Below are 57,536 nucleotides of genomic sequence, written 5' to 3' on the forward strand. Positions count from 1 at the left end.
CTGCGCAGCCTGGTGGCAGCGGGCCGGCTGGACATCGATTCCGTCGGCTTGCTGGTCCTGACGCAGGACGGCCGCGTGGCCAAGCAGCTGATCGGCCACGATACCGACATCGACAAGGAATACCTGGTGCGCGTGAGCTACACCAAGGGCGGCACCCTGCCCGACAGCGAGCTGAAAAAGCTCAACCACGGCCTGTGGCTCGACGGCAAGCCGCTGTTGCCGGCCAAGGTTCGCTGGCAAAACGAAGACCAACTGAGCTTTACTTTGCGCGAAGGCAAGAAACGCCAGATCCGCCGCATGTGCGAAGCCGTGGGCCTGAAGGTGCTGGGTTTGAAACGCGTGCGCATCGGCAAGGTCAAACTGGGCGACTTGCCGACCGGCCAATGGCGTTACTTGAGCGCAGACGAACAGTTTTAAGCGGCGACGTCAAGGCGGCATGCCAGGCCTGCATACATAAGCAACAGGAATATAGTGATATAAAATCAATTATTGTGATTTACTTAGTAAATATTGCCTTAAACCTATACACTATTCCCCATTAGAACAAAAGAGATACGCTGTCGTGAACGATCCCATCCCCAATCCCCTGCGCAAGGGCGCGCCCAGTCTGGCTGACGTGGCCGAGCCGATGGCCCCCGGCACCAAGCCGCACCATATGAGCGATCCGTGGGATATCGGCGAAACCTTGTGCAGCCTGGCTGACAACGGCGACGCCATCTCCATCTACCCGGCTGGCGGCGAAGACCTCATCCTGGGGCGCGTCCTGTCCGTCGACGATGACTTGCCGCAATTCGTGCTGGAACTCAATGAAGGTGCGACCCTGCCGCCTGGCGGCGCCACGTTTGTGTCGTGGGTACAAAACGCCAAACTGCAGTTCACCATCAATGGCGAATGGCAAGCGTATCCCGAGCGGCCGAACGTCTACCTGACGAACTTCCCCAGCCATTGCCTGGTCCTGGAGCGGCGCGAATCGGCGCGCCTGGAAACACCGCTGGGCGTTTACTACCTGGCCGCCTTCGTGCTCGAGGGTCGTCCATATGAATTGCAGCTGTATGATTTCTCGGCCGGCGGCATCGGCATGCGCGCCCATCCGCGCGACACGGTAGGCCTGTACGTGGGCCGCAAGCTGTCGCGCGTGCGCCTGGAACTGGGGCCGGACAAGGTCATGATCGCCGACCTGGAAATCCGCCTGTCGCGCACCTTCCGCTCCTTCCTGCTGGGCGAGCAGGTGCAGATCGGCTGCCGCTTCCTGAACCTGACGGATGCCATGCAGGATGAGCTGAAGGCGTTGCTCGATAACCTGGGCAGCAGCCGCAAGGTGCGCTAGTTTAGTACTGGGGTCAGACCCTCAACACCGCCAACACATAGCTTTGCGCTAACGCATCCGGGGGTCTGACCCCGGACGTCCAGGTTAAGCGGCAATTAATCGTCGTCGTTCGGATCCAGGTCGGGGAACATGACCTCGGTATAGCCGAACTGCGTGAAGTCGACGATACGCATCGGATACAGGATGCCGTGCAGGTGGTCCACTTCATGCTGCACCACGCGCGCATGGAAGCCGTCGCAGTCGCGGCTGATGGGCTGGCCGAACTGGTCGACGCCTTCGTAGTGCAGCTCGCTCCAGCGCGGCACGCTGCCGCGCAGGCCGGGCACGGACAGGCAGCCTTCAAAACCCTCTTCCTTGCGTTCCGACAAAGGCGTCAGCACGGGGTTGATCAGCACGGTTTCCGGCACTTGCGGCGCGTCGGGATAGCGCAGGTTCTGCTTGAAGCCGTAGATCACCACTTGCAGGTTGACGCCGATCTGCGGCGCCGCCAGGCCTGCGCCATTGGCCGCGTGCATGGTGTCGAACATGTCGGCGATCAAGGCATGCAGTTCGGGCGTATCGAATTCACGCACGGGCTCGGCCATCCGCAGCAGGCGCGGATCGCCCATCTTCAGGATTTCACGTACGGTCATTTTGCGTCCAGTGTCGATTGCAGTTCTTGCAGGTAAGTGCGGAAGGCCGCGCCCGTTTCCGGGTGTTTCATGCCCATCGCTGTCGTTGCCTTCAGATAGCCAAGCTTGGAGCCGCAATCATAACGCTGCCCCTTGTAACGGTAAGCCAGCACGCGCTCTTCACGCATCAGGGCGGCGATGCCGTCCGTCAACTGGATTTCACCGCCGGCGCCCGTGCCGATTTTTTCCAGGTGCTCGAAGATGCGGCTGGTCAGCACATACCGGCCGACCACGGCGAGGGTCGACGGCGCCTCTTCCGGTACGGGTTTTTCCACGATCCCCGACACCAGCTCCAGGTCAGGCTGATAATGCTGGGCGCTGACGATACCGTACTGCCTGGTTTCCGCGCGCGGCACGTCCTGCACCGCCAGCAAGGAACAGTTTTCATACTGGAACACATCGGCCATCTGCGCCAGAACGGGGCGCACGCCCTCTTCCACATCCATGAAATCGTCGGCCAGCAAGACGGCAAACGGCTCGTCGCCGATCACGGGACGCGCGCACAGCACGGCATGCCCGAGGCCCAGCGGCGCCGACTGACGGATGTAAATGCAATTGATGTGCTTGGGAATGACGTTTTGCACCATTTCCAGCAACTGGCGCTTGCCGGCCGCTTCCAGTTCCGACTCGAGCTCATAGGCCGTATCGAAATGGTCTTCGATGGCGCGCTTGTTGCGGCCCGTGATGAAGATCATTTCCGTGATACCCGCGGCCACGGCTTCCTCGACCGCGTACTGTATCAATGGCTTGTCAACGATGGGCAACATTTCCTTCGGTTGCGCCTTGGTCGCGGGCAAGAAACGGCTGCCCAGGCCGGCGACGGGAAAGACTGCTTTTCTGATTTTTTTCATGGGTCTTCTGTAATGAATGATTAGTCTTGCGCCAACAGGGTCAGCAAACCAGCCTCGTCGAGTATGGCCACGCCCAGCTCCTGCGCCTTGGCCAGCTTGCTGCCGGCGTCCGAGCCGGCCACGACGTAAGCGGTTTTCTTCGACACGGAACCGCTGACCTTGCCGCCGGCCGCCTCGATCAACTCCGCAGCCTCGTCGCGGCTCATGTTGGGCAAAGTGCCCGTCAACACAAAGGTCTTGCCGTCCAGTTTGCCGCCAGCGGCTGGCATTTCAGGCAATTGTGACAGTAATTCATTTCGTAGCGCGTCCAGTTGACCAAGCAGCTTGACATTGCCCTCATCGGCCAGCCATTGCGCCAGCGCTTCGGCCACGGCGGCGGGCAAGCCCGCGTGGAAGCTGGCGCCCTGCGCCGCCAGGCTGGCCAGGGTCACGCCCCGCTCCACCAGCTGTTTGCTGCGCGGCTCCGTCAGCTTCGGAATGCCGATGGCGGCCAGCAAGGTGGTTTGTTCGAGCTGCGTGCGCAGCTTGGCGCTGGGCGCGTGTTCGCCCTGCGGCGTGACACCCGCGTCCAGCAATGCCTGCAGCGCCTGCAGGTTCTTTTCTTCGGCAAAGAAATCGGCAATCGACTCGGCCACGGTGCCGCCGATGTCGGGCAGCACGCGCAGCAAGGCGGCCGGCGCCCGGCGCACGTAGTCGAGGCTGCCCAGCCATTCGGCCAGGGTCTTGGCCGTCGATTCGCCCACGTGGCGGATGCCCAGCGCAAACAGGAAACGCTCGAGCGGCGGGCGCTTGCTCGCTTCGATGCCGGCCAGCAGGTTTTCCGCCCACTTGGTAGGAATCTTGCCTTGTTGCACTGTTTCCGGCGTCGAACCGTCGCGTTCGTCGGCGCGCAGCTTCATTTCCAGCAATTTATCCAGGGTCAGGCTGTACAGGTCAGCCAGGCCATGCACGTATTCGAGTTCGACCAGGGTATCGATATAACGTTCCCCCAGACCTTCGATATCCATCATGCGGCGGCCCGCGAAATGACGGAACGCTTCCTTGCGCTGCGCTGAGCAGAACAGGCCGCCCGAGCAGCGGGCGATGGCCTCGCCCTCTTCGCGCACCACGTGCGAGCCGCACACGGGGCACGCTTCCAGCATCTTGAACGGCAGCGGCGCCGGTTCCGGACGTTTTTCCAACACCACGCTCAGCACTTCCGGAATCACGTCGCCGGCGCGGCGCACGATGACGGTATCGCCCACGCGCACATCCTTGCGCAGCACTTCATCTTCATTGTGCAAGGTGGCGTTGGTCACCGTCACGCCGCCCACGGACACGGGCGCCAGGCGCGCCACGGGCGTCATGGCGCCCGTGCGGCCCACCTGGATATCGATGCCCAGCACTTGCGTCAGCGCTTCTTCGGCGGGGAACTTGTGCGCCAGCGCAAAACGCGGCGCGCGCGACACAAAGCCCAGCTCCTGCTGGTCTTCCGTCGCGTTCACCTTGTAGACGACGCCGTCGATTTCATACGGCAAGGCGGGCCGGCGCGCGCCGATATCGGCGTAGTAGGCAAGCAAGCCCTGCGCGCCTTGCACCACCTTGCGCTCCTTGGACACGGGGATGCCCAGGGTTTCGTACCAGTCCAGCAAGGCCGAGTGCGACACCGGCATGGCGGCGCCTTCCAGCGCACCGATGCCGTAGGCATAGAAACGCAGCTTGCGCTGCGCCGTGATGCGCGAATCGAGCTGGCGCAGGCTGCCGGCCGCCGCATTGCGGGGGTTAGCGAATTCCTTCTGCCCCGCTTCGCGCTGGCGTTCGTTCAGGCGGGCAAAATCGCCCTTGAACATCATCACTTCGCCGCGCACGTCGAGCACGGCCGGAATCTTGTCGCCATGCAAGCGCAGCGGGATGCCGGAAATGGTGCGGATATTCGCCGTCACGTCCTCGCCCGTGGCGCCATCGCCGCGCGTGGCCGCCTGCACGAACAGGCCGAGCTCATAGCGCAGGTTGATGGCCAGGCCGTCGAATTTCACTTCGGCAGCATAGTCGACGTCCGTACCATCAAGGTCCAGGCCTTCGCGCACGCGGCGGTCGAAGTTGATGATATCGTCATCGGTGAAACCATTGTTCAGCGACAACATCGGCACCGTGTGCACGACTTGCTCGAATTGCGGCAAAGGCGCCGCGCCCACGCGCAGGGTGGGGGAATCGGGCATACGCAAGTCGGGATGGGCCGCTTCCAGCGTTTGCAGTTCGACGAACAGCTTGTCGTACTCGGCGTCGGGGATGGTGGGATTGTCGAGCACGTGGTAGGCGTGCAGGTGCCGGTTGAGTTCGGCGGTGAGATCCAGGACCCGCGCTGCGGCGTCCTGGTTGATCGGATCAGTCATTGTTGCAGGATTCTTCAGCTAAATAAACGCAGGGCGCGGGTGGAACCGGCCGGAATGTCGGCCGCGTCCATTTCCTGGTAAAACTCTTGCACCTGGCCGGCGATCTCGGCCAGCGCCGCATCGGACAAGGCCTGGTTGTAATCGTCGACGATGGTGGCGTCGAGGCGGCCCACCAGCGCCTTGGCGCAGGCGACCATGGCGCCGAAACCGTCGCGCGCGGGCGCCACGCATGGCACGTCCAGCAGCAGTGTCAAACGGGGCGTCGTTTCCTCGGCCAGGGTGACATTCGTCGACAGCGAGAACAGATGACTGCCTTCGCCGTCGGGCATGACGAAACGGCCGTCCGGACGCACGTCAAAGCCCTGTTTTTCCAGCGCGAACAGCAAGGTGGAAATGGCCCATGGCGCGCCATTCGTGTGCAGGTTCACGCCCAGCTGGGCGTCGTGACCGGCGACGAAACGGTGCAGATTGCGCGCTTCGGCCATCACTTCCATCATGTCGGGCACTTCCGGCTCGGCGCCGATCTCGTCGGCAACGCCGCGCAGGCGCGTAACCAGTTCCGAGTATTCGAGCTCATTCAGGGCCGTGCTGCGGCTGGCCAGCTGTACGCCGCCCTGCATCTTGGTGTAGACACCACCATGCGTGATCGGTTCCCAGTCGCCATTCACGTGTAAACCAATGAAGTGGACGGGCTTGTTGCCCACCAGGCGCAGGGTTTGCAGCACGGGCAGGATCTTGTCGCCGCGCACGGGCGCTTCCAGTGACAAAGGCAGCAGGCAATCGATGAGCGGGTCGACCAGGCTGGTCGCCTGCTCGCTGGCGGCGCTCACTTCCTGCTGCAGCGGCGCGGCCACGGCAGCAGGCGCTTCCACGCCGGCATCGCCGAGCGACGGTTCCGCATGCACGGGAGCGTCCAGCACGGCGCTAGCGGGCGGCGCGCCGAACGATGGTTCGGCCTTGGCGGCGGGCGCGGCGTCAAAGCGCGGTTCCTGACGCAAGACGGGTTCCTGGGCTTCCACCGCAGGGGCGTCGCCCTCGCGCATCAGCACGTCATCGTGGTCGGTGGAAAAAGCCCGCTCCACGCTTTTCTTGGCCTTGTATTCCTGCCATTTGTTGTACGAGAAAACGCCGACGATAAAGACGCCGCCGGCGCCGAACAAGGTAATTTGAAGGTCTGTCATGCTGCTTGTGCCTCGGTTGCAAAATTTGCGGCGGACTCCATGTCCACCGCCACGATGCGCGATACGCCCTGCTCCTGCATCGTCACACCGATCAATTGATGGGCCATTTCCATCGCAATCTTGTTATGCGAAATGAAAAGGAATTGGGTCTGGTCGGACATGCGCTTGACCATGCGGCAGAAGCGTTCCGTGTTCGAATCGTCCAGCGGTGCATCGACTTCGTCGAGCAGGCAGAACGGCGCCGGATTCAGGCGGAACATGGAAAACACCAATGCGGTCGCGGTCAGCGCCTTCTCTCCACCGGACAACAGGTGGATGGTGGCATTTTTCTTGCCGGGAGGCTGCGCCATGACTTGTACACCGGAATCGAGAATCTCGTCGCCCGTCATGGTCAGCCTGGCCTGTCCCCCGCCGAACAGGATGGGGAACAGCTCGGAAAAGTGGTGGTTGACCTTGTCGAACGTGTCTTGCAGCAAGTCGCGCGTTTCCTTGTCGATCTTGTGAATCGCGTCTTCCAGCGTGTTGATCGCTTCCGTCAGGTCGGCGTTCTGGGCGTCGAGGAAATTCTTGCGCTCCGACGCCTGCGCCAGTTCGTCCAGCGCGGCCAGGTTGACGGCCCCCAAGGACGTGATGGCATTGGTCAGGCGCGTCACTTCGCCCTGCAGATACGATGGACGCATATCCGGATGCAGTTTTTCCGTCAAGACCGCTTCATCGGCGCCCGACTCCAGCAGTTGCTGGGCGAATTGCTCCTGGTTCAGGCGCGCGGCCTGTTCCTTGAGCTGCATTTCCATGATCTTGTCGCGCTGCGGCTGCAGGCTGCGTTCCGATTGCGTGCGCGCATCTTCGGACAGGCGCAGCTGCTGCGTAATTTGATCGAGTTCATGGCGCGCGTCGGCCAGCGCCCGCTCCTGCGTCGTGCGGCGCTCGAGCAGATCCTGCAAGCCGTCGGCGGCCGCGCCGTTTTCCAGGCTGACCAGTTCCTGCTGGCCAGCTTCCAGGCTTTCCGTCACTTGCTGGGCCTGCGTACTGGCCGTGGCGATATTGCGGCGCAATTCCTCGATCTTCGCGCGGTGGGCTTTTTCCGCGTATTCCGTATCCTTGGCGGCCCGCTCCAGGTCGCGCAAGGCTTCGCGCGCCTCGGCCAGACGCTGTTCCTTCTGCAGGAAATCCGTGTGGCCGTCTTCGTGCGCTTCCTGCAAATTGCCCAGCTCCATGTCCAGCTGTTCGAATTTCTCTTCCGATTCGGCCTTGATCTGCTGCTGCTCCGCTTCCTGCGCGGCAATTTCCGCCAGGTCGGCGCCGATCTGCGTGCTGCGCTGGTTGAAGCGCGCTTCCACTTCCGACAGTTTCACCACGTCCAGTTGCAGGGTATGCACGGAGGAAGTGAGCTGCTGTATGCGCAGGCGCAAGTCGGACAGATTGCGCGTGAGCGTCGCCACGGCGGCGTCGGCCCGCACGGAACGGGCGCGCGCTTCTTCGGCCAGTAGCTGCTGGGCACGCAGCTGCTTGCCGATATTGTCGATTTCCTGCTGGCGGCCCAGCATACCTTCCTGCTCCGAGTCGGCCGCATAGAAGCGCACGCTGGTGGCCGTGACCACGTGACCGGCGCGCGTGACGAAATAGCCGCCCGGCGGCAATTTCGCCCGTTCGGCCAACGCCTCGGCCGCGTCTTCCACGGCGTAGGCGTTGTACAGCCAATCCTGCAGCAAGCCGCGCAAGCCGGGATCGTTGAGTTTCAACAAGTTCAAAAACGGTTTCAGGCCTGGCACATCCGGCAACGGCAGCGGCGCCACCGTCGATGGCGCGTACAGGGCCAGCTTGGCCGGCGGCGCGTCGGCAAAGAAAGCCTTGGCCCAGTCGATATTCGACAGTTGCAGGGCCGACGTACGCTCGCGCAGGATCGACTCCATGGCCGCTTCCCAGCCCGCTTCGATCTGCAGCTTTTGCCACAGACGGGGCAAGGTGTCGAGTTCGTGCTTTTTCAGCCACGGCTGGACCTTGCCCTGCGTCTGCACCCGTTCCTGCAATTGTTTCAAGGCGGAAAGACGCGCTTCCAGCTGGGCGTTGGCCGCCGTTTCGGCATTGACTTGCGCCTGCGCCTCGGCCCGCTCCTGCTCCAGCTTCGGCTGCTGCTCCAGCGCTTCTTCCAGGTAGAAACCCTGCTCTTCCAGGGTTTGCTGCTTTTCTTCCAGCTGCAGTTTCAGGTTTTCCAGGTGGCTGCTATCGGGCAAACTGAGGCTGTTCTTTTCCTGCTGCAGGCGCTCGCGGCGGCTCAACAGGCTGGCGAGGATATTGGAAGCATTGCGCTGGTGCGCCGATTCCAGTTCCAGCTGCTGCTGGGCCTGCATAATCCGCGCGCGCGATTCCGTGCTCTTGTTTTGCGCGGCGCGCCAGGCGGCGTCCAGCTCGGGCAATTGCTCGCCCTTCTGCTCGGCCATCATTTGCGACTGTTCCACCTTGGCGGCCAGTTCCTCGAGGTGGAATTCCGCCTCTTCGATCTGTTCCTGGTATTCGCCGCCCTGTTGCGTCCACTGGTCGCGCTGGGCCGTCAGGGTGGCCAGCTGGGCCTGCAGGCGGGCGCGCGATTCGATGACGAACTTGATCTGCGCTTCCAGGCTGCCGATTTCGGCATTCGTCTGGTACAGATGGCCTTGCGCCGTATGCAGGCGGTCGCCCACGGCAAAGTGCGCCTGGCGCATCTGCTCGAGGGTCAGTTCCACGTTGCGCAGCTTGGCCGTCTGCTCTTCCAGGTCCGTCTGCGCCTGCTCCACTTCGCGGAAATAGCGCGTCTGCTCGTTTTGCGCCTCGTTCTTGCGCAGCAGCCACAACAGTTTCTGCTTTTCTTCCTGGTCCGCCTGCAAGGCGTGGAAACGCGTGGCGACAGCGGCCTGCGCTTCCAGCTTTTCCAGGTTGGCATTGAGTTCGCGCAAGATGTCTTCCACGCGCAGCAAATTCTCGCGCGTGTCCTGCAAGCGGTTTTCCGTCTCGCGGCGTCGTTCCTTGTATTTCGATACGCCGGCCGCTTCTTCCAGGAACACGCGCAATTCTTCGGGGCGCGATTCGATGATGCGCGAAATCATGCCCTGGCCGATGATGGCGTAGGCGCGCGGGCCGAGGCCCGTGCCGAGGAAGATATCCTGGATGTCGCGCCGGCGCACGGGCTGGCCATTGATGTAATAGGTGGAGGTGCCGTCGCGCGTCAGGGTGCGCTTGACGGCGATCTCGGCGTACTGGCCCCACTGGCCGGAGGCCTTGCCATCGTTGTTATCGAACACCAGCTCGACCGAGGCGCGGCCAGCCGGCTTGCGGTGCGTGGAGCCGTTGAAAATGACGTCCTGCATCGATTCGCCGCGCAGCTCCGACGCTTTTGATTCGCCCAGCACCCAGCGCACGGCGTCGATGATGTTCGACTTGCCGCAGCCATTCGGCCCGACCACGCCCACGAGCTGGCCTGGCACCTGAAAATTGGTGGGATCGACGAAAGACTTAAATCCCGACAACTTGATGGAAGAGAGACGCACGTGTTTTAGAGTTCCTGGCCTATGCTGGCGGTTGAATTATCGGCGAACCCGGTTCATATTCAGTTCAGATGCACCATTGCGACGGCAGCCTGGCCGCTCGCCGCAAAAAAAAGTGGTTCATCATACCATTTCCTGATGCTTTTCTGGCCAAAAAACCGTAGCGCCAGGCGCCTGCTGGCAGCGGATCACCGGGCAGGACGGCCATCCTGCGCCAGTTTCCAGTCCGCGCGGGAAAAAACGCGCTCATGGCCGGACAGCACCATGGCCAGTTTTTGCAGCCATTGCTCGGTCGGCATGGGTTCGGCCTTGAAGCTCAGCGCCACCATCAGTACCAGGCTGGCCAGGGCCAGCGCATGGCTGACGGCGAAATTGACGGCGCCACGGGCATTCCACATGAAACCCAGCGCCAGTGCCAGGCCCAGCACGCAGCCGCTGACGGCTTCGGACACGCTGTGCGCATGCACGACCACGCGCGAAATGGCCACCAGCACGGCAAAGGCCACGCCGACGAGCACGCCGGCATGGCGCCAGCGCGGCTCGGCCCGCTGCAGCAGCACATACATCAGCACGGGAAACACGGCGCCGGCGCGCATGGCGTGGCCGCTGAAACCGGTAAAATCGAGCGTGCTGCTGCCCACGCCCCAGCTCATGAAAGCCAGCTTCGACAGCACCACGAGGGCCAGGCCGCCGCCATACCACAAGCTCCAGCTGAGTACCAGCCGCCACTGGCGCGACACGAGCAGCCACAGGGCAATCGCCACGCCAGCCGGCCCCATCACGGACATGTCGGCCGCAAAAGAAATCCCATTCCACCAAGTCATCGTGCCTACGCTTATTTCATGATCAGCGTGCACTATGCCACGACTGGCCCCGCTTGCGCCCGGGTTTTCATCAACTACGGAGAAGAATTACATTCCATTACAATTTCCACCTCAGAAATTGCCATATGAAAATATCTCGCGGATGCCGCACCGGTGGCGCGTCAGATATTCGTCAGGCGCTTGCCCTTGGGCGGAGCAAAGTCGCGGATCGATTCGACCATGCCCACTTCCAGCGCCTGGTCGGCCGTCAGGTGCAGGTCCGAATATGCGTGCACCTGCCACTGCTCGTCCGTCAGCTTGACGTGGCCGCGCAGGATGCGCTCGGTGCGCATGTCATCGGCGCGCAAGCCCTCGACGATGATGCTGAGCGCATCGGGGCGCGAACCAGGCGAGGCGGTCGCATGCGACTTGTGCACCATGAAACGGGCCGTGTCGCTGGCATGGCGGTGCCGCCCCGCCAGGAACAGGGTGACGGCGATGGACGCCACGGCGCCCGCGTTGTAGGTGATGATGTCGAGCGGCAACTTGCTGAGGAAGTTGTACAGACAGATGCCATCGCTGACATAGCCGCCGTTGGACTGGATCAGGATGTGCGCGGTGGTGAGCTTGTCTTCCGTGATGTCGGCGGCGGCATTGAAGACGCGCCGCACCATGTCGCTGTTGACGTCGCCCGAGAGGGTAAAGTAACCGTGCTGCTCGGTGTTGTTTTGCGTCTCGCTTTGTGTAGTGTTCATGGCAGGCACCCGCAAGAAAGCCAGGATTTCATCATAGCGCATTCCTGCGCGGCCGGGCGCCCTTTTGCAGCGGAACATTCCCCTCGCCAGCCCCGCAAACCGGGGCTTTTGCTGCAATTTGGCAACGTCTTTACAGATTGACAGAAACACCCTGCTGGCATATATTCCTCCCACTTGATCGGGAGAGGGCAACCCAGCGTTGCCGCCGAAGGGGCACTACCCAAAAACTCTCAGGCAAAAGGACCGATCAGGCGGACTGAAGTTGTTGCTTTGGCGACACTACAGCTCAACTCTGGAGAGCGGCCGCGGCACATGCCGGCGGCCCACCGAAGGGGCGCACGGGGCAAGCCCCCCGTAATCTCTCAGGTACAAAGGACAGGGGGGTCAGTGATCACGCTGGAAAGCCGTGTTTGGCTATTCTATGTTTTGTTAACTTCCCCTTTACCTTCGTCCCGAGGAATCCATGACGCTCAAAGCGACCCCACTCAACAACGCCCACCGTGCCCTCGGCGCCCGCATGGTCGATTTCGGCGGCTGGGACATGCCCGTCAACTACGGCTCGCAAATCGAAGAGCACAACGCCGTGCGCGGCGACGCCGGCATGTTCGACGTGTCCCATATGTGCGTGGTCGATATCGAAGGCCCGAATGTGCGCGCCTTCCTGCGCGGCTTGCTGGCCAATAACGTCGACAAGCTGCAAGTGTCGGGCAAGGCGCTGTACTCGTGCATGTTGAATGCCGAAGGTACCGTCATCGATGACCTGATCGTCTACTTCTTCAACGAAAACTGGTTCCGCCTCGTCGTCAACGCGGGCACGGCTGAAAAAGACGTGGCGTGGATGCAGCAGCAAAACACCAACACCAACAGCGGCCTGACGATTACCGAACGCCGCAATGCGAACCAGCCGATGGCCTTGGTGGCCGTGCAAGGCCCGAACGCGCGCGCCAAGGTGTGGCAAGTGCTGCCGGAAACGCAAGCCGAGTCCGAAGCCATCAAGCCGTTCAACGTCGTCATCGTCAAGGATACGGCCTTCGGCGAAGTCATGCTGGCGCGTACCGGCTACACGGGCGAAGACGGCTTTGAAATCGGCGTGGCCGCCACCCAGGTGGAAGCGCTGTGGAACGCCCTGGCTGCCGCCGGCGTCAAGCCGGCCGGCCTCGGTGCGCGCGACACCCTGCGCCTGGAAGCAGGCATGAATCTGTACGGCCAGGACATGGACGAAAGCGTCAACCCGCTCGACGCGGGCCTGGCGTGGACCATCGACCTGGTCAGCGAGCGCGACTTCATCGGCAAGGCCGCCCTGCTGGCCAAGGGCCAGAACGCGCAATTCGTGGGCCTGATCCTGCGCGAAAAAGGCGGCGTGCTGCGCGCGCACCAGAAAGTCATCATCGCCGGCAGCGACGCCACGGGCGAAATCACCAGCGGCACCTTCAGCCCGACGATGCAGGAAGCCATTGCTCTCGCGCGCGTGCCCAACGGCGTGGCCGTGGGCGACACCGTGCACGTGGAAATCCGCGGCAAGCAGCTGGCCGCTTCCGTCGTCAAGCTGCCTTTCGTGCGTAACGGTAAAATCCTGGCTGCGTAAGCGATTAGAGCCGCCCGCAAGACCGTACAACCATAATTAATAACGAACACTTACCATCTGGAGCCACACATGAACATTCCTGCAGACCTGAAGTACACCGCTTCCCACGAATGGGTACGCCTTGAAGGCGACGGCACCATCACCGTCGGCATCACCGAGTACGCGCAGGACGCGCTGGGCGATATCGTCTTCGTCGAACTGCCAACCGTGGGCAACAGCTACGGCGCCGGCGACGACGCCGCCGTGGTGGAATCGGTCAAGGCAGCGAGCGACATCTACGCGCCGATCGCCGGCGAAGTCGTGGCCGTCAACGACGACGTCGTCAACTCGCCTGAATCGATCAACGCCGACGCCTACGCCAACTGGCTGTTCAAGATCAAGCCAGCCGACGTGTCGGCCCTGGACGGTTTGCTCGACGCTGCCGCCTATGGCGCCACCACCAGCGCGTAATCGCGTTTGATTCACGGGCCGCGTTTGCGGCCCGTTTGCATTTAATTTTGTAGCTATACCCCGCCGCCGCGCCCGCGCGCCGCCTCCCGGTTTTTCAGTCTTTTTTGGCCTCTATATCATGACCCGCACCAGCCTGACCCAACTCGAAGCACGCGATGCCTTCATCGCCCGCCACATCGGCCCTTCCGCCACCGAACAGCAAGCCATGCTGGCGACCCTCGGCTATCCATCGCGCGCCGCGCTGATCGACGCCCTGGTGCCAAGCAACATTCGCAACAAGGGCGCCCTGCCCCTGGGCGCGTACTCGCAGCCGATGCCGGAACAGGAAGCCCTGTCGCGCCTGAAAGCCATCGCCGGCAAGAACCAGGTACTCAAATCCCTGATCGGCCAGGGCTATTACAACACGTTTACGCCAGGCGTCGTGCTGCGCAACATCTTTGAAAACCCAGCCTGGTACACGGCGTACACGCCTTACCAGCCCGAGATTTCGCAAGGCCGCCTGGAAGCGATTCTGAACTTCCAGCAAGTGATCACGGACCTCACCGGCATGGGCATCTCGAACGCCTCGATGCTGGACGAAGGCACGGCCGCCGCCGAAGCGATGACCCTGATCCAGCGCGTGGGCAAGTCGAAATCGAACGTGCTGTACGTCGCCAATGACGTGCTGCCGCAAACACTGGAAGTGGTGCAGACGCGCGCCCAGCCGATCGGCATCGAAGTGCGCACCTTCGACCCGGCCGAAATCGAGTCGCTGGACGCCTGCTTCGGCGTGCTGCTGCAATACCCTGGCGTAAACGGTGTCGTGCGCGACTACCGCGCCGGCGTGGAAAAACTGCACGCGAATGGCGCCATGGTCATCGTCGCGGCCGACCTGCTGGCCCTGACCATGCTGACGCCGCCTGGCGAATGGGGCGCCGACGTCGTCGTCGGCAACAGCCAGCGCTTCGGCGTACCGCTCGGTTTCGGCGGCCCGCACGCGGGCTACCTGTCCACGCGCGATGAATTCAAGCGCAATATGTCGGGCCGCCTGGTGGGCGTGACCGTCGATGCGCAAGGCAACAAGGCCTACCGCCTGGCTCTGCAAACGCGCGAACAGCACATCCGCCGCGAAAAAGCCACGTCGAACATCTGCACGGCGCAAGTGCTGCTGGCCGTGATGGCCTCGATGTACGCCGTCTACCACGGCCCTGCCGGCCTGCTGCAGATCGCCCAGCGCGTGCACCGCTTTACGGGCGTGCTGGCCGCCAACCTGAAGACCCTGGGCTACGGCGTCGTCAACGCGACTTACTTCGACACCCTGACCATCAATGTGGCCGATGCGGCGCAGCTGCACGCGACGGCCATGCACCACGGCGTCAACCTGCGCAAGATCGACAATACCCATGTCGCCGTGTCGCTCGACGAAACCACCACGCGCGACGACATCGCGCTGCTGTGGAAGGTGTTCGCGCACGGCCTGGCCAACGCGCCTGCCGCGCCTGACCTGGACGCCGTCGAAGCGGCGGTGACCAGCGCGCTGCCGGCGCAGCTGGCGCGCGAGAGCGCCTACCTGACGCACCCCGTCTTCAACAGCTACCACTCGGAACACGAAATGCTGCGCTACCTGCGCAGCCTGGCCGACAAGGACCTGGCGCTGGACCGCACCATGATCCCGCTCGGCTCGTGCACCATGAAGCTGAACGCGACGAGCGAAATGATTCCCGTCACCTGGCCCGAGTTCTCGAACATCCACCCGTTCGCGCCCGATGCGCAAACGGTCGGCTACCGCGAAATGATCGCCCAGCTGGAAGAGATGCTGTGCGCCTTGACGGGCTACGCGGCCGTCTCGCTGCAGCCGAACGCCGGCTCGCAGGGCGAATACGCGGGTCTGCTGGTGATCAAGGCCTACCACGAATCGCGCGGCGAAGGCCACCGCAACATCTGCCTGATTCCCTCTTCGGCGCACGGCACCAACCCCGCATCGGCCAACATGGTCGGCATGCAGGTGGTCGTCACCAGCTGTGACGCCAACGGCAACGTGGACCTGGCCGACCTGAAAGCAAAAGCGGAAAAACACAGCGCCAACCTGGCCTGCGTGATGGTCACCTACCCATCCACCCACGGCGTGTTTGAAGAAGGCATCCAGGAACTGTGCGAGATCATCCACTCGCACGGCGGCCAGGTCTACATCGACGGCGCCAACATGAATGCGCTGGTCGGCGTGGCAGCTCCCGGCTCGTTTGGCGGCGACGTGTCGCACCTGAACCTGCATAAGACCTTCTGCATCCCGCACGGCGGCGGCGGACCAGGCGTGGGTCCGATCGGCGTCGGCGCCCACCTGGCGAAATTCCTGCCGAATCAGCGCTCGTCCGGCTACCAGCGCGACGCGGCCGGCATCGGCGCCGTCAGCGCCGCGCCATTCGGCTCGGCCAGCATCCTGCCGATTTCGTGGATGTACATCGCCATGATGGGCGCGGAAGGCTTGACGGCAGCGACCGAGACGGCGATCCTGGCGGCGAACTACATCGCGCGCCGCCTGGCGCCGCACTACCCGGTGCTGTATTCGGGCCACGACGGCCTGGTCGCGCACGAGTGCATCCTGGACCTGCGCCCGATCACGGACGCCACCGGCATCAGCAATGAAGACGTGGCCAAGCGCCTGATGGACTTCGGTTTCCATGCGCCGACCATGAGCTTCCCCGTGCCGGGCACGCTGATGATCGAGCCGACGGAAAGCGAATCGAAAGTGGAAATCGATCGCTTCATCGACGCCATGATCGCCATCCGCGGCGAAATCGCCAAGGTCGCCAGCGGCGAATTCGACCATGACGACAACCCGTTGAAGAACGCGCCGCACACGGCACAGGTATTGATGTCGGACAACTGGGAACGCAAGTACAGCCGTGAAATTGCGGCCTACCCGGTCGCCTCCCTGCGTCAGCGCAAATACTGGCCGCCGGTCGGCCGCGCCGACAACGTGTACGGCGACCGCAACCTGTTCTGCGGTTGCGCACCGATCAGTTCGTACGAAGAGGAATGACGCCAGACCAAACCTACTGCGCGTCGCGCTTTGCGGCCGGCGATGCTCACCGTACTAGAGTACGGTTGCGCTTCTCGGCCACAAATCACTGACGCTCGCTACGGTTTTGTCAGGCGTCGAAACTCAGCAATCTAGAAATAAAATCCCGGCAAAAGCAGGAAGTATTAAATTAAAACAGAACGGCAGGCCGCAAGGTCTGCCGTTTTCTTGTGCGCCGCGTTATAAAGCCAGCAAGACGGCACCAGGCAGCCCCAGCACCGTGCCCAGTATCGTCAGCAACACGACATCGCGCCGCTCGCAGCGGCTGCGGTGCGAACTCCAGGCGGCAAACAGCAGCGCCACGGCCACGCCGCTGAGCGAAATGCCCACTTCCGTCATGTCAACTCTCCCGTCATTGTTGCTTCTTTCATCGTCCCCATCCTTTTCATTGAGTGATCAAGCTACCTACCGGCAGGAAGTAAGCGTACAATAAAAAACACGGCGATGTCCATGCCGTGTTTTTGAACGATGAAGGAAGCACAATGCAGCAGCAAACCACTCTCCCCGCCACCAGTCTCGCTCTGGCGGCTTCCCTGGCCGTGGTGGCCGTGCTCGGTCCGGCCGGCATCGATATGTACCTCGCTTCGATGCCCGCCATGGCGCGCGAACTGCACACTTCGTATGCGAACGTGCAGCTGAGCCTGACCCTCTTCCTGCTGGCCCTGGGCGGCGGGCAGCTGCTGTGCGGGCCGCTGACGGACATGCTGGGCCGGCGCCGTCCGCTCTTGGCCGGTATCGCCGTCTACATCATGGCGGCCGTGTGGGCGTCGCAGGCGGATCAATTGCACACCCTGCTGCTGGCGCGGACGGTGCAGGGCCTGGGCGCGGCGCTGACCCTGGTCGTGGTGATGAGCATGGTGCGCGACGTGGCCGATGGGGTTAAAGCGGCGCAGCTGTTTGCCCTGTTGATGACCATCGTGGGCCTGGCGCCCGTGCTGGCACCCGCCGTGGGCGGCTTGCTCGATGCGCACTACGGCTGGCGCGCCGTGATGCTGGCCCTGGCCGCGCTGGGCGCCTTGACCCTGCTCAATAGCGCGCTGTTCCTGCCGGAGACCCTGCCCAGCGCCAAGCGGGTCTCGCCGCGCGGCATGCACCGCACGTATGCGCGCATCGCGCTCGACCGCGCCTTCCTGCTGCCCGCGCTGGCCCTGTCGGCCGCATTCTTTTTCCTGTTTGCGTATATTGGCGGCGCGTCGCTCGTGTACCAGCGCGATTTCGGCCTGTCCGCCGGCAGTTTCGGCCTCGTGTTCGGCGCGACGGGCGTGGCCGTGCTGCTCGGTGCCATGGCCAGCGGCCGCCTGGTAAGCCGCCATGGCGTGGCGCGCTTGAGCGTGGCGGGCAGCGCCGCCATGCTGGCCGGCGCGGGGCTGGCCCTGCTCGGCGCCTGGGCCGGAGGGGGAATCATGGTCGTCGTCCCCGGCATGTTCGTGGCCCTGTTTGGCCTGGGCATGGCGGAAGCGGCGCTGATGGCCATGGCCATGGGCTCGCAGCAGCGCGCGCTCGGCTCCACGGCGGCATTGCTGGGCGCCATACAGATGAGCTTGTCATCGCTGGCCACGCCGCTGGCGGCCGGCCTGTCCGAGCGGGGGCCGCTGCCGTGGCTGCTGTTCTTGACCGTGGCCGGCCTGCTGGTATCATGGCTGACCCTGGCCACTGCGCGCATCCATCCGGCACACGCCAGCAGCCTGGGAGCGCACTGACGCTTCACCCAACTACTACCCTCATATGAAGAAACGCTCGGCCTCGGCCGATAACATCTGCGCCGTCGCCGTCGTGCACTTTTCCGAACACGGCTACGACGCCTCGTCCCTCAGCGATATCGCCGCGCAGGCAGGCATGCGCAAGGCCTCGCTGTACTCGCACTTCGCCGGCAAAGACGCCCTCTTCCTCGACGTGTTTGCCGACGCGCTGGCCGAAGAGCAAGCCTTCATGGACGCCTGCTTCGCCGACGAGGCCGCGCTGGCGGTGCCGGGCGGACAGCGGGCCGGTGCCCTGTACTGCGACCGCATGGCGCAGCGCTATGCGGAGTCAGCCCATTTGCGCTTTTTGCTGCGCACCGCGTATTTACCGCCAGCGCCCCTGCGCGTGGAAGTGGGCACGGGCTACGAAGCCTTGCTGGCGCAATTGCAGCGCCATTACGTTGCCAGCCTGGGGCGATTGGCGCCCGCCCTGCCGCCGCAACGCGCCGACCTGTACGCGCAAGCCTACCTGGGCATCGTCGACAGCCTGCACGTGGAACTCATTTACGCTGGCGGCGCCGCGCTGCAGCAGCGCCACGCGGCACTGTGGCAGATATTGTCCGATTCGCTGGCGATGGCGGCGCAACCGGCCTGATGCGGCATAGCTTACTGCCGGCAAACAGGTCTGACACGAGCCGCTATTGACTCGTCAGAAGCAGCGCTTTGAACCATCCGATATGGTACGATTTGCCGGCGGATCTTTCGCATGCGAAGTTCCGCTTGCGCCCCATTGCGGTCGTTCAGCTTGAAGCAAAACCAACGCGCTAGGTATGCATTAGGACGCAACAGTACCTTGGGCGATCTCGGCGGCGTTACTGACAACATAATTTCGGCCGTCTTCCTTTGCGTAAGAAAGATACCTTGCCAATTTGGGTGACTTGATATCCTTGAGCACCCAAAGTGCCATGATTCTTTGATACTCATGGCCGGATGCCCAAGCACGCTCGCATAGGTCTTCCGCATGGCTGGATCCAATCTGACCCAACGCCCGTAGAGCCATGCGGCTGACGTATTCCTTATCGTCCTCGACAAACTTCATCAAAGCTGACTCAGCGTCAATAAATTCGAAATTGCCGTTACCCAACTGTTTCGCAAACTGCCACCTAACGTCAGCGTCGTCAGACAACAGCGCATGGGGAAGCAAGAACATGAACCATTCGCTGCGGTTGGCCAGTTCCTCGACTAGTTCTTCCATCTCATTATCGCGACCGATTGCATACAGAATGTCTAAGATGTCTGTAGCGCCCGACGTTTGTGGTGGGCAAGAGTCCAGATGAGTCGTAAAAGACTGGTTCAGTTGTTGCCAATGGACATAGTTACATTCCCATTCACGGGATCGCCCTTCGATAGGATGATAATTGGCGGCCCCTGCCTTAAATCGAGCGACCTCTTCATGTAGTGAACTACCCATCAGTATCTCTCGGAAGTATTCAGAAACGTCTGTAAGACTATGCTTTTAACGGACGTCTGGTTTTGGCCGGTCACTGTCATCCTAAGGCGTTCCATCAAAAGACTAGCGCGGCAACGGGCACAGTCAACAATATCACCAGAACCACCGTGAGCCAGAACTGCTCTAACTCGCCCTCACGCAATAGCCTGCGACAGGCCAAGATAGCGCGAAACAATGCGACTGCATACAAGAGCCCCCCCCCCAGCAGGATAGCAAGCAAAATAATCGGCCAAAAAATACTGAGTTTCAACCACGCATCAAGAAACACTGTATTCCCTTCATCTAATAACTCTGCAGATTACCAATGTCAGCTCATGGCCGCTTGCCGTTGTTGGCAGGTCACGCCCTTTGATGTTGAAAAACTCAGGTACGTACACCATTAGATCAATATTCTGCGAGCCCAGCACGGCCTGTACCGCCGCCGGTGAACGACCACCGGCGGCCTGGAGGTTGGATACCTCCCAAAACTGTTGCCACTCAATTTCTTCAACACAATAAACCGAAAAACGTCGGCCGCTGCCAATCGTGCCGGCCGTATAACAGTTATTCACGGGTTTCTACGCATGCGGAGCAGCAGCATCGTGGAAGCTGGCAGGGAACGCGTAGCCCTTGGCGAGGCGCGCCACGCCAAAAATGGGTCCGGTTTAGGCGTGCACCAGTAGAAAGCAAGTCAGCGGAACGACGGCAAACAGCACAACAAGGCCAAGGCATCCTGATCTCGAGCCGGATCTGAAACCTGCAGGAGTAGCGCGTCAGCGTACCCGAGCATAACGGATTGCCAAGCAGAAAGAATCACACATTGTCACAACAACGTGAATGGCCGTGGCATCGGACTTTCGTGTTCGTCCACGCCCACATTACACTTTGGAAACCTAAGATTTCTTCAGTTGACACTGTTGCAGCCCATCCATAAGATGCCCTCATTATTCATTTACGGAGTCCCACGTGGGTACTTGTTCTAGTGACAGTAGCCGATCTTGTATCGGTGATTGCCTCGGCAGCTAAACAGCAAGCAACGCGGAACTTTCTTTCCTCCGTGCCTTGCTGAGCAAGGTGCGGTGTCTCTCGCGGCCACTCCGGCTGCGCGCCTCTCCCCCCTCTTTCCGATCGCGACCGGCTACTGACCCGGATTGCCCGCCAGCACGATTGTGTCTTGGCGGCACGCAAGTCTTGCCTGCGGCTGCGCCGCCCGTCAACACCTCGTCGTGAAAGGAAGAGCCATGAATCTCTTCACCCGCTTATTCGAATCGTTCCTACGCAAGCGCCATACGGCCGGCAACTTCCGGCGCCGCGCCATGCCGCTGGAAAACAGCACGGCCCGCCCCGTGCCCGACCACCTGGCGCGCCAGCTGCTGGCCGCCGCCCATGAAGACCTGGACAGCGCCCTGAACCGCCTGCACACGCGCCTGGAAGGCTTGCGCGATGCCGAGGCGCAAGTCATCGGCGCGCAAACGGGGCCGAACGAGGTCGAACATGAAAAACCGCTGGCCTGGTACCAGCACCTGTGGCTGTGCTACAAGAATCCGTTCAACCTGCTGCTCACCGTGCTGGCCATCGTTTCCTACCTGACGGAAGACCCGAAGGCGACCATCGTCATCGGCACCATGGTGATCCTGTCGACCCTGCTGCGTTTCGTGCAGGAAGGCCGCTCGAACCGGGCCGCCGAACGCCTGAAAGCCATGGTCAGCAATACCGCCACCGTGCTGCGCAATGGCCAGCAGATCGAGCTGCCCATACGCCAGCTGGTGCAGGGCGACATCATCGTGCTGTCGGCCGGCGACATGATCCCCGCCGACTGCCGTTTGTTGTCCGCGAAAGACCTGTTCGTCAGCCAGGCCGCTATGACGGGTGAATCCTTGCCGGTGGAAAAGATGGCCGAACTGGCCGACGGCGCGGGCCGCGACCCGATGGAGCTGGCCAATCTGCTGTTCATGGGCACGAATGTGATCTCCGGCGCCGCCACGGCGCTGGTCTTGGCCACGGGCAACCGCACCTATTTCGGCACCATCGCCACGCGCGTGACGGCCACCGAGCGCACGCCGACGGCGTTCGAGGCGGGCGTGAACAGCGTCAGCTGGCTCTTGATCCGCTTCGCCCTCGTGATGGCGCCGCTCGTGTTCCTGATCAATGGCTGGACCAAGGGCGACTGGATGGAAGCGTTTCTGTTCGCCCTGTCCGTCGCCGTGGGTCTGACGCCGGAAATGCTGCCCATGATCGTCACCAGCACCCTGGCCAAGGGCGCCGTGAAACTGTCGAAAAAGAAAGTCGTCGTGAAGCGCCTGGATGCGATTCAGAACTTCGGTGCCATGGACGTGCTGTGCACGGACAAGACGGGCACATTGACGCAGGACAAGATCGTGCTCGAGCGCCATACGGACGTGTTCGGCCAGCCGTCCGATGAAGTACTGCAATTTGCCTACCTGAACAGCCACTACCAGACGGGCCTGAAAAACCTGCTCGACCGCGCCGTGCTCGACCATGTGGAATTGCAGACGGAAATGCAACTGGCCCGCGATTACGTGAAAGTCGATGAAATCCCGTTCGATTTCGTGCGCCGCCGCATGTCCGTTGTCGTGTCTGAAAAGAATGACCACCATGAGCTGATCTGCAAGGGCGCCGTCGAGGAAATCCTCGCCGCCTGCAGCCATCTGCGCCTCGGTGGCGTCAACATTCCGCTCGACGCCGCCCTGCTGGACAAGGTACTGGAAACCACGCATGGCCTCAATGCGGAAGGATTGCGCGTAGTGGCCGTGGCCGTCAAGGAAGTGCCTCCGCATAAAACCGTGTACGGCGTGGCCGATGAAACGGCGCTGACCCTGATCGGCTATGTGGCGTTTCTCGATCCGCCGAAGGAATCGACGGCGCCCGCCCTGCGCGCGCTGGCGGAACACGGCGTCACCGTGAAAGTATTGACGGGCGACAACCACCTGGTGACGGCAAAGATCTGCCGCGAAGTGGGCCTGGCCGTGCACGGCGTGCTGCAAGGCCCGCAACTGGACGACATGGACGACGCCACTTTGGCCCGCGCGGCGGAAGACAATACCGTGTTTGCCAAGCTCAGCCCGCTGCACAAGGAACGCCTCGTGCGCGCCCTGCGCGGCAACGGCCATATCGTCGGCTTCATGGGCGACGGCATCAATGACGCGCCCGCCCTGCGCGCGGCCGACATCGGCATTTCCGTCGACTCGGCCGTCGATATCGCCAAGGAAGCGGCCGACATCATCCTGCTGGAAAAAAGCCTGATGGTGCTGGAAGAAGGCGTGCTGGAAGGCCGGCGCACCTTCAGCAACATGCTCAAATATATCCGCATGACGGCCAGCTCGAACTTCGGCAATGTGTTTTCCGTGCTGGTGGCCAGCGCCTTTTTGCCGTTCTTGCCCATGCTGCCGCTGCACTTGCTGGTGCAAAACCTGCTGTATGACGTGTCGCAGATCGCCATCCCGTTCGACAATGTCGACGCCGAGCTGATCCAGCAGCCGCTGAGCTGGAACCCGCGCGACATCGGCCGCTTCATGGTGTTCTTCGGGCCCATCAGCTCGATCTTCGACATCAGCACGTTTATCCTGATGTGGCATGTATTCGGCGCGAATACGCCAGAGCAGCAGACCCTGTTCCAGTCCGGCTGGTTCGTCGTGGGCTTGCTGACGCAAACGCTGATCGTGCACCTGATCCGCACGCCCAAGCTGCCCTTCATCGACAGCATCGCGTCCGTGCCCCTGCTGGTGGCCACCACCATCATCATGGCCGTGGGCGTGTTCCTGCCGATGGGCCCGCTGGCGACCTACTTCAAGCTGCAAGCCTTGCCGTTGGGCTATTTCCCATGGCTGCTGGGCATCCTCGTCTGCTACACCGTGCTGACGACGTTCATGAAACGCGTGTATCTGCGCAAATTCGGCTGGCAATAGTATGATGAGCCGCTCTTTCCCCTACAAAAGGCACGCATGAGCGGCTCCTCCCTTTCCAAACGTCATCTCGCCCTGCTGCTGTCGGCCCTGGTCTTCCCCGGCAGCGGGCATTTTGTCTTGCAACGCAAGGCCCGTGGCTGCCTCTTCCTCGTGCCGGCCCTGGTCGCGCTGGCGATCGTATTGCGCCAGATCATGGCACGATTGGACCAGGTAATGGCACAGATCGACAGCGGCGCCCTGCCCCTGGACGTGCAGCTGATCATGGAAAAAGTGGAGGCCCTCTCGGCCAATGACGGCCCCGCCATGACGGTGGCCGTGTGTGTGCTGGTGGCGTGCTGGATAGGCAGCCTCATCGATACATGGTTCCTCAAACCATGACGGCGGAAGCAGAGGCGCGCAAACTGCGCAAGGAAGCGAAGATGCAGGCGCGCCGCGCGCAGCTGGCGCTCAAGCGCCAGGACCATGGCGGCCCGCTGGCCTGGCGCGGCTGGTTCGACGGTTCCGCCCACCCGAACCCGGGCAAGCTGGGCATAGGCGCCCTGCTGCTGGGGCCGAACGGCGAACGCATCGAAGTGAGTAAGGCGGCCGGTTATGGCAGCAGCAGCGACGCGGAGTATGCGGCCCTGACGGCCTTGCTGCAGGCGGCACTCGGCTTGCGCCCGCCGCCCGTGCAACTGCTGCTGTACGGCGACAGCCAGGTGGTGATCAATGATGTGCTGGGAACGACGCCGGTCGGCGCCAAGGGACTGGAAACGCAGAGGGCCACCGTAGTGGCCCTGCTGAAGCAATTCACGGATGTGAGCTTGCGCTGGCTGCCGCGCCACAGAAATGGCGAGGCGGACCGGCTGTCGCAGCTGGCGATCGCAAGCTTCACCCCAGAGGCTTAAATACCGGGGTCGTACCCTCAGGGTACGACCCCAGCCGTTACTGGGTAAGCAACTTAGGCGGCGCGGCCGAGCTGCAATGCTTCTGCTGGCGCCTTGGCTGCCGGACGCTTGCCCCCCTTCAAGCCGCTGACACTGGCCTGCTGCCCATTCAATTTGAACACGCTGACCACCTGCGCCAGGTTATGCGCCTGGTGCTGCATCGATTCGGCGGCCGCCGCCGACTCTTCCACCAGCGCCGCATTTTGCTGCGTGACGGCATCCATCTGGCCGATGGCCCGGTTGATCTCGTCGATGCCCACGCTTTGCTCGCTGCTCGCCGCCGTGATTTCCGTGATGATGTCGCTCACGCGCTGCACGCTGTCGACGATATCGTTCATGGTCGAACCGGCTTGCGCCACCAGCATGCTGCCCGCGTTGACTTGCTCCACGGACGCGCCGATCAGGGTTTTGATCTCTTTCGCGGCGCTGGCCGAGCGCTGCGCCAGGTTGCGCACTTCCGACGCCACGACGGCAAAGCCGCGGCCCTGTTCACCGGCCCTAGCCGCTTCCACGGCCGCATTCAGGGCCAGAATGTTCGTCTGGAAGGCGATGCCGTCGATGACGGAAATGATGTCGACGATCTTGTTCGACGACGCATTGATCGATTCCATCGTGCCCACCACTTGCGCCACGACTTCGCCGCCCTTGACGGCCACTTGCGCGGCCGAGGCCGCCAACTGGTTCGCCTGGCGCGCATTGTCCGCATTCTGTTTCACGGTGCTGGTCAATTCTTCCATCGAGGACGCCGTCTCTTCCAGGGAACCGGCCTGCTCTTCCGTGCGGGAAGACAGGTCCTGGTTGCCTGCGGCAATTTCCGTCGACGAGGTCGCAATGCTGTCCGTGCCCGTACGCACTTCGCTGACGATGTTGAGCAGGCTCGTGTTCATGTCCTTCAACGCTTGCAGCAATTGCCCCGTTTCATCCTTGGCGCTGGCATCGATCTGCGCCGTCAGGTCGCCATCGGCCACCTTGCGGGCGATATCCACGGCCGTGCGCAGAGGACGCACGATGCCCATCGTCAGCAACCAGGCGCACACGACGCCAAAGCCCAGCGCCAGCACGGCCAGGGTCAGCAGCAAGTTGCGGCTCGTCTTGGCGACATCGTCGATCTCGCGCGCCGTCGTGTCGATGCTGGCGCGCTGGTGCTGCAGCATGTCGTTGACCACTTTCAGGTATTTCGTCGAACCGGGCACGAAGATACCCTGGAAAGCCTTCTCCGCTTCCGCTTCCTGTCCATCCGCCTTCAGCTTCGATACTTGCGCGCGTGAATCGAGATAAACCTTGCGCTGTTCGCTCACCAGGCGGAACAGTTCCTTTTCTTCCGGGCTGGAAATCAAGGCTTCGATTTTCTTTTGCAGTTCGCCCGAGACGACGGACGACTGTTTCGCCTCTTCCGCAAAATACGCGCCCAAGGTCGTGTCGCTGCTGCGCGCGATGGCCGTGGTGCGGCGCACGCCGCTATCGATCTTGGAATACCAGTCGGAAATATAGCGTTCCTTCGCCAGCGGGAGTTCCATCATGGTGCGCGTGGCCGTGGCCACGTCGTGCAAACGCCACACGCTGATGCCCGTGATGAGCATGGAAAACAGCAAAATCACGGCAAAACCCAGGCCGAGGCGCACACCAATACTGACGTTTCTTAACAAATTCATGTGAATATCCTAAAAAAGCGGAACCAGACTATATAAAAGGGGGACAGCAGAAAGCGGCTGCACCGGGCGGCCGCGGCGGCATCAGCGCGTGCCGATGCGCAAGGTGGTTTGCGGCGCTGCCGGGCGTTTCAGCGCTTGTGTTACACCGTTCGCACCGCTGGCCTGCTGGCCGTTGAGCTTGAACACGCTGACGACCTGCGCCAGGTTGTGCGCCTGGTGCTGCATCGATTCGGCGGCCGCCGCCGATTCTTCCACCAGCGCCGCATTTTGCTGCGTGACGGCATCCATCTGGCCGATGGCCCGGTTGATTTCGTCGATGCCCACGCTTTGCTCGCTGCTCGCCGCCGTAATTTCCGTGATGATGTCGCTCACGCGCTGCACGCTGTCGACGATATCGTTCATGGTCGAACCGGCTTGCGCCACCAGCATGCTGCCCGCATTGACTTGCTCGACGGACGCGCCGATCAGGGTCTTGATCTCTTTCGCGGCGCTGGCCGAACGCTGGGCCAGGTTGCGCACTTCGGACGCCACGACGGCAAAGCCGCGGCCCTGCTCGCCCGCGCGTGCCGCTTCCACGGCCGCGTTCAGGGCCAGGATATTCGTCTGGAACGCGATGCCGTCGATGACGGAAATGATGTCGACGATCTTGTTCGACGACGCGTTGATCGATTCCATCGTGCCCACCACTTGCGCCACGACTTCGCCGCCCTTGACGGCCACTTGCGCGGCCGACGCCGCCAACTGGTTCGCCTGGCGCGCATTGTCCGCATTCTGTTTCACGGTGGAAGTGAGCTCTTCCATCGAAGACGCCGTCTCTTCCAGGGAACCGGCCTGCTCTTCCGTGCGGGAAGACAGGTCCTGGTTGCCGGCGGCAATCTGCGTCGAGGACGTGGCGATGCTGTCCGTGCCGCTGCGCACTTCGCCAACGATATTGAGCAGGCTCGTGTTCATGTCCTTCAACGCCTGCAGCAATTGCCCCGTTTCATCCTTGGCGCTGGCATCGATCTGCGCCGTCAGGTCGCCATCGGCCACCTTGCGGGCAATGTCCACGGCCGTGCGCAGAGGGCGCACGATGCCGGTCGTCAAGACCCAGGCGCAGACAACGCCAAAAGCCAGCGCCAGCGCGGCCAGCACCAGCATCAGGTTGCGGCTGGTATTGGCGACGGCGTCGATCTCGCGCGCCGTCGTGTCGATGCTGGCGCGCTGGTGTTCCAGCAAGTCCTGCACCATCTTCTGGTACTTGGCGGCGGCCGGCACGAAGGTCTTTTCAAACACTTCATTGGCGGCATCGACCTGCGCTTCACCCTTGAGCTTGTAGACCTGGTCGCGCGAACCGATGTACACCTTGCGCTGCTCCAGCAAGCCCGCGAACATGGCTTTTTCCTCGGGCTTGTCGATCAAGGCCTCGATTTTCTTTTGCAGCTCGGCCGAGCTGGCCGACGAGACTTTCGATTCTTCGGCGAAATAACCGCTGAGCGAGGTATCGCTGCTGCGGGCAATGGCGATGGTGCGGCGCACGGCGCTGTCGATGCGGCCATACCAGTCGGAAATATAGCGTTCCTTCGCCAGCGGCTGCTCCATCATGACGCGCGTGGCGCTGGCCACGTCGTGCAGGCGCCAGACGCTGATGCCCGTAATGAGCATGGAAAACAGCAAAATCACGGCAAAACCGAGTCCGAGGCGGACACCGATGCTGACGTTGCGTAATACATTCATGTGACTATCCTAAAAAGCCCTGATGCCAGCATGCCGCACGGCTGATGGCATCCCTTTGGCGCGCTGGCTGGCGGCGGTGTCAAGGCGGGTGTAAAAGTGAAACTGAAGTGAAACTGGCGCACGGTTCGGCGGAACCGTGCGCCAGGAAATGCGCTAGCGTGCGCCTTGCAGAAAAACCAAGCAATGTCGAGAGTCAATTGTTTTTAAGAAACCCTCTCGGATTAGGATGTCGGGAAATGTTCAGGGGCAATGCAACGCCGTCCCGGACTTTTCCTGGCGGCCTAGGCTGCGAGTTTTTCGATCAGGCCCATGTCGGCGCTGGACATCAGCTGGTCGATATCGACCAGGATCAGCATGCGCTCGTCGATGGTACCCAGGCCGATCACGTATTCCGTGTTGATCGAACGGCCCATGTCCGGCGCCGGCTTGATCTGTTCCGGCATCAGGGTGGTGACGTCGGAGACGCGGTCGACGACCATGCCGACGACGCGGTTGCCGATATTGAGGATGATGACGACGGTAAACTGGTCATAGCTGGGCGTGCCCAGGTTGAACTTGATGCGCATGTCGACGATCGGCACAATGATGCCGCGCAGGTTGACCACGCCCTTGACGAACTCGGGCGCGTTGGCGATGCGGGTCGGCGTTTCATAGCTACGGATTTCGCTGACTTTCTGGATGTCGATGCCATACTCTTCCTGGCCCAGGGTAAAGGCCAGGTACTCGGCAGCCTTGGCAACGGTTGCGCCAGTGTCGCTGGAATTGGTGTTCATGATGATCCTTTCGTTAACTCGCCTGGGGCGCAGTCAAGGCACGCTGCGCGCAACCTTGGATGTGACGCGCCATGCACGATGGAATGGCCGCCACTGCTATGTTTTTGCAAATACTTTCTCGCAATTAGCTTATGCTTCTAATTTCCGTGCGGCAATGTTACCCCATGTAAATTTTACATGCACTAAAAAAGAGCGGTCGTCTGATTTTGGCTTTTCAAAAATACAATTTATGTGGCGAATACGGCACGCCGCGGCGTCACGCTCCCCGCCGCACGGGGCGACGTTTTATGCCACACTGGCGGCCCCCGCTTTTTATGATGGTGAACCATGCATTCTTTGCTTTCCCAATGGCAGCCACGCCTGCTGGCGCTGGCCACGGCCGGCCTGGGCGATGACAGCGCCCACGACATTAACCACCTGCACCGCGTCTGGCGCAATGCCAGCGTTCTGCTGCAGGAATATGCGCAGGCCGACGCCCTCACCGTGATGGCCGCCTGCTATCTGCACGACCTGATCAACCTGCCGAAAAACCATCCTGAACGCCATCTGGCCTCGCGCCAGGCGGCCGCGCTGGCTTGCCGCCAGCTGGCGGAACTGGATTTCCCGGCAGAAAAACTGGCCGGCGTGGCCCACGCCATCGAGACGCACAGTTTTTCCGCCAATCTGCCGCCGCACACGATCGAAGCGCAGATCGTGCAGGATGCCGACCGTATCGACGCGCTGGGCGCCGTCGGACTGGCGCGCCTGTTCTACACGGCTGCGCGCATGGATAGCGCGCTGGCGCATGGCACGGATCCGCTGGCAGCGCATCGCCCGCTCGACGACAAGGCCTACGCGCTCGACCATATCGTCACCAAGCTCGACAAGCTACCCGGCAAGATGCAGACGGCGGCGGGCCGCGCGCTGGCCGAACAGCGCCTGGCCGTGCTGACGGATTTCCGCGCCGCCTTTGCCGACGAATGGGGAATGGGCGCATAAGCTTGGCGGCGATAGCCAGCAACGCGCATGCTGTCTATAATGCAAGCCTCAGCTATCGCGCCGCGCGTCAGCAGCATCCTGTAACGCGCCGGCGCGATGCCAACGCGCCGAAAGCATGCATGTCCGATAAAACCAGCCCCGACAGCCATTCCCCGTCCTCGCCCGCCGCGCCCGCGCGCGCCGGCAATCTCAATTTCATCCTCGTCTGCGTCTTCATCGACATGCTGGGCATCGGCCTGGTGGTGCCCGTGCTGCCCATCCTGATCGGCGACTTTGTCGACGGCAAGGATGCGCAGGCGTTCTGGTACGGCATCATGGCGGCCGTCTTCGGCTTGCTGCAGTTCATCTTCATGCCCATGCTGGGCGCCATCAGCGACCGCGTGGGACGCCGTCCCGTGCTGCTGTACTCGATGGCCGGCATGGGCATCAACTTTCTCGCCACGGGCTGGGCACCGAACCTGGCCTGCCTGTTCATCGGCCGCATCATCGGCGGCGTCTCGTCGGCCAGCATGTCGGTCGCGTCCGCCTACGCCTCCGATATTTCCACGCACGACAATCGCGCCAAGAGCTTCGGCAAGATCGGCGCCGCCTTCGGCCTGGGCTTCATCTGCGGGCCCATGCTGGGCGGCCTGCTGGGCGAGATCAACCTGCACCTGCCGTTTTACGTGGCGGCCGGCCTGTCGGCGGCCAATTTCATCTACGGCTATTTCTGCGTGCCCGAATCGCTGCAGCCGGGTCCCAGCGCGCCATTTACCTGGGCACGCATCAATCCGTTTGCCGCCCTGCTGAAACTGGTGCGCCGCGTGGAAATCCGCGGTCTGGTGCTGGCCTTCGGCCTGATGACGTTTGCGCAAATGATGCTCAACACCACGTGGGTGCTGTACACGCATTTCCGCTTCGACTGGACGCCGCGCCAGAACGGGATCGCCCTGTTCTGCGTGGGCCTGTGCGCGGCCGTCGTGCAGGCGGGCTTGCTGGGCATACTCATCAAGCGCTTCGGCGAAGTGCGTTTGTCACTGCTGGGCATGGCCTCGGGCGCCCTCACCTACCTGCTGTACGGGCTGGCCACGCAAGGCTGGATGATGTACGCGTTGATCCTGTGCAACCTGCTGGCCTTTGCCGCCGGCCCTGCCCTGCAGGGTATCATCTCGAAATCATCGAACGCCGGCGAACAGGGTGAGCTGATGGGCTCCCTGCAATCGATCAGCAGCCTGGGCATCATCATCATGCCTTTGCTCGGCAGCATGATCCTCGGCGAGGTGAGCCACTTGCCGCCGCAGGACTGGCGCATCGGCAGCACCTTCTATCTGTGCGCCATCATGCAAACCCTGGGCATCGTGGTGGCCTGGCGCTACTTCCAGGCACAGCGCCTGGCCAGACTTGCGGTTTCCACCACAAAGTAGTCGGCAGGATAATATTGCATTTGAGAAATAGATAGGCGAGAATGGGATAATCAAGCGGACGTTGCCGACGCCCGCGATTCGATGGTGAGCAAGGATGGGTATGACTGACTTTTATTCCAGCGCCTGGCGCCGGACCATGGCCATGCTGGCGCTGGCGCTGCCGACCCTGGCGGGCGCGCAATGCTCGCGCGATATCCAGGTGCCCGTCTCGGCCATCGGCGCCAGCGTGGTGGTCAATGGCGCCGCCATCGGCGGCATCTACCCCGACTTGCTGCGTAGCATGGGCGCCAAGCTGGGCTGCAATTTCATCTTCACGGCCGTGCCCCGGGCGCGCCTGGAGGCGATGTTCGAGGCGGGCAAGGCCGATATGCTGATTCCCGCCAGCAGCACGCCGCGGCGCGACCAGCACGGCCTGTTCATCCCCTTGATGGGCAACCGGCCCCTGCTGATCTCGCTGCAAGGCGCGCGCGCGCCCATCAACACCATGCAGGAACTGATCGAGCGGCGCGACTTGCGCGTGGCGCTCGTGCGCGGCTACGACTATGGCGCCTCTTACCAGGCGCTGGCCAAGGAACTGAGCAGCCAGGGCCGCCTGTTCTACGAGGTCGATGCGCTGTCCGTGGCGCGCCTGATGCAAAGCGGCTTCATCGACGCCACCATCATGAGCCCCACCATCCTGGCCGGCGTGGCGCAAAACGATGCGCGCGTGTACGGCCTGGCCGACCGCCTGCGTCTGGAAGCCTTGCCGGAATTGCCGTGGGGCATGAGCGGCGTCTACCTGTCGCGCAAGTCGCTGACGGCGGATGACCAGGCGGCCCTGCGCGAACTGCTGGAAAAAGCCAGCCGCTCGGGCACCCTGATGGAAGGCTTCCAGCGCCATCACCGCCAGGAACTGTTGTCGCAGAGCATACGCCCGCGCTAAGGCCTGCATGTCCGGTCTCGTCGTCGCCGTCGTTCTGTTTGCCGCCCTGCTGCATGCCAGTTGGAATGCCATCGTCAAGTCGGGCAAGGATACTTTCCTCACGACCGTGCTCGTCTCCGCTGGCGCGGCCCTGATCTCACTGGCAATCCTGCCCTTCGTCGATGCTCCCGCGCCCGCCAGCTGGCCCTACCTGGCCGCCTCGGCCGTGGCGCAGCTTGCCTATTATTCTCTGCTGGCGGCGGCCTACAAGGCGGGCGACATGAGCCACGCCTACCCGCTGATGCGCGGCAGCGCCCCGCTGATCGTGGCGCTGGCCAGCTGGCCGCTGATCGGCGAGCGCCTGTCTTCCATGCAAATGGGCGCCATCGCCTGCATCTGCGCGGGCATCCTCGGCCTGTATATTGCCGCGCGCCGGCCCGCCACGGCCATCGCCGCGAAAAACAAGGGACGCGCCACCGCCTTTGCGCTGGGCAACGCCTGCGTCATCGCCAGCTATACCCTGATCGACGGCATCGGCGTGCGCCTGTCCGGCGCGCCGGCCGCCTACACGATGTGGATTTTCGTCTTGAACGGAACCGGGCTGCTGCTGTGGACGGTGCTGCGCCGCCGCGCCGGCCTGCTTGCCTATGCGCAAACGCAATGGCGTTTGGCCGCGCTCGGCGGTTTCGGCACCCTGGCCTCGTATGGACTGGCCCTGTGGGCCATGACGCAGGCGCCCGTAGCCGCCATCGCGGCCCTGCGCGAAACGTCGATCCTGTTCGCCATCGCCATTGCGGCCCTGTTCCTGCGCGAAAAAATCAGCCCCCGCCGCTATGTGGCCATCGGCCTGATCGCGGCGGGAGCAGTCTTGATGCGAATCGCCTAGCGGGCGTCGAGCGGCGCGATAGGCAACTCGATGGCGCTGGCCGCCCCTGCCGCGTGGTACACGCGCTGCGTCGCCTTTCTATAATGGCCCGGGTCGGCCAGGAAGATGTTCGGCACGTAGTTTTGCGGGTTGCGGTCGTACAGCGGGAACCAGCTCGACTGTACTTGCACGGCAATGCGGTGGCCGGGCAGGAAGACGTGATTCGCGTTCGGCAAGGCGAAGCGGTAGCGCTCCACTTTGCCCGCCGGTATCGGTGTCGGGTGCTCGAAGCTGTCGCGGTAACGGCCGCGGAAGATATCCATGGCCACGCCCAGCTGGTAGCCGCCCATGGCCGGCTGCGACGGTACTTCGTCCGGATACACGTCGATCAGTTTCACCACCCAGTCGGCATCCGTGCCGCTGGTGGCCGCGAACAGGTTGACCATCGGCGCGCCGGCGATGCGCACGGCCGTTTTCAACGGTTCCGAAACATAGCTGAGCACGTCCGTGCGGTCCGCATAGCCGCGCTGGTCGCTGACCAGCCATGGCTTCCACACGTCGCCATCGCTCAGGCGCACGGGACGGGGCACGAAAGGCACGGGCTTGGCGGGATCGGCCACGTATTCATCGAACGCGCCTTGCGCCGCATCCGCAGCGCCCGATGGCGCCGCAAAGCCCAGCCTGGAACCGTCCTGCAGGTAGATCGGCGTCAATTTCGTGTCGCAGGTCTCGCAAGCTAGCGGCCACTGCTGCAGGCGCTGCCATTGGTTCGTGCCGCTCTGGTAGGACACGACGGGCGCCGTGTTCGCTTCCGGCGCGCCATCCTTCAGGTATTGATTGAGGAATGGCTGCATGACTTTTTCGCGGAACTGGCGCGCCGTATCGCCGTCAAACTTCAGGGCGCCCAGGCTGGAGCCATCATAGTTGACGCCGCTATGGCGCCACGGGCCGATGGCCAGGTAATTGAGGTTGTTGTGCTTGTCGCGCCCTTCCATCGCCGCGTAGGTGGCGTAGGGGCCATAGATGTCTTCCTGGTCCCACTGCCCCACCACGTGCATGGTAGGCACGATCAGCGGACGCTTGGCCAGGATTTTATCGAGCGCCTGTTCTTGCCAGTAACTGTCATAGGCCGGATGCTCGAACAGCTTTTTCGTATAGGTCAGCTTGTCGATGCCAAATTTCTTCGCGAAATCACCGGCCGAGCCGATGCGCAGATACGCGTCGTAGTCGTCGTAGACGCCCAGCACGGGCGCCTCACCGCTGCCGCGCACGCTCGTTTGCCACGCCAGGTAAGACAAGCTCGGCATGCGGAAGGCGCCGTTATGGAACCAGTCGTCGCCGCGCCAGCCGTCGACCATGGCGCTCATGGGAATGGCCACCTTCAGCGCCGGATGCGGATCGACCAGGGCCATCAGCACCGTATGTCCCTCATACGAGGAACCGAGCATGCCCACCTTGCCATTGCTTTCCGGAATATTTTTCGACAGCCACTCGATGGTGTCCCACGCATCGGTCACGTTATCGACCTTGGTATTGTTCAGCGGGCCGCGCACGGGGCGCGTCATCACGTAATCGCCTTCCGAGCCATGCTTGCCGCGCACGTCCTGGAAGACGCGGATGTAGCCATTTTCCACCAGGGTGTCGTCGCCCTGCGGCAAGGTCGCCAGCATGCTGGCGCTGGTGGCGCGCTGGGCGCGGCGCGCCGCGTTGTACGGCGTGCGCGTGAGCATGATCGGCGCCCGCTTGGCGTCTTTCGGCACGACGATCACCGTGTACAGCTTGACGCCGTCGCGCATGGGGATCATCACCACGCGCTTGACGTAATCATTCATATCGGGCATCACCAGCTTTGCGCCGATGTCAGGCGTCATCGGCGGCGTTTGCGCCATCGCCGGTACTGCAAACAAGAAACTGATAACAAAAGCCAGGCCGGTGAGCCGGACGGGGGACGACACGCGCATACTGTTCTCCAATGATTCATGCCACACAAAAGTGGCCGAATGGCAATAGTACCCGGAAAGCAAGTTCCGCAATAGGCTAGCCTCTGACGCAGCGCAGCAGATATATGGGCACGCAACTTGACAGAACGCGCCCGAACTGCAACCATAACGCCATGAAATTTATCCCGTCACAACACGCCTGCTTGAATTGGTGGTCCCGCTCACTTTCGCGCGGCCACTCTACAGTGATGTGAATTTGATCCACGCCGCCTCGATCGGTGGCGTAACAGGCTCAGCCTGGATCATCCCCGATGCAGGCGGCTCAAAAGGAAACTTGATGAGCTTGCCTAACACCCCAGATACCCAAGACCAGAACGACGCCCCGGCAGCACCGCTGTCGCCCGCTGCCATCGCTTCGCAATCCGTGATCCTGACGGGCGACCGCCCGACCGGCCCCCTGCACCTGGGTCACTACGTGGGCAGCCTGCGCGACCGCGTCGTCTACCAGAACAGCTACAAGCAATTCATCATGCTGGCCGACGCGCAAGCGCTGACGGACAATATGGACGACATCGACAAGGTGCACCGCAATGTCGTCGAAGTGGCGCTCGACTACCTGGCCGTCGGCATCGACCCGAGCAAGACCACGGTGTTCATCCAGTCGCAGATTCCCGAACTGGCCGAACTGACCTTTTACTACCTGAACATCGTCACCGTGGCGCGCCTCGAGCGCAATCCCACCGTCAAGGAAGAAATCCGCCTGCGCGGCTTCGAGCGCGACATTCCAGCCGGCTTTTTGACCTACCCTGCCAGCCAGGCGGCCGACATCACGGCCTTCAAGGCGGGCGTGGTGCCCGTGGGCGAAGACCAGATCCCGATGATCGAGCAAACGAATGAAATCGTGCGCCGCTTCAACCGCATGTACAACCGTGAAGTGCTGATGGAATGCAAGGCGCTGGTGCCCGATATCGGCCGCCTGCCCGGCATCGACGGCAAGGCGAAGATGAGCAAGTCGCTGGGCAACACCATCAACCTGGGCGCGACCTCGGCCGAAATCACGGCTGCCGTGAAAAAAGTCTATACCGACCCGCTGCACCTGCGCGTGGAAGACCCGGGCCACCTGGAAGGCAACATCGCGTTTACCTATCTGGACGCCTTCGATCCGGAAAAAGCGGCACTGGCCGAAATGAAAGCCCATTACGTGCGCGGCGGCCTGGGCGACAGCATCGTCAAGAAGCGCCTGGATGTGGTCTTGCAGGAAATGCTGGCGCCGATCCGCACCCGCCGCGAAGAGTTCGCCAAGGACAAGGGACAAGTCATTCAGATGCTCAAGGAAGGCACGTTCAAGGCGCGCGAAGTGGCGGCCCGCACGGCCGACGAAGTCAAGTCGGCGCTGGGTCTGAATTACTTCTAATTACCATTTACAAATAGCAAACTGATGCGCCTTGGCGGAGTCGGGTAAAATCCCGCTTCCTCCAGGGCGCAATGCATTTGGCACCGTGACATCAGCAATCAGTAGAGAAGACAAACGCGCAATGACCGATACCGCTATCGAACAGCTGCTGCAGCAGCATTTTTCCATCGATGCGCTGCAACAGGCACCCGCGCCCTTGCAGCAGGCGCTGCGCATGCTGGGCGGCTGGCTGGCGGCCGAACGCGCCGAACCATATCCGCACACGCCGTATGCGGAATTGCTGACGCAGCTGTCCGACACTTGCCTGCCCGCGCACGGCATGCCCGTGGCCGATTTCCTGCAGGAACTCGATACCACCGTGCTGGCCAATACGGCCCAGCTGAACCATCCCCAATACATCGGCCACATGACGCAGGCCTTGCCCTGGATCAGCGTGCTGGCCGAAGCGTTTACGGCCACTCTGAACCAGAACCAGGTCAAGATCGAGACGGCGTACGTATCGACCCTGATCGAAAAGCAGATCCTGGGCTGGCTGCACCGCCAGGTGTACCAGCACCCGGACGCCGTCTATGCGCAGGCGATGGCCGCCACCAGCGGCGCGCTGGGCAATGTCGTCAATGGCGGCACCATGGGCAACCTGACGGCGCTGGCCGTGGCGCTGGAAAAACAATTGCCCGGCACGCGTAAGCGCGGTTTGTTTGCCGCCATGCAAGAATCCGGCTACGCGGGACTGGCTGTGATCGGTTCGGCCCGCAGCCATTATTCCGTGAAAAAGGCGCTGGCGACTTTGGGCCTCGGCGAAAACGCCCTGCACCTGGTGGCCGTCGACCGCGACAACCGCATCGACATCCAGGCACTGGAAGCGACGATTGCCGACTTGAAGTCGCGCAAGATCAAGGTCGTCGCCATGATCGGCATCGCCGGCACGACGGAAACGGGCGCCATCGACCCGCTGGCCGCCATGGCGGCGATTGCCGCGCGGGAAAACATCTGGTTCCACGTGGATGCGGCCTGGGGCGGCGCCCTGCTGATCGCGGAACAGTACCGCCCGCTGTACGACGGCATCGCCCTGGCCGACTCCGTCGTCATCGACGGGCATAAATTGCTGTGGGTGCCGATGGCGCAAAGCATGGTGCTGTTCAAGGATAGCGCCAGCCTGAACCTGCTGAAGCACAACGCCAACTACATCCTGCGCGACAACTCGGGCGACCTGGGCCAGACGTCGCTGGAAGGCTCGCGCCGCTTCGACGCCCTGAAACTGTGGACCTCGTTCAAGGTGCTGGGCGTGTCCGGCTACACGACCTTGCTGCAGCAGGCGGCCACCCTGTCCGGCCAGTTGCAGGACTTGTTGGCCGACCAGCAGGATTTCGAACTCGTCACGCGCTCCGACACCTTCATTCTCACCTACCGCTACGTGCCCGCGCACTTGCGCCAGCGCATGGACAGCTTGCTGGCCGGCGGACAGGTGGAGGCTGCTACAGAACTGAACAAGCAGCTGAACACCTTGAACGCCAAGCTGCAAAACCGGCAAAAGGCGCAAGGCCACAGTTTTGTGTCGCGCACGGTCCTCGAATCGACGCGCTACCCTGGCCCGACGAATGTATTGCGCGTGGTCATGACGAATGTCAAGACGCGCCCCCACCACCTGCGCGCCATTTTGGCGGAACAGCGGGCCATCGGCCAGGCGCTGGTGGCGGAACTGGGCCTGTAAGGAAACACCCACCCATCGCCCATGACTGGATGACTGATGCACCGCCTGAGCGCCCTCGCCGATCTGCTGCAGCATCTGTTGAAATGGCTGCTGCTGGCCTTTGTCGTGGCCGTGCTGGCTGGCACCGCCTCGGCCGGTTTCCTGTTCGCCCTTGAATGGGCAACCGCGACGCGCCTGGCGCACGCCTGGCTGATCTGGCTGCTGCCCGTGGCCGGCTTTGCCGTCGGCTGGCTGTATCTGCGCTATGGCAGCAGTGTCGAGGGCGGCGCGAATCTGCTCATCGATGAAATCCACGACCCGAAAAAAACCATCCCGCTGCGCATGGCGCCGCTGGTGCTGGGCGGCACGGTCATCTCGCATCTGTTCGGCGCCTCCGTCGGGCGCGAAGGCACGGCCGTGCAGATGGGTGGCGCGCTGGCCGACCAGCTCACGCGCATGTTTCGCCTGAACAATGAAGACCGCCGCATCATCCTGATGGCCGGCATCAGCGCCGGCTTTGCCTCCATCTTCGGCACGCCGCTGGCGGGCGCCATCTTCGGCCTGGAAGTGCTGGCCATCGGCCGCCTGCGCTATGAAGCCATGCTGCCCTGCCTGGCCGCCGCCGTCATCGCCGACCAGGTGGGCTTGCTGTGGGGCGTCCAGCATACGCATTACGCCGTGCCCTTGATCCCCGCCCTCTCCGCCTGGACTTTATCCGCCATGGTCAGCGCGGGCGTGCTGTTCGGCGTGACCGGTAAACTGTTTGCGCAAGCCACGCACGGTTTGAGCGCACTGATGAAGCGCCGGATCGGCTACGCCCCCCTGCGTCCGCTGGCGGGCGGGCTCGCCGTCGCCGTCGCCGTGTGGCTGCTGGGCACCGACAAATATATCGGCCTGGGCATTCCCACCATCGTCGACGCCCTGAAGGAACCGCTGCCGGCCTGGGATTTCCTCGGCAAGATGGCGTTCACCATCGTCTCGCTGGGCACCGGCTTCAAGGGCGGCGAAGTGACGCCATTGTTCTTCATCGGCGCGACCCTGGGCAATGCGCTGGGGCCTGTACTGCACCAGCCCGTCACTCTGCTGGCCGCCATCGGCTTCGTCGCCGTGTTTGCGGGTGCCGCCAACACGCCGATTGCCTCGACCCTGATGGCGATGGAACTGTTCGGCGCGGACATCGGCGTGTACGCGGCCATCGCCTGCGTCGTGGCCTACCTGTTTTCCGGCCACGCTGGCATTTACCGGGCGCAGCGCAGCGGGCATGCCAAGCGCCATCCTGCCAAGGAGCTTGAGCCATGACACAGAATATCTACGACAACGACGCCTTTTTCACGGCCTACAGCCAGCTGCCCCGCTCGATTGGCGGCCTCGACAGCGCGCCCGAATGGCCGGCCCTGCGCGCCATGCTGCCAGACGTGCAAGGCAAGCAAGTACTTGACCTGGGTTGCGGCTATGGCTGGTTCTGCCGCTGGGCGGCAGAACAGGGCGCGGCGCGGGTATTGGGCGTGGACGTGTCGGAAAAGATGCTGGCGCAGGCAGGCGGCATGGGAGAACATGCAGCTGTCAGCTATGCCCGGCTTGATCTGGAACAACTGATCTTGCCGCCAGCCGGCTACGACCTCGTCTACAGCTCGCTGGCCTTCCACTACATCGCGGATTTCGCCACCTTGCTGGCCGCCATCCGCCACGGCTTGAAGCCCGGAGGCAAGCTGGTGTTTTCCATCGAGCACCCGATCTTCATGGCGCCGCGCCAGCCGGGCTGGCTGACGGATGGACAGGGCCGCAAGCGCTGGCCCGTCGACAGCTACCAGCAGCAAGGTCCGCGCGTGTCGGACTGGCTGGCGCCCGGCGTGATCAAGCAGCACCGCACCCTGGGCACGACCATCAATGCGCTGCTGCGGGCAGGTTTCCAGCTGGAACACGTGGAAGAATGGGGGCCGACAGATGCGCAGGTGGCGCAGCAGCCGGCCCTGGCGGAAGAGAGGGAGCGGCCGATGCTGCTGCTTGTCGGCTGCGGCCTGCGCTAGTCCCGGGCCCGCTCGAACAATTTGCCCGCCAGTTCCTCGATATCGGCGCGCATGGCCAGCGCATCCAGCCACTGCGGCGGAATCGCTTGGGCGCCATAATAGGCGCCGGCAAGCTGGCCGACGATGGCGCCGGTCGTATCGGCATCTTCGCCCAGATTGACAGCGCGCAATACCGCCGCTTCCAGTGAGTCGGTATGGAAGAAGCACCAGAGCGCCGCTTCCAGCGATTCCACGCAATAACCGGTGCCGCGTATCTGCTGCTCCGTTTTGGCGAGGAAACTGCCGCTGGTCAGCTCCACCAGCTTCGGTTCGGCAGGCTGGAACGCGATACTGTCCAGCAGCGCGTCTTTCGCCGTGCCCGCCAGCGCGCTGCACAGCAAGGCGGCGAGCAGCTGGCAGCTTTCGACGGCTTCCGGCGCCGCGTGAGTGGTGCGGGAACTGTCGGCGGCGCAGGCCATGGCCGCTTCGGCATCGGGATAGGCAAACAGCACGACGGGGACCAGGCGCATGAGCGACCCATTGCCCGCCGTGTCAGGCGCGGCGGAGCCGCTCCAGGGATTGCCCGTCTCCTGGAAACTGGCCAGCGCGCTCCTTACCGTGCCGCCGATATCGAAGCAGGTGCCGGTGGAACTCAGGTAGCCCCATTGCCACCAGTTCAAGTACCGCACCATCTGGTCCGCCGCATCGAACGCCCCTTTCTGGACCAGGCTTTCGGCCAGGCACAGCGCCATCGACGTATCGTCCGTCCATTGTCCCGGCTGCAAGCCGAACGGACCGCCGCCAGTCATGCCCGCCACCGGCGCAAAGCTGCCGCGCGGAGAAAATTCCACGGTCGTGCCGACGGCATCGCCGCAGGCAAGTCCCAGCAAGGCGCCCAGATAGCGCTTGTGTAAGGTTGGTTTGTGCAAAGTTGACGCCATCATGATTCTCCGTGGATTCCTGGCGGGCCACACTCATCCGGTTTCCGCTGCCAGCACGATTGGGCGCCTGCAGGCACTAGCCATCGTGGGGGCAATACTGATCATCGCCGCGAGCATCCTCAGCGAATGGAGGCCAAAGCGCAGCGTGCCCGATACAGCCAAGGCGGTGCAAACGTAAGCCGGCATGGATGGCCGGCATTGAGCAACATCAAGCAGCCAGCATCGACCCGGCGTGCAGGACTTTCAGCGCACACCCATCTCGTCCAGCCAGCCAGGCACGCCCAGCGCATGGGCGGCCCGCACCAGGCTCGCTTGTTCTTTCGCGCTGGCATGCCGCAATTCGGCCGCGACCGATTCCAGTGCGGCAATATCGGCATCAGGATCGCCTTCGTCCTGGCCTTCGATGTAAGTGGTGGCAAGTATCAGTGCGCGGGCCAGGGTATCTATATGCTGCTCCAGTAGTGGTTTAACAATGAGGGGTCAATCGGTGGCACGCCGCAGCGCCGTATCTCCATGCAAGGCCAGCGGCACGGCCCTGGCCCAGCGGTTCGAGGACAGCGAAAACGTCAACGCGCGCACCTGATGGTACCAGCCGGCGGGCACGTACAGCATGTCGCCCGGCTCGACGATGCATTCGATCATGGTGGCCTGGCTTGCCAGAGGGAAGCGCTGGAAATCAGGCGCTTCCGGGTCGAAGGGCGAACCGAACAGGATGGCGTTCGCTTCGCTGGGATACAGGAAGGCGTCGTGGTGCGGCGGCGCCAGGAAAATGCGCTTGCGGCCCCACACTTGCGCGAAAATATTATCGTCGTAATCGCAATGCAGGGGCGTCACCGTGCCGGCCGGCCCCACCCAGAAGCGCGGCGGGCCCATCTTGTCGAAATACGTGGGCCAGTGGCACAGGCGGTTCAGCTCGCGCAATTCCAAGTTGCCCAGGTACGGCGGCAACGCGTGCGCCCCTTCTTCCACCAGGTCCAGATATTGCCCCATCGACATGTCCTGCATGGCGCGGTCGGCCGCGAACGCCGTGTTGATATAGTCACCCACCCGCGCCCGCACGGGCACGTGGCTGAACTGTTCGCGCAAGACCTCTGGCACCAATGCCGACAAAGGCCAGCGCCGCACCAGCCCGCGCATCAGGAAGGGCAAGCCCAGCGCGGCGCGCGCGCGGAAGGCGGCGGCGTCCAGCATGGCCAGGCGCGGCACTTCGGTAATGGCGGGCAAGTCCCGCGCCGCCCGCTTGATGGCCTCGCGCATGGCGTCGATGGACGTGACGCCGCGCACCTGCGCATCCTTGTCTTCGCGCGCCAGCTTGCGTGCCAGGGCCGCTTCGGGCGAGCTGAATTCGGCTGGCGGCCGGGGCGGCAGCGCGCGCGGCGCGATGGGGGCAGCCGCAAGCGGGAGCGGCACTTCTTTTTCTACGGACATAAACCTTCTTTGCGATCAAGGCGTCACATGGCATGGCATGGCATGGCGCGACAGTGCGCCATTTTAAGCCAGCAAGGCCCGCATGACATATTCCCCCGACGTATCGACACCTGACAAAACCGTCGCGAGCGGAAGGTAGAGGTGGCTAAGAAGCGCAACCGTGCTGAAGCACGGTGAGCATCGCAGGCTACCTATACCGACGCGCAGCAGCTTAGGCCAGGCGTCCTCAGACAGGTGTTTTGAAGATCGGATCGACGATAAACTGCTGCGCCTTGATGCGCAAGGTGCGCTCTTCGTCCAGCTCGGCGCGCGTTTCGCCCAGCTCTTCGCGTTCCGCTTCCAGTTCCAGGCGCGCGGCCGCCAGTTCCGTTTCCACGCGCGTCAGGCTTTCCAGCTTCAGCTGGGCCTGGATCAGTTCCGCGCGCGCCGCTTCGGCGGCCTCTTCCAGGCGCGGGATGCCTTCGAGCTTGAACTGTGCCTTGGCCAGGTCCATGCGCGCCTGCTCGGCCGCCTCTTCCAGGCGCGGCAAGCCTTCCAGGCGCAGCTGCGCCTTGGCCAGGTCCGTTCTAGCCTGATTCGCCACCTGCCGCTCACGTTCGAGTTCCTCGCGCAAGGTTTCCAGCTCGCCCGCCTGCAAGTCGAGCAACTCTTGCTGGCGCTCGTTCTCGCTGGCCAGGTCCATCAATTCCTGTTGATTGTCGTTCATCTCGGCTTCATGCGCGCTGTGGCTGGCGCTTAATTCCTGCCCTACATAATCGAGGATGGCTTGCTGCAGCACGGGCGACAGTTCGGCGGCGGCGGCGATCTGGCGCTGCGCACCGGCCTTGCGGCGCTGCAAGAGCTTGCTGATGGTGCCCAGGCAGGCGCCGTTACCCAGCCGTTCGCGCAAGGCGCGCACCGTAATGGCCTGGCCTTCGCCCGCCATCGCTTCCATTGCCGCATTGATCTGTTCCGCGCTTACTTTTGCCATGTCGTCTGCTCTTGAATGTTGCCCAGGGCAATCTTGCCCAGGGGCATTATCTTATGCCAGCGGCGGCAAAGCGTAAAGTATTTCTCAATAGTAATTGCAATTGCACAACGGAAGCGCGAGAAAACATGCGGCCTGGCGTGTTTTACTCTTCCAGCAAGCCGTTTTCCGTGAGCATATCCTGTACCAGTTCCAGGCGCAGCACGGGATTGTCCTGACTCAGCAGCAATTGCTTTTGCATGGCACTCAGGGACAGCAGCTCGCACCAGCGGTTCGCCACCCAGCCGCACTCGTCGAGGCGGTACGGCGGCTGCAGGGGCATTTGATCGGGCGGAATCTTTTGCTCCTGCAAGGTGCGGATCAGGGCACCCAGTGCGTCGGCCACGTTCTGCTGCTCCTGGGGGATGGGAATGGTTTTATCGGGCGGCAAGGTTTCGACCTGCGCCATCCACAAGCCGTTTTTCAGCTGTTCGCTGGAGACGATGTGAAAGCGCTGCATGCCCATGCATTTGATTTGCAGCAAGCCCGACAAGGGCGCGGCCCAGTCGATGACGCGCGCCAGGGTGCCCACGGGCGCCAGGGTTTCCAGCTGGCCCGGCTTGCGCACTTCCGCGCCGTCCAGCAGCTGCACCACGCCGAACGGCTGCTCTCCCATGATGCACTGACGTATCATGTCCAGGTAGCGCACCTCGAAGATCTGCAGGGGCAGATAGCCATCGGGATACAGCACCGTATTGAGCGGGAACAAAGGTATCGAGGTCATGGCGCATGATGGCACGAATGCGATATCCGTGCTGCGCGCCTTGTGCGTCCTTTACTTATAAAAACGGCGCTTTTTCGCCCGCTCCGCCGCCTTCGGCGCCAGCACTTTCACGATCTTTTTCTGAATCGTGCCGCCGGCGGACGTGCCCGGCACGCGGTGTTCCGCCTCGAAACCGGGCTCCTCGTTGCGTTTCAAGGTTTGCCGCGTCAGCGCTTCCACGGCCGACAGCAATTCGACTTCATCGGCGCAGACGAGGGAAATGGCCTCTCCCGAAGCGCCCGCGCGGCCCGTGCGGCCGATGCGGTGGATATAGTCTTCCGCCACCGTCGGCAAGTCGAAATTGACGACGACGGGCAATTGATCGATGTCCAAGCCACGGGCGGCCACGTCGGTGGCCACCAGCACCTGCACTTCCGCCGATTTGAAACGCGCCAGCGCGCGCAAGCGGTTCGGCTGCGTCTTGTCGCCGTGGATGGAATCGGCGCGCACGCCCTGCTCCAGCAAGGTATTCACCAGCAGCTCGACGCCCTTGCGCGTCTTGACGAAGACGAGGACCTGGCCCCAGCGCTTTTTCTTCAGCAGGTGCAAGAACAGTTCCGGCTTGCGTTTCTTGTCGCACACGATCACCGACTGCTTGACGGCTTTCACCGTGCTGTTGCGCGCGCTCACTTCCACCGACACGGGGTCCTTCAGCATGGTTTTCGCCATGGCGCGGATGGCGTCCGAGAAGGTGGCCGAGAACAGCAGGGTCTGGCGCTGCTTGGGCATCGTCATCAGCAAAATATCGAGTTCGCGCTCGAAGCCGAGGTCCAGCATGCGGTCCGCCTCGTCCAGCACCAGCGTCTGCACTTGCTCGAACTTGACGGCGCCCTGCGTCTGCAAGTCCAGCAAACGGCCCGGCGTGGCCACCAGCACGTCGAGGCCCTTGCGCAGCTTGCTGATCTGCGGCTCGATGGGCACGCCGCCATAGGCGACAAAGCTGCGCAGCGGCAAGTTGCCGCCATAGCTGCGGAAGCTGGCATAGACTTGCTCGGCCAGCTCGCGCGTGGGCACCAGCACCAGCACGCGCACGCATTGCGGCGCCACCACGCCTTCCAGGGTCAGGCGCTGCAGCAGCGGCACGGCAAAGCCGGCCGTCTTGCCCGTGCCCGTCTGGGCGGCGGCCATCAGGTCGCGCCCGGCCAGCACGGCCGGGATTGCCTGTGCCTGCACGGGTGTGGGCTTGGCATAGCCAAGCTCATCGAGTTTGCGGGCCAGGGGATCGATCAGGCCGAGGGAGGAAAACGTCATGGGGAAAGCAATCTTGGCAAATGAAAAGGCGGCGCGCACGGGCTGGCCGCGCGCGCAATTGCCGAGATTATAGGCCAGCGGGGATGCCGGCCGGGGTTTTCAGCGCGAGAACATCGCCATCAGAACTTCATTTCCAGGGTGGCGCGCGCCTGCGGCGAACTCGGCGAAATGCTGTTGCGCACGATCGTGCCGCTGGCATCCGTATAGATGGTGTCGCTTTCGAAGTCTTGCGCCAGCAGGTTCGACACGGCCAAGCGCAGCTGGTTCTTCGCATCGAATTTCCACAACGCATAAATGTCGAGGTCGCGCCGCGGCGACGTGTAGGCGCTCTGGCGCTCGGTGATGCGCACGGGGCCGCCGTTGCGGAAGTTGAAGCTGCCGCCCGTGGTCAAGACACCGTCCGGCGTCTTGTAGTCGAGACCGACATTGCCGCTGACGGGCGTTTGCTGGTCGAGCCGGTTGTTTGGCCCCGGCACCCGCTCCACTTGCGACCAGTTGCGGCTGACGCTGGCGCGCAGGTCGATGGCCGGCACGGGCGCGGCCATCACGACGCGCAGCGGGAACTTCGCTTCCAGTTCCAGTGTCTGCGTATTTGCGCGGCCATCGTTGACGGGCGTGGAGACCCAGCGATCATTGATAAACAACAAACCCTGGCGCGTATAACCATCGATGCGGCGGGCCGAGGCGCGCGCGCTGAGCAAGGCGCCTTCGGCCCAGTAGTGCTCGTACGAGGCGTCGATGCCCAGCGCCAGCTCCGGTTTCAGGTAAGGATTGCCTTCGCGGTCAGGGTCCGTCTGGCTGTTATTCGTCGAGGTATTGCGGCGCGGAATCAGGCTCGCCGTCGGCTGCGCCTTGTAGGTGCGCGTCAGGGCCAGGCGCACCTGGTCGCCCTTGGTATCGGGCAACTTCCACAGGGTTTGCAGCAGCGGGCTCCACACGCTGGTGCGCTGGTTCACTTCGTCGTAGGTATCGCCCGCGCTGCGCGTATCGATGCCTTCCCAGCGCACGCCCGCGTACATGGACCAGCGCGGCGTGATTTCCCATTCATCCTGCAAGTACAGCGCCAGGCGCTTGATGGTGGCGTCGAAACCCTCGTCGCTGTTGACGGGCGGACGCACGCCCAGCGCCGCTTCGCGCTGCCGGCGCGTTTCATCGCGCTCCGTGTAGGCGCCATCCCAGCCCATCGACAAGGCATGGCCGGGCAGCAAGGGCGAGGAATACTTGCCGGTGGAACTGACGCCGTTTTCCGTCGCCTTCACGCCCACCTTGCGCTCGAGCGCCAGGCCGCCGCCGTCGATAAAGCCCTGCTGCAGGCTGTCGGACGTATTGCGGGCGGCCGAGGCGCCGATCTTCAGTTCCAGTTTGGCGCCGCCGGCCAGCTTGTGCATCCACGTCAGGTCGCTGCGGCCGAAGGCGTTGTGGTTGCTGGAAGTACCCGTGTTGGCGTCGTAGTCGGGGCGCACGCCCAGTTCTGTTTCCGCGCGGCTGAAATTGCGGTGATTCGAGCGTCCGCCGTTGAAAAAGAATTGCGCCGTCACGTTGTCGCCGTTGGCCAGCACCCAGTTCAGGCGCGGCGACAGATTGATGCCTTCCGGGCGGCCATCGCCCGTGCCATTCGTGCGGCGCAGCAGGTTTTGCCGGCCGTCGGGCGCGTAGCCCAGTTCCAGGCCGGGATTGTCGTAATGGTAGTCGTAGCGGTACAGCGAACCGGCCAGCGAGTATGAAAAATTGCCGTCGCGGTCAGACAGTTGCAGATTTACGCTGGGCGAAAAGCTCACGTCGCTGCCCTGCACACCCAGCTTGAGTTCGCGCTGCGCCGTCTTCACGGCTTTCTTGAGCACCACATTGATGGTGCCGGCGATCGACTGCGTGCTGTATTCGGCGCTGGCCGCATGCAAAATCTCGATGCGCTCGATCACGTCGGGCGACAGGGTGTCGAGTGAAAAACCGGCCGGCGCCCGTTCGCCGTTGAGCAATATCTGCGTATAGCCGCTGCCCAGCCCGCGCATGCGGATTTCGCCACCCGAGCGCCCGGCCGCGCCGGACACGGTAATGCCGGGCAAGCGTTTGAGCACGTCGGTGACGTTCGTGTCGCCATACTTGAGGATTTCCTCGCTGCCCACGATCATCTTGCTGGCGGTATCGTCGCGGCGCGGATCGTAGCCGCTGCCCTTGACTTCGACGGTTTGCATGGGATTTTCAGCCTTTTCGGCCTTCAACGGCACGGCGGCGGTATCGACGGCCGGCGTTTCGGATTGCTGGGCATGGGCATTCCATGCAAGTAAAACGGCGGAACAAAGGACGGTGAGGCGGAGGCAACGGCGTGGCATCATGACCTGACTGAAAAAAGTTGGCTGAATAAAAATGGCTGAAAGCTAAAAAACAGGCCGCCGTATTGTGCTGTAATTTTTTCTGACTGGCACAGTTTCCCGAAAATATTTCCTATAGCAAATTAAATTCGGCGGCAGGCTGCGATACGCCCCCTTGCATACGGCGCATATCATTGCGCGCCACATCGCCGCTATAATGCGTTTTCACATTGTTCCCATCACCCCGTCAAAGGCTTCCCATCGTGTCTGACCGTCTTGCCGTCCTGCCTCAATATCTGCTTCCAAAAGGAGCGTTGACCAACTTTGCCGGCCGGATCGCCGGCGCCAAAGGCGGCGCCATGACCACGCGTTTGATCCGCTGGTTCGTCGGCCGTTACAACGTCAACATGGATGAGGCGCTGGACCCGGACATCACGCACTACACGAGCTTCAACGACTTTTTCACGCGCGCGCTGCGCCCCGATGCCCGTCCGCTGGCCAAGGCCGACTACATCTGCCCCGTCGATGGCCGCATCAGCCAGTTCGGCAAGATCGACAAGGACCAGATCTTCCAGGCCAAGGGGCACAACTTCAGCACCACAGCCCTGGTGGGCGGCGACGCGGCCCTGGCGGCCCAGTTCGAACATGGCAGCTTCGCCAACCTGTACCTGAGCCCGCGCGACTACCACCGCATCCACATGCCGTGCGACGGCCGTTTGACGCGCATGATTTATGTGCCAGGTGAATTGTTCTCCGTCAACCCGACGACGGCGCGCGGCATTCCCGGCCTGTTTGCCCGCAACGAGCGCGTCGTCTGCGTGTTCGACACGGCCAACGGCCCCTTCGTCATGACCCTGGTGGGCGCCACCATCGTCGGCAGCATGGCCACCGTCTGGCACGGCGTCGTCAACCCGCCCCGCACGGGCGAGATCCGCGACTGGAGCTACGCGAACGACAATGTGGTGCTGAAACAGGGCGAAGAGCTGGGCCGCTTCCTGCTCGGTTCCACCGTCGTGATGCTGTTCCCGAAAGACACCGTGCAATTCAACGCCAACTGGCAACCGGCCGGCCCCGTGCAGCTGGGCGAAGTCATGGGCAACGTGCCCAGCTAAGCCAACAGGATGCGCGCCTACACGGGCGCGTCCGTGCGATACATCTCTTCCATCAAGTCCAGAAACGCCCGCGTCTTGGCCGGCATCAGGCGCCGGCCGGGAAACACGGCCCAGCCCGTGACCAGCGGGAAACTCCACTCCGGCAACACGCGCACCAGCTCCCCCGTCGCCACATAGGCCTTGGCGAAGCGGTCCGTGCTGGCCGCGATGCCCACGCCCGTGCAGGCCATGCGCACCAGCAATTCCGGCGAGTTTGCCAGCAGGCGCACGGGCAAGTCGCGCTCCCATGTCGTCTTGCCGCGGATCAAAGTCCAGTGCACGAGGCCATGCACGGCACGCGGCAAGCTGAGCAGATCGTGGCCATACAGGTCGTCGGGATGCTCGGGCAAGCCGTGCACGCTCGTGTATTGCGGCGAGGCGTACAGCGCCAGGGTGCTGAAGGCCACGCGGCGCGCGGCCAGGCTGGCGTCGTCGGGCAAGTTGCCCATGCGGATGGCCAGGTCGAAATTTTCTTCCAATAAATCCACGCGGCGCGCCGACAAGTCGAGTTCCAGCGAAATGGCCGGATAGCGGCGCACGAATTCGGCCAGCACCTGGCGCATCAGCGCGTCGCCAAAGTCCGCCGGCATGGAAATGCGCAGCAAGCCGCTGGGCCCCGCCTGCCGGTGCTGGGCCAGCGCGCCGGCCGCCTCCGTTTCCTCGACCACCTTGCGCGCATGCTCGAGCAGGCTGGCGCCAAATTCCGTCAGCGCCAGCTTGCGCGTGGTGCGCAGCAGCAGCCGCTCGCCCAGTTTCGCTTCCAGCTGCGAGATGCGGCGCGACAGGGTTGACTTGGGCAAGTCCACGCGCACGGCAGCGCGCGAAAAACTGCCGCACTCGACGACGCGGGCGAACAGCAATAAATCTCCGGGATCGATATCCATAGTTTTGATTGTTCCATTGGTGGATTAATGATATCCATTTTAACGGCTTCCGGATGGTTTTTGGAATTGCTATAGTTCATCCATCGCAAGACACCTCACAACGGAGAAAACAAGATGAACATCCTGCAAATCAATTCCAGCGCCCGCAGCACCGGCTCCGCCTCGACCCGCCTGGCTGACGCCATCGTTGCCCGCGTACAAGCCGCCAATCCTGGCGCCGCCCTGGTCCGCCGCGACCTGGCTGCCCAACCGCACCCTGTGCTCGACGAGCCGACCCTGCAAGCGCTGTTCACGCCGGCCGACAAGCGCACGCCGGAACAGGCGGCCCGCATCGCCCTGGACGACGCGCTGATTGCGCAAGTGCAGGCAGCTGACGTCATCGTCATCGGCGCGCCGATGTACAACTTCGGCATCACCGTGCAACTGAAAAGCTGGTTCGACGCGATTGCCCGCGCCAACGTCACCTTCAAGTACACGGAAAACGGCCCGGTTGGCCTCTTGACCGGCAAGAAAGTCTACGTGGGCCTGTCCCGCGGCGGCTTGCACCGCGACAGCGCCAACGATAGCCAGGTGCCTTACCTGAACACCATGTTCGGCTTCCTGGGCCTGAGCGACGTGCAGTACGTGTATTCGGAAGGCATGGGCATGGGCCCGGAAGCCGTGGCCAAGGCGCAAGCGCAAGCGGACGCCGAGATCAACGCGATCCTGGTGTAATTCCCAGCAGTGAAAGGGACGGCGCACTGGCGCCGTCCCGGCCTAGAGGAGAGAACAATGAGCGACACCACCACCGTCAACAAGCCACGCGCCGTCGAGCGCGTGATCGCCGGCCAGGCCGTCATGGATGGCGCCGGTGTGAAGATCAACCGCGTGCTGACGCAGCAGCTGCAGCGCCGTCTCGACCCGTTTTTGATGCTCGACAACTTTGCCAGCGACAAGCCGAACGACTATATCGCCGGCTTCCCCGAGCATCCGCACCGGGGTTTCGAGACGGTCTCGTACATGATCACGGGGCGCATGCGCCACAAGGACAGCGCGGGCCACGAAGGCTTGCTGACGTCGGGCGGCGTGCAATGGATGACGGCTGGCAGCGGCGTGATCCATTCGGAAATGCCGGAGCAGGAAGAAGGCGTGATGGAAGGTTTTCAGCTGTGGCTGAACCTGCCCGCGCGCGACAAGATGCGCACGCCGTGGTACCGCGATTTCACGAGCAGCGAAATCCCCCGCTACACGACGGACGCAGGCGTGGCCGTGCAAGTGATCGCCGGGACCAGCCATGGCGTGACGGGCGCCGTGCAGCGCGAGCTGACGGAACCGCTGTACCTCGATATCGACTTGCCTGCCGGCAGCAGCTTCGAGCAGCCCTTGCCACCAGGCCATAACGCTTTCCTGTACACGTTCCGTGGCGAAGTGCGGGTCGATGGCAAGGCCGTACCCGCCCTGCGCATGGCGATCTTCGCCAATACGCCGGGCAGCGACGGCGTGCGCATCGAAGCACCGGAAGGCGGCCGCGTGATCCTCGTCGTCGGCCAGCCCTTGAACGAGCCCATCGCGCAGTATGGCCCGTTTGTCATGAATACCCAGGCGGAAGTATTCCAGGCCGTACAGGATTTCCGCGAAGGCAAGTTTGGCGAGACGGCTGCGCAGTAAATGATGTATCTCAGCAAAAACCTGCAGTGCCTTTAGGCCTGCAGGTTTTTTTACGTGCCGACTATGTTGTTGCTTTTCAATTACACTGGCGGCAAGTTCATTCCACAAAGTATTCCATGCAGCCGACGCACACCGAACACGACGCCACCCATTTGCACGCCCACCTGAAGGGCGACGCCAAGCACACCCACTCGTTCGAGGGCCGCAGCCAGAGCATCCTCGCGTGGGCGCTGGGCCTGACCCTGTCGTTTGCCGGCATCGAGGTGGCGGCCGGTTTCCTGTCCAATTCGCTGGCGCTGATTTCCGACGCGGGCCACATGGTCACTGACGCGGCCGCGCTGGGCCTGGCCCTGCTGGCGCAACTGATCGCGCGCCGCCCCCCGTCGCCGCGCCACTCGTTCGGCTTCGGCCGCGCCGAGGCGCTGGCCGCCTTCGTCAACGGCCTGGCCATGCTGTGCGTGGTGGGCTGGATCTGCTATGAAGCCGTGCTGCGCTTTTCCGCCCCGCAACCCGTCAAGGGCGGCATGGTCTTCATCGTCGCCTTCATCGGCCTGGCGATCAACGTAGTGGTGGCGTGGGTATTGTCGAAAGACAAGCAAAGCGTGAACACGCGCGCCGCCCTCGTGCACGTGATGGGCGATTTGCTCGGCTCGGTCGCCGCCATCGTCGCGGGCGCCGTGATTTACTTTACGGGCTGGATGCAGATCGACCCGCTGCTGTCCGTGCTGGTATCGCTGCTGATCCTGAAATCGACTTTCGGGGTATTGAAAGAGTCCTACCACTTCCTGATGGAAGGCGTGCCCCTGCACATCGACTACATCGAAGTGGGCACGGACGTGGAACAAGTGGACGGCGTGATTGCCGTGCACGATCTGCATGTGTGGGACATGTCGCCGGGCCAGCCGGCCCTGATCGGCCATGTGGAAATCGAGCACCTCGACCATTGGCCGAAGGTATTGCGCGCGATCAAGAAGATGTTGCTGGCCAAGCATGGCATCGACCATATTACTTTGCAGCCGGAGACGGCGGCGATGGCGGGGCTGCATCAGGGTGACAAAACGCATTAATTGAACCCAACGGCAAAGACCGGGGTCAGACCCGCCGGGTCTGACCCCGGCCTCTGCTCTCGGGGTAACTCCAACTAACTGCGCCGCGCTTCCAGGACCCCGCTGACATCCTTGATCACATTCAGCGCCTTCAACAACTGCGCCGTCGAACTGATCTCGGCCGTAAACGTCATGCGGGCCTGGCCCTTGGCGCTTTGGGTATTGACGCCGATCACGTTGATCTTTTCGCGTGAAAAGATTTCGGAAATGTCGCGCAGCAAACCCTGGCGGTCGCCTGCCAGAATAAAGATGTCGACCGGATACACGGTGTCGTGCCCGCCCGTGCTGCCCCATTCGGTAAAAATCACGCGCTCGGGCGATTTGGCGCGCATTTCCTCGAAGTTTTTACAGGTGGCGCGGTGGATGGAAACGCCCTTGCCGCGCGTCACAAAACCGACGATGCTGTCCGGCGGCGCCGGCTTGCAGCACTTGGCCAGCACCGTCATCAAGCCTTCCGTGCCGACCACCAGCACGCCGGACTTGGCGCCCTGCTCCACGCTGGAAGCGCGGCTTTTACCCACCAGCACGGCGTCTTCCGGCACCGCCACTTCGCCATTGTCGTGCAGCGCCTGCTCCACGTGGCGCAGGCTGAATTCATCCTTGCCCACCGACAGGAACAGCTCGTCGACCTTGGCAAAGCCCAGCTTTTGCGCCAGCGCCTCGAGGTTGACGGCCGTCTTGCCTTCGCGTTGCAGGGATTTTTCCACCAGCGCGCGGCCATGGGCCAGGGTTTCCTGCATGTCGATGGCGTGGAACCAGGCGCGGATCTTCGAGCGCGTGCGCGTGCTGACGGCGTAGCCGGCGCTGAGCCAGTCGCGCGACGGCCCGGCCGTGCCCGGCGCGCCCTTGGCCGTGATGATTTCGCAGGTCTGGCCATTCTTCAACTGCGTATTCAGGGGCACCATGATGCCGTCGACCTTGGCGCCGCGGCAGCGGTGGCCCACGTCCGTGTGCAGGTGATACGCAAAGTCGACGGGCGTGGCGCCCACGGGCAATTCCAGCACGCGCGCCTGCGGCGTCATGACGAAGATGCGGTCGTCCAGGGTGGCGGACTTGAGCTTTTCCACCCATTCGCGCTGGATTTCCTCCTGGCCCACGACGGCGTCGGCCACTTCCGTCTTCCAGGCCAGCAGCTGGCGCAGCCAGGCGATCTTTTCGTCGTACTTCTGGCCGGCAAAGTTCGAGCCGCCCTCTTCCTTGTAGCGCCAGTGCGCAGCCACGCCGTATTCGGCAAAGCTGTGCATTTCATTCGTGCGGATTTGCACTTCCAGCGGGCGGCCATCCTCGGCCGTCACCACCGTGTGCAGCGACTGGTAACCATTCGGTTTCGGGCGCGAAATGTAATCGTCGAATTCTTTCGGGATGGGAGTCCAGATATTGTGGACCACGCCCAGCACCGTGTAGCAAGTTTTCACGTCGGCAACGATGACGCGGAAGGCGCGCACGTCATACAGGGCCGTAAAGTCCAGTTCCTTGCCGCGCATCTTGTTCCAGATGCTGTAAATATGTTTCGGGCGGCCAAATACTTCCGCCTGGATACCGGCCGAAGCCAGTTCCGTCTGCAGGCGCAGAATCGCCGAGGACACGAAGCCCTCGCGCATCATGCGCTTTTCTTCCAGCATCTTGGCGATGCGTTTATACGCTTCCGGTTCGATGAAGCGGAACGACAAATCTTCCAGCTCCCACTTCAGTTGCCAGATGCCGAGGCGGTTGGCCAGCGGCGCGTACAAATCCAGCGTTTCCTTGCCGTATTCGCGCGTCATTTCGTTGAACAGCTTTAAATCGGCAAAGTAACGCAAGGTCGTCACGCAGGCGGCCAGACGCACCAGCACGACACGCATGTCGGACGCCATCGCCAGCAACATCTTGCGCAAGGTTTCCACCTGGGCCACGGCTTGCTGCGCCGCATTCTTGCCGCGCCCGGCAGCGCCGCCGTGCTGCGCCTGGGTCAGCGCACGCAAACGGATCAGCTGGCGCACGCCTGTCGCCAGGTCGCACACCTGCTTGCCGAAGCGCGGCTCGATGTCGGCCGCCGTGTCGGGTTCCAGCAGGGTCAGCTCGAACATCAGGCCGGCGATGCGCGTTTCCGCATCGCTGCGCAGGAACGCCAGGGTGGTGGCCACGCCGATGGCGAAGTCCAGCGCGGAGCGGCCGGCAAAGGTCTGCTTGTCGCCATACGCTGCGGTGGCATACGCGAGCGCGTCCAGCACGCGCGCGCAGTCCGGCGCACTCAAGCCCTCTACCAGTTGTTCCGAGGTGGCGCTATTCGGGGCCGAGATGGAAACCATGTGATACCTTATAAACTTAACAACTCAATAACTTAGCGCTCTGCAGCGATGATGACGATTTCTACCAAGCAAGCCGGATTGGCCAGTTTCGCTTCCACGGTGGCGCGCGGCGGCGTGTGGCCGGAAGCGACCCAGTCGTCCCACACTTCATTCATGCCGTCGAAATCCTTCATATCGGCAATGTAGATCTGGCACGACAGAATGCACGTCTTGTCGCTGCCCGCTTCCATCAGCAAACGGTCGACGTGGCCGAGCACTTCACGCGTCTGGCCGACGATGCCTTGCGTGGTGTCTTCCGCGATCTGTCCTGCCAGGTAGATGGTGTTGTTGTGTATCGCTACTTCAGAAAGGCGTTTGCCTACGTGCAGTCGTGTAATTTCCATGCTTCTTCTTTCGGTTGTTTCAAAATCGGTACAGCGGTATTGCTTGTTGCCTTCTTACTTGCCCAGCAAAAACTTGCGCGCGATGGCGATCTGGTCGTCGTGAACGAAAGTGGGCGCATGGCCCACGCCGGCGATTTCCACCAGTTCCGCTTTCGGGCCGCGGCCCAGCATGATCTGCGCCGTCTCGTGCGACAGCAGATCGGATTCCGACCCGCGCACCAGCAAGGTGGGGCAGCGCACGGCATCGTACGCGGCCCACAGCATGGCTTCGTCGCTGGCCGCCGACTCCGGCGTGGCCGAGCGGAACGGCATGGCCAGTCCCATATCATAGTGACGGCGCCAATGGCCATCCTTGTCCTGCCGCAACACATCGACTGCCAGTTTATGCCATTCCGCATCCGTGTGCGGGCCGAAGCTTGCGGACACGTCGCGCACAAATTTGGCGCCCTGCTCGAAGGTATCGAAACGCAAGTCCTGGCCGATGTAGTCGCCGATGCGCTGCAAGGCTTCCGGCGCCAGGGTCGGGCCGATATCGTTCAATACCAGCTTGCTGATCGGGCTGTGCGGCAACGAGGCCAGACCCAGGCCGATCAAGCCGCCCATCGAGGTGCCGAACCAGTCCACCGTCTGGCGCTCGCCATTGGCCAGCACGCGCGCCAGCAGGGTCACCATGTCGCTCACATATTGCGGCACGCGGTAGAACTGGGGATTGGTCAGCCAGCCCGAGCGCCCGCGTCCCACCACGTCGGGGCAGATCACGCGGTAATCGCTGGCCATGGCGCGCGCCAGGTTGTCGAAGTCGTCCGCCACGCGCGTCACGCCATGGGCGCAGACGAGCACGTTCGGATTGTCGGGCGCGCCCCACTCCTTGTACGACATGGTGTGCAGGCCTGCGGGGGAGATGCACTGGACGGATTTGATGCTCGCTTCGATCATTCGATTTCCTTATTCGATATAAAAAGAGCACCGCTTTCTGCCTGCCAAGGGATGTCCCGCGCGCGACGCTACGGCAGTGTAGCGCAGCGCGGGCAATGCTCCAAGCGCGCGGCTGAATTGCTGCGTCGCAGCATAGCACTGGCACATTCGCCATGGCGCAATACCCGATATAGCGAAACTGCATATCTGCGGTTATCCACAATTGAGCACGCCTGCCAATGGGCGGATGATTCGCAGCATCAACCCGCAAGAGGAGACCACTCGTGAAAAAACCATTCTATAAAATCCTGTACGTGCAGGTGCTGTTCGCCATCGTGGCTGGCGTGCTGCTGGGGGTGTTCTACCCATCGAACGCCGTCGACATGAAACCGCTGGGCGACGGCTTTATCAAACTGATCAAGATGATCATCGCCCCCGTGATCTTCTGTACCGTGGTCTCCGGCATCGCCGGCATGCAGGACGTCAAGAAAATCGGCCGCGTGGGCGGCAAGGCGCTGCTGTACTTCGAAGTGGTCTCCACCTTCGCGCTGGCCATTGGCTTGCTGGTTGCTAACATCCTGAAACCGGGCGCCGGCTTCAACGCCGATCCGGCCCACCTCGATGCCAAGTCGATCGCGCAATACACGCACGCCGAAGGCATGAGCACCGTCGACTTCCTGATGAATATCATCCCGAAGACCTTCGTCGATGCCTTCGCCAAGGGCGACATCCTGCAAGTGCTGTTGATCGCCATCCTGTTCGGCTTCTCGCTGTCCCTGCTGGGCGAGCGCGGCCGTCCCGTCACCAAGCTGATCGACGAACTGTCGCATGCCATCTTCGGCATGGTCAACATCATCATGAAAGTCGCTCCGATCGGCGCGTTCGGCGCGATGGCCTTTACCATCGGCAAATACGGCCTGGCGTCGCTGATCCCGCTGGCTAAACTGATGGGTTCGTTCTACCTGACCTGCTTCCTGTTCGTCTTCGTCGTGCTGGGTCTGATCGCCAAGTACACGGGCTTCTCCATCGGCCGCTTCTTGCTGTACATCAAGGAAGAATTGCTGATCGTGCTCGGTACCAGCTCGTCGGAATCGGCGCTGCCGGCCCTGATGAAGAAACTCGAGCGCCTGGGCTGCTCCAAGCCAGTCGTCGGCCTGGTCGTGCCGACCGGCTACTCGTTCAACCTGGACGGCACCAATATCTACATGACCATGGCCGCCCTGTTTGTTGCACAGGCAACCAACACGGAACTGACGATCTGGCAAGAGCTCACCATCCTGGGCGTGGCGATGCTGACGTCGAAAGGCGCGTCCGGCATCACGGGCGCCGGCTTCATCACCCTGGCCGCCACCCTGGCCGTGGTGCCAACGATTCCCGTGGCCGGCATGGCGCTGATCCTGGGTATCGACCGTTTCATGAGCGAATGCCGCGCGCTGACCAACTTCGTCGGTAACGGCGTGGCCACCATCGTCGTGTCGAAATGGGAAAAGGAACTGGACATGGACAAACTGCACAGCGAGCTGGCCCATCCC

At 62.7% G+C, this 57,536-nt stretch carries 48 protein-coding genes and 2 riboswitches (1 of these 50 only partly in view); of the genes, 24 read left to right on the forward strand and 24 right to left on the reverse strand.

Annotated elements, in window-relative coordinates:
- Both CSQ95_RS22450 and CSQ95_RS22455 read left to right on the forward strand, forming a co-directional pair.
- Positions 1-417, forward strand: the 3' portion of a protein-coding gene (locus CSQ95_RS22450) for a pseudouridine synthase (protein WP_034752263.1). The gene continues 333 nt to the left of window position 1, outside the view; the window shows 417 of its 750 coding nt (coding positions 334-750); the start codon falls outside the window, past its left edge; its stop codon occupies positions 415-417.
- A gap of 145 nt (positions 418-562) precedes the next feature.
- Complete coding sequence (locus tag CSQ95_RS22455; protein WP_083287073.1) at positions 563-1,327, forward strand: flagellar brake protein; 765 nt, start codon at positions 563-565, stop codon at positions 1,325-1,327.
- Between the two features lie 95 nt (positions 1,328-1,422).
- Here the strand turns inward: CSQ95_RS22455 and def are convergent, their stop codons facing one another.
- The 7 genes from def to CSQ95_RS22490 all read right to left on the reverse strand — a co-directional run bounded on the left by def (position 1,423) and on the right by CSQ95_RS22490 (position 11,481).
- Entirely contained in the window at positions 1,423-1,959 is a 537-nt protein-coding gene (gene def / locus CSQ95_RS22460; protein ID WP_070221525.1) for a peptide deformylase, read from the reverse strand.
- A complete protein-coding gene (gene galU / locus CSQ95_RS22465; protein ID WP_070221526.1) occupies positions 1,956-2,849 on the reverse strand; it encodes a UTP--glucose-1-phosphate uridylyltransferase GalU in 894 nt (297 codons plus the stop codon). The genes def and galU overlap by 4 nt, the downstream gene beginning before the upstream one ends.
- 20 nt (positions 2,850-2,869) lie before the next feature.
- Positions 2,870-5,221 (reverse strand): NAD-dependent DNA ligase LigA, encoded by a 2,352-nt coding sequence (gene ligA / locus CSQ95_RS22470; RefSeq protein ID WP_099411128.1) that lies wholly within the window; start codon positions 5,219-5,221, stop codon positions 2,870-2,872.
- A 14-nt stretch (positions 5,222-5,235) separates the two neighbouring features.
- Positions 5,236-6,402, reverse strand: coding sequence for a cell division protein ZipA C-terminal FtsZ-binding domain-containing protein (locus CSQ95_RS22475; protein ID WP_099411129.1), 1,167 nt, complete (start codon positions 6,400-6,402; stop codon positions 5,236-5,238).
- Positions 6,399-9,926 (reverse strand): chromosome segregation protein SMC, encoded by a 3,528-nt coding sequence (smc, locus tag CSQ95_RS22480; RefSeq protein WP_099411130.1) that lies wholly within the window; start codon positions 9,924-9,926, stop codon positions 6,399-6,401. Before smc ends, CSQ95_RS22475 begins: the two co-directional genes overlap by 4 nt.
- Before the next feature lie 185 nt (positions 9,927-10,111).
- A complete protein-coding gene (locus CSQ95_RS22485) occupies positions 10,112-10,747 on the reverse strand; it encodes a phosphatase PAP2 family protein (RefSeq protein WP_257218177.1) in 636 nt (211 codons plus the stop codon).
- A gap of 161 nt (positions 10,748-10,908) precedes the next feature.
- Complete coding sequence (locus tag CSQ95_RS22490; protein ID WP_070221578.1) at positions 10,909-11,481, reverse strand: ATP-dependent Clp protease proteolytic subunit; 573 nt, start codon at positions 11,479-11,481, stop codon at positions 10,909-10,911.
- A 169-nt stretch (positions 11,482-11,650) separates the two neighbouring features.
- A riboswitch (glycine riboswitch) is annotated at positions 11,651-11,737 on the forward strand.
- A 26-nt stretch (positions 11,738-11,763) separates the two neighbouring features.
- A riboswitch (glycine riboswitch) is annotated at positions 11,764-11,870 on the forward strand.
- Positions 11,871-11,944: 74 nt separating this feature from the next.
- Between CSQ95_RS22490 and gcvT the strand changes: the two genes are divergently transcribed.
- From gcvT to gcvP, 3 genes are all read left to right on the forward strand, one after another.
- Complete coding sequence (gene gcvT / locus CSQ95_RS22495) at positions 11,945-13,066, forward strand: glycine cleavage system aminomethyltransferase GcvT (RefSeq protein ID WP_099411132.1); 1,122 nt, start codon at positions 11,945-11,947, stop codon at positions 13,064-13,066.
- 69 nt (positions 13,067-13,135) lie between these two features.
- Positions 13,136-13,516: a glycine cleavage system protein GcvH gene (gene gcvH, locus CSQ95_RS22500; RefSeq protein ID WP_070221532.1), complete on the forward strand. Its 381-nt coding sequence runs from the start codon at positions 13,136-13,138 to the stop codon at positions 13,514-13,516.
- A 118-nt stretch (positions 13,517-13,634) separates the two neighbouring features.
- Entirely contained in the window at positions 13,635-16,535 is a 2,901-nt protein-coding gene (gcvP, locus tag CSQ95_RS22505; RefSeq protein ID WP_099411133.1) for an aminomethyl-transferring glycine dehydrogenase, read from the forward strand.
- A gap of 219 nt (positions 16,536-16,754) precedes the next feature.
- Here gcvP and CSQ95_RS29730 read toward each other — a convergent pair whose 3' ends face one another.
- Positions 16,755-16,913 carry a hypothetical protein gene (locus CSQ95_RS29730; protein WP_180279137.1) on the reverse strand — a complete coding sequence of 53 codons (159 nt, stop codon included), beginning with the start codon at positions 16,911-16,913 and terminating at the stop codon, positions 16,755-16,757.
- 143 nt (positions 16,914-17,056) lie between these two features.
- Between CSQ95_RS29730 and CSQ95_RS22510 the strand changes: the two genes are divergently transcribed.
- Both CSQ95_RS22510 and CSQ95_RS22515 read left to right on the forward strand, forming a co-directional pair.
- A complete protein-coding gene (locus CSQ95_RS22510) occupies positions 17,057-18,274 on the forward strand; it encodes a Bcr/CflA family efflux MFS transporter (RefSeq protein WP_099411134.1) in 1,218 nt (405 codons plus the stop codon).
- Positions 18,275-18,299: 25 nt separating this feature from the next.
- The gene (locus tag CSQ95_RS22515; RefSeq protein ID WP_099411135.1) at positions 18,300-18,908 is read left to right on the forward strand and encodes a TetR/AcrR family transcriptional regulator; all 609 of its coding nucleotides are present in this window, start codon (positions 18,300-18,302) and stop codon (positions 18,906-18,908) included.
- Between the two features lie 180 nt (positions 18,909-19,088).
- Here the strand turns inward: CSQ95_RS22515 and CSQ95_RS22520 are convergent, their stop codons facing one another.
- Both CSQ95_RS22520 and CSQ95_RS29320 read right to left on the reverse strand, forming a co-directional pair.
- Complete coding sequence (locus CSQ95_RS22520; protein ID WP_099411136.1) at positions 19,089-19,724, reverse strand: HEAT repeat domain-containing protein; 636 nt, start codon at positions 19,722-19,724, stop codon at positions 19,089-19,091.
- Between the two features lie 317 nt (positions 19,725-20,041).
- Positions 20,042-20,314: a hypothetical protein gene (locus CSQ95_RS29320; protein WP_143450050.1), complete on the reverse strand. Its 273-nt coding sequence runs from the start codon at positions 20,312-20,314 to the stop codon at positions 20,042-20,044.
- 669 nt (positions 20,315-20,983) lie between these two features.
- Here CSQ95_RS29320 and mgtA point away from each other — a divergent pair.
- Genes mgtA through CSQ95_RS22540 form a run of 3 tightly spaced genes read left to right on the forward strand, consistent with a single transcriptional unit; the run spans position 20,984 to position 24,555 of the window.
- On the forward strand, positions 20,984-23,668 hold the full coding sequence (gene mgtA, locus CSQ95_RS22530; RefSeq protein WP_099411138.1) for a magnesium-translocating P-type ATPase: 2,685 nt from the start codon (positions 20,984-20,986) through the stop codon (positions 23,666-23,668).
- A 36-nt stretch (positions 23,669-23,704) separates the two neighbouring features.
- Positions 23,705-24,046 carry a hypothetical protein gene (locus tag CSQ95_RS22535; RefSeq protein WP_099411139.1) on the forward strand — a complete coding sequence of 114 codons (342 nt, stop codon included), beginning with the start codon at positions 23,705-23,707 and terminating at the stop codon, positions 24,044-24,046.
- The gene (locus CSQ95_RS22540; protein WP_257218181.1) at positions 24,043-24,555 is read left to right on the forward strand and encodes a ribonuclease HI family protein; all 513 of its coding nucleotides are present in this window, start codon (positions 24,043-24,045) and stop codon (positions 24,553-24,555) included. Before CSQ95_RS22535 ends, CSQ95_RS22540 begins: the two co-directional genes overlap by 4 nt.
- A 53-nt stretch (positions 24,556-24,608) precedes the next feature.
- On the opposite strand, the gene CSQ95_RS22545 is transcribed toward CSQ95_RS22540, so the two are convergent.
- From CSQ95_RS22545 to CSQ95_RS22555, 3 genes are all read right to left on the reverse strand, one after another.
- On the reverse strand, positions 24,609-26,246 hold the full coding sequence (locus CSQ95_RS22545) for a methyl-accepting chemotaxis protein (RefSeq protein WP_099411141.1): 1,638 nt from the start codon (positions 26,244-26,246) through the stop codon (positions 24,609-24,611).
- Between the two features lie 81 nt (positions 26,247-26,327).
- Complete coding sequence (locus tag CSQ95_RS22550) at positions 26,328-27,962, reverse strand: methyl-accepting chemotaxis protein (RefSeq protein ID WP_070221539.1); 1,635 nt, start codon at positions 27,960-27,962, stop codon at positions 26,328-26,330.
- Between the two features lie 281 nt (positions 27,963-28,243).
- Positions 28,244-28,735: a chemotaxis protein CheW gene (locus CSQ95_RS22555; protein WP_034752308.1), complete on the reverse strand. Its 492-nt coding sequence runs from the start codon at positions 28,733-28,735 to the stop codon at positions 28,244-28,246.
- A 327-nt stretch (positions 28,736-29,062) separates the two neighbouring features.
- On the opposite strand from CSQ95_RS22555, the gene CSQ95_RS22560 reads away from it, so the two are divergent.
- The 4 genes from CSQ95_RS22560 (at position 29,063) to CSQ95_RS22575 (ending at position 32,903) form a co-directional block, all read left to right on the forward strand.
- The gene (locus CSQ95_RS22560; protein WP_099411142.1) at positions 29,063-29,713 is read left to right on the forward strand and encodes an HD domain-containing protein; all 651 of its coding nucleotides are present in this window, start codon (positions 29,063-29,065) and stop codon (positions 29,711-29,713) included.
- A gap of 119 nt (positions 29,714-29,832) precedes the next feature.
- Complete coding sequence (locus tag CSQ95_RS22565; RefSeq protein ID WP_099411143.1) at positions 29,833-31,116, forward strand: TCR/Tet family MFS transporter; 1,284 nt, start codon at positions 29,833-29,835, stop codon at positions 31,114-31,116.
- Between the two features lie 100 nt (positions 31,117-31,216).
- Positions 31,217-32,038: an ABC transporter substrate-binding protein gene (locus tag CSQ95_RS22570; protein ID WP_070287962.1), complete on the forward strand. Its 822-nt coding sequence runs from the start codon at positions 31,217-31,219 to the stop codon at positions 32,036-32,038.
- 7 nt (positions 32,039-32,045) lie between these two features.
- Positions 32,046-32,903: a DMT family transporter gene (locus tag CSQ95_RS22575; RefSeq protein WP_099411144.1), complete on the forward strand. Its 858-nt coding sequence runs from the start codon at positions 32,046-32,048 to the stop codon at positions 32,901-32,903.
- Here the strand turns inward: CSQ95_RS22575 and CSQ95_RS22580 are convergent.
- A complete protein-coding gene (locus CSQ95_RS22580) occupies positions 32,900-34,843 on the reverse strand; it encodes a CocE/NonD family hydrolase (protein ID WP_218963638.1) in 1,944 nt (647 codons plus the stop codon). The two genes, CSQ95_RS22575 and CSQ95_RS22580, sit on opposite strands and share 4 nt — an antisense overlap.
- A 316-nt stretch (positions 34,844-35,159) precedes the next feature.
- On the opposite strand from CSQ95_RS22580, the gene trpS reads away from it, so the two are divergent.
- The 4 genes from trpS (at position 35,160) to CSQ95_RS22600 (ending at position 39,953) form a co-directional block, all read left to right on the forward strand.
- Positions 35,160-36,236: a tryptophan--tRNA ligase gene (trpS, locus tag CSQ95_RS22585; RefSeq protein ID WP_218069312.1), complete on the forward strand. Its 1,077-nt coding sequence runs from the start codon at positions 35,160-35,162 to the stop codon at positions 36,234-36,236.
- 121 nt (positions 36,237-36,357) lie between these two features.
- Positions 36,358-37,947, forward strand: a complete 1,590-nt coding sequence (locus tag CSQ95_RS22590; RefSeq protein WP_099411145.1) for a pyridoxal-dependent decarboxylase — start codon at positions 36,358-36,360, stop codon at positions 37,945-37,947.
- A gap of 36 nt (positions 37,948-37,983) precedes the next feature.
- A complete protein-coding gene (locus tag CSQ95_RS22595; protein WP_099411146.1) occupies positions 37,984-39,225 on the forward strand; it encodes a voltage-gated chloride channel family protein in 1,242 nt (413 codons plus the stop codon).
- A complete protein-coding gene (locus tag CSQ95_RS22600; protein ID WP_099411147.1) occupies positions 39,222-39,953 on the forward strand; it encodes a bifunctional 2-polyprenyl-6-hydroxyphenol methylase/3-demethylubiquinol 3-O-methyltransferase UbiG in 732 nt (243 codons plus the stop codon). Before CSQ95_RS22595 ends, CSQ95_RS22600 begins: the two co-directional genes overlap by 4 nt.
- On the opposite strand, the gene CSQ95_RS22605 is transcribed toward CSQ95_RS22600, so the two are convergent.
- Complete coding sequence (locus CSQ95_RS22605; RefSeq protein WP_306532706.1) at positions 39,950-40,876, reverse strand: ADP-ribosylglycohydrolase family protein; 927 nt, start codon at positions 40,874-40,876, stop codon at positions 39,950-39,952. The two genes, CSQ95_RS22600 and CSQ95_RS22605, sit on opposite strands and share 4 nt — an antisense overlap.
- A 195-nt stretch (positions 40,877-41,071) precedes the next feature.
- Between CSQ95_RS22605 and CSQ95_RS29325 the strand changes: the two genes are divergently transcribed.
- Entirely contained in the window at positions 41,072-41,335 is a 264-nt protein-coding gene (locus tag CSQ95_RS29325) for a hypothetical protein (protein ID WP_143450051.1), read from the forward strand.
- A gap of 18 nt (positions 41,336-41,353) precedes the next feature.
- On the opposite strand, the gene CSQ95_RS22610 is transcribed toward CSQ95_RS29325, so the two are convergent.
- From CSQ95_RS22610 to CSQ95_RS22630, 5 genes are all read right to left on the reverse strand, one after another.
- Positions 41,354-42,301, reverse strand: a complete 948-nt coding sequence (locus tag CSQ95_RS22610) for a cupin-like domain-containing protein (protein ID WP_099411148.1) — start codon at positions 42,299-42,301, stop codon at positions 41,354-41,356.
- A gap of 226 nt (positions 42,302-42,527) precedes the next feature.
- Positions 42,528-43,271, reverse strand: coding sequence for a DNA-binding protein (locus tag CSQ95_RS22615; protein WP_046684938.1), 744 nt, complete (start codon positions 43,269-43,271; stop codon positions 42,528-42,530).
- A 142-nt stretch (positions 43,272-43,413) separates the two neighbouring features.
- On the reverse strand, positions 43,414-44,031 hold the full coding sequence (locus tag CSQ95_RS22620; protein WP_070287945.1) for an LON peptidase substrate-binding domain-containing protein: 618 nt from the start codon (positions 44,029-44,031) through the stop codon (positions 43,414-43,416).
- Between the two features lie 51 nt (positions 44,032-44,082).
- Positions 44,083-45,321: a DEAD/DEAH box helicase gene (locus CSQ95_RS22625; RefSeq protein WP_070221583.1), complete on the reverse strand. Its 1,239-nt coding sequence runs from the start codon at positions 45,319-45,321 to the stop codon at positions 44,083-44,085.
- Between the two features lie 119 nt (positions 45,322-45,440).
- Positions 45,441-47,513, reverse strand: coding sequence for a TonB-dependent siderophore receptor (locus tag CSQ95_RS22630; RefSeq protein ID WP_257218186.1), 2,073 nt, complete (start codon positions 47,511-47,513; stop codon positions 45,441-45,443).
- A 380-nt stretch (positions 47,514-47,893) separates the two neighbouring features.
- Here CSQ95_RS22630 and asd point away from each other — a divergent pair, with 380 nt between their 5' ends.
- On the forward strand, positions 47,894-48,742 hold the full coding sequence (asd, locus tag CSQ95_RS22635; protein WP_070221551.1) for an archaetidylserine decarboxylase: 849 nt from the start codon (positions 47,894-47,896) through the stop codon (positions 48,740-48,742).
- A 17-nt stretch (positions 48,743-48,759) separates the two neighbouring features.
- On the opposite strand, the gene CSQ95_RS22640 is transcribed toward asd, so the two are convergent.
- A complete protein-coding gene (locus tag CSQ95_RS22640; RefSeq protein ID WP_099411149.1) occupies positions 48,760-49,665 on the reverse strand; it encodes a LysR family transcriptional regulator in 906 nt (301 codons plus the stop codon).
- A gap of 114 nt (positions 49,666-49,779) precedes the next feature.
- On the opposite strand from CSQ95_RS22640, the gene CSQ95_RS22645 reads away from it, so the two are divergent.
- From CSQ95_RS22645 to CSQ95_RS22655, 3 genes are all read left to right on the forward strand, one after another.
- Positions 49,780-50,379 (forward strand): FMN-dependent NADH-azoreductase, encoded by a 600-nt coding sequence (locus CSQ95_RS22645; RefSeq protein ID WP_099411150.1) that lies wholly within the window; start codon positions 49,780-49,782, stop codon positions 50,377-50,379.
- Positions 50,380-50,436: 57 nt separating this feature from the next.
- A complete protein-coding gene (locus tag CSQ95_RS22650) occupies positions 50,437-51,312 on the forward strand; it encodes a pirin family protein (RefSeq protein ID WP_099411151.1) in 876 nt (291 codons plus the stop codon).
- A 116-nt stretch (positions 51,313-51,428) separates the two neighbouring features.
- Complete coding sequence (locus CSQ95_RS22655; RefSeq protein ID WP_099411152.1) at positions 51,429-52,379, forward strand: cation diffusion facilitator family transporter; 951 nt, start codon at positions 51,429-51,431, stop codon at positions 52,377-52,379.
- Between the two features lie 74 nt (positions 52,380-52,453).
- Here CSQ95_RS22655 and CSQ95_RS22660 read toward each other — a convergent pair whose 3' ends face one another.
- From CSQ95_RS22660 to CSQ95_RS22670, 3 genes are read right to left on the reverse strand one after another with little or no spacing between them, the layout of a single operon-like run.
- On the reverse strand, positions 52,454-54,706 hold the full coding sequence (locus tag CSQ95_RS22660; protein WP_099411153.1) for a bifunctional (p)ppGpp synthetase/guanosine-3',5'-bis(diphosphate) 3'-pyrophosphohydrolase: 2,253 nt from the start codon (positions 54,704-54,706) through the stop codon (positions 52,454-52,456).
- A gap of 32 nt (positions 54,707-54,738) precedes the next feature.
- The gene (locus CSQ95_RS22665) at positions 54,739-55,089 is read right to left on the reverse strand and encodes a RidA family protein (RefSeq protein ID WP_070221557.1); all 351 of its coding nucleotides are present in this window, start codon (positions 55,087-55,089) and stop codon (positions 54,739-54,741) included.
- A gap of 54 nt (positions 55,090-55,143) precedes the next feature.
- A complete protein-coding gene (locus CSQ95_RS22670) occupies positions 55,144-56,025 on the reverse strand; it encodes an alpha/beta fold hydrolase (protein WP_099411154.1) in 882 nt (293 codons plus the stop codon).
- 263 nt (positions 56,026-56,288) lie between these two features.
- Here CSQ95_RS22670 and CSQ95_RS22675 point away from each other — a divergent pair.
- On the forward strand, positions 56,289-57,536 hold a 1,248-nt coding region (locus CSQ95_RS22675), incomplete at its 3' end, for a dicarboxylate/amino acid:cation symporter (RefSeq protein ID WP_099411155.1).

Origin of the sequence: Janthinobacterium sp. BJB304 (assembly GCF_002735765.1) — a bacterium.
In the GTDB taxonomy this organism is placed as follows: Bacteria; Pseudomonadota; Gammaproteobacteria; order Burkholderiales; family Burkholderiaceae_D; genus Janthinobacterium.

What these genes read in the sequence shown, in the direction of transcription:
- def (WP_070221525.1), bottom strand. Translation starts at nt 1,959, where the DNA reads ATGACCGTACGTGAAATCCTGAAGATGGGCGATCCGCGCCTGCTGCGG.
- galU (WP_070221526.1), bottom strand. Translation starts at nt 2,849, where the DNA reads ATGAAAAAAATCAGAAAAGCAGTCTTTCCCGTCGCCGGCCTGGGCAGC.
- ligA (WP_099411128.1), bottom strand. Translation starts at nt 5,221, where the DNA reads ATGACTGATCCGATCAACCAGGACGCCGCAGCGCGGGTCCTGGATCTC.
- CSQ95_RS22475 (WP_099411129.1), bottom strand. Translation starts at nt 6,402, where the DNA reads ATGACAGACCTTCAAATTACCTTGTTCGGCGCCGGCGGCGTCTTTATC.
- CSQ95_RS22485 (WP_257218177.1), bottom strand. Translation starts at nt 10,747, where the DNA reads ATGACTTGGTGGAATGGGATTTCTTTTGCGGCCGACATGTCCGTGATG.
- CSQ95_RS22490 (WP_070221578.1), bottom strand. Translation starts at nt 11,481, where the DNA reads ATGAACACTACACAAAGCGAGACGCAAAACAACACCGAGCAGCACGGT.
- gcvT (WP_099411132.1), top strand. Translation starts at nt 11,945, where the DNA reads ATGACGCTCAAAGCGACCCCACTCAACAACGCCCACCGTGCCCTCGGC.
- gcvH (WP_070221532.1), top strand. Translation starts at nt 13,136, where the DNA reads ATGAACATTCCTGCAGACCTGAAGTACACCGCTTCCCACGAATGGGTA.
- gcvP (WP_099411133.1), top strand. Translation starts at nt 13,635, where the DNA reads ATGACCCGCACCAGCCTGACCCAACTCGAAGCACGCGATGCCTTCATC.
- CSQ95_RS29730 (WP_180279137.1), bottom strand. Translation starts at nt 16,913, where the DNA reads ATGACGGAAGTGGGCATTTCGCTCAGCGGCGTGGCCGTGGCGCTGCTG.
- CSQ95_RS22510 (WP_099411134.1), top strand. Translation starts at nt 17,057, where the DNA reads ATGCAGCAGCAAACCACTCTCCCCGCCACCAGTCTCGCTCTGGCGGCT.
- CSQ95_RS22515 (WP_099411135.1), top strand. Translation starts at nt 18,300, where the DNA reads ATGAAGAAACGCTCGGCCTCGGCCGATAACATCTGCGCCGTCGCCGTC.
- CSQ95_RS22520 (WP_099411136.1), bottom strand. Translation starts at nt 19,724, where the DNA reads ATGGGTAGTTCACTACATGAAGAGGTCGCTCGATTTAAGGCAGGGGCC.
- mgtA (WP_099411138.1), top strand. Translation starts at nt 20,984, where the DNA reads ATGAATCTCTTCACCCGCTTATTCGAATCGTTCCTACGCAAGCGCCAT.
- CSQ95_RS22535 (WP_099411139.1), top strand. Translation starts at nt 23,705, where the DNA reads ATGAGCGGCTCCTCCCTTTCCAAACGTCATCTCGCCCTGCTGCTGTCG.
- CSQ95_RS22540 (WP_257218181.1), top strand. Translation starts at nt 24,043, where the DNA reads ATGACGGCGGAAGCAGAGGCGCGCAAACTGCGCAAGGAAGCGAAGATG.
- CSQ95_RS22545 (WP_099411141.1), bottom strand. Translation starts at nt 26,246, where the DNA reads ATGAATTTGTTAAGAAACGTCAGTATTGGTGTGCGCCTCGGCCTGGGT.
- CSQ95_RS22550 (WP_070221539.1), bottom strand. Translation starts at nt 27,962, where the DNA reads ATGAATGTATTACGCAACGTCAGCATCGGTGTCCGCCTCGGACTCGGT.
- CSQ95_RS22555 (WP_034752308.1), bottom strand. Translation starts at nt 28,735, where the DNA reads ATGAACACCAATTCCAGCGACACTGGCGCAACCGTTGCCAAGGCTGCC.
- CSQ95_RS22560 (WP_099411142.1), top strand. Translation starts at nt 29,063, where the DNA reads ATGCATTCTTTGCTTTCCCAATGGCAGCCACGCCTGCTGGCGCTGGCC.
- CSQ95_RS22565 (WP_099411143.1), top strand. Translation starts at nt 29,833, where the DNA reads ATGTCCGATAAAACCAGCCCCGACAGCCATTCCCCGTCCTCGCCCGCC.
- CSQ95_RS22570 (WP_070287962.1), top strand. Translation starts at nt 31,217, where the DNA reads ATGACTGACTTTTATTCCAGCGCCTGGCGCCGGACCATGGCCATGCTG.
- CSQ95_RS22575 (WP_099411144.1), top strand. Translation starts at nt 32,046, where the DNA reads ATGTCCGGTCTCGTCGTCGCCGTCGTTCTGTTTGCCGCCCTGCTGCAT.
- CSQ95_RS22580 (WP_218963638.1), bottom strand. Translation starts at nt 34,843, where the DNA reads ATGCGCGTGTCGTCCCCCGTCCGGCTCACCGGCCTGGCTTTTGTTATC.
- trpS (WP_218069312.1), top strand. Translation starts at nt 35,160, where the DNA reads ATGAGCTTGCCTAACACCCCAGATACCCAAGACCAGAACGACGCCCCG.
- CSQ95_RS22590 (WP_099411145.1), top strand. Translation starts at nt 36,358, where the DNA reads ATGACCGATACCGCTATCGAACAGCTGCTGCAGCAGCATTTTTCCATC.
- CSQ95_RS22595 (WP_099411146.1), top strand. Translation starts at nt 37,984, where the DNA reads ATGCACCGCCTGAGCGCCCTCGCCGATCTGCTGCAGCATCTGTTGAAA.
- CSQ95_RS22600 (WP_099411147.1), top strand. Translation starts at nt 39,222, where the DNA reads ATGACACAGAATATCTACGACAACGACGCCTTTTTCACGGCCTACAGC.
- CSQ95_RS22605 (WP_306532706.1), bottom strand. Translation starts at nt 40,876, where the DNA reads ATGATGGCGTCAACTTTGCACAAACCAACCTTACACAAGCGCTATCTG.
- CSQ95_RS22610 (WP_099411148.1), bottom strand. Translation starts at nt 42,301, where the DNA reads ATGTCCGTAGAAAAAGAAGTGCCGCTCCCGCTTGCGGCTGCCCCCATC.
- CSQ95_RS22615 (WP_046684938.1), bottom strand. Translation starts at nt 43,271, where the DNA reads ATGGCAAAAGTAAGCGCGGAACAGATCAATGCGGCAATGGAAGCGATG.
- CSQ95_RS22620 (WP_070287945.1), bottom strand. Translation starts at nt 44,031, where the DNA reads ATGACCTCGATACCTTTGTTCCCGCTCAATACGGTGCTGTATCCCGAT.
- CSQ95_RS22625 (WP_070221583.1), bottom strand. Translation starts at nt 45,321, where the DNA reads ATGACGTTTTCCTCCCTCGGCCTGATCGATCCCCTGGCCCGCAAACTC.
- CSQ95_RS22630 (WP_257218186.1), bottom strand. Translation starts at nt 47,513, where the DNA reads ATGCAAACCGTCGAAGTCAAGGGCAGCGGCTACGATCCGCGCCGCGAC.
- CSQ95_RS22640 (WP_099411149.1), bottom strand. Translation starts at nt 49,665, where the DNA reads ATGGATATCGATCCCGGAGATTTATTGCTGTTCGCCCGCGTCGTCGAG.
- CSQ95_RS22645 (WP_099411150.1), top strand. Translation starts at nt 49,780, where the DNA reads ATGAACATCCTGCAAATCAATTCCAGCGCCCGCAGCACCGGCTCCGCC.
- CSQ95_RS22650 (WP_099411151.1), top strand. Translation starts at nt 50,437, where the DNA reads ATGAGCGACACCACCACCGTCAACAAGCCACGCGCCGTCGAGCGCGTG.
- CSQ95_RS22655 (WP_099411152.1), top strand. Translation starts at nt 51,429, where the DNA reads ATGCAGCCGACGCACACCGAACACGACGCCACCCATTTGCACGCCCAC.
- CSQ95_RS22660 (WP_099411153.1), bottom strand. Translation starts at nt 54,706, where the DNA reads ATGGTTTCCATCTCGGCCCCGAATAGCGCCACCTCGGAACAACTGGTA.
- CSQ95_RS22665 (WP_070221557.1), bottom strand. Translation starts at nt 55,089, where the DNA reads ATGGAAATTACACGACTGCACGTAGGCAAACGCCTTTCTGAAGTAGCG.
- CSQ95_RS22670 (WP_099411154.1), bottom strand. Translation starts at nt 56,025, where the DNA reads ATGATCGAAGCGAGCATCAAATCCGTCCAGTGCATCTCCCCCGCAGGC.